The 57,671-nt window shown below is 32.3% G+C and carries 51 protein-coding genes (2 of these 51 only partly in view); 16 read left to right on the plus strand and 35 right to left on the minus strand.

The features are described 5' to 3' along the window. Positions 1–623, plus strand: the 3' end of a protein-coding gene (locus tag IRZ83_RS00800; protein ID WP_194566154.1) for an LTA synthase family protein. Its footprint begins 1,468 nt before the window's first position; 623 of the gene's 2,091 nt are visible here — the last part of the coding sequence; its start codon lies off the left edge, out of view; the stop codon is at positions 621–623. A 129-nt stretch (positions 624–752) separates the two neighbouring features. Here the strand turns inward: IRZ83_RS00800 and IRZ83_RS00805 are convergent, their stop codons facing one another. After that, positions 753–1,754 (minus strand): zinc dependent phospholipase C family protein, encoded by a 1,002-nt coding sequence (locus IRZ83_RS00805; RefSeq protein ID WP_194566156.1) that lies wholly within the window; start codon positions 1,752–1,754, stop codon positions 753–755. Positions 1,755–1,925: 171 nt separating this feature from the next. Here IRZ83_RS00805 and IRZ83_RS00810 point away from each other — a divergent pair, with 171 nt between their 5' ends. Beyond that, positions 1,926–2,879, plus strand: coding sequence for a hypothetical protein (locus tag IRZ83_RS00810; protein ID WP_194566158.1), 954 nt, complete (start codon positions 1,926–1,928; stop codon positions 2,877–2,879). A 49-nt stretch (positions 2,880–2,928) separates the two neighbouring features. On the opposite strand, the gene IRZ83_RS00815 is transcribed toward IRZ83_RS00810, so the two are convergent. The 19 genes from IRZ83_RS00815 to IRZ83_RS00905 form a co-directional block, all read right to left on the minus strand. Next, the gene (locus IRZ83_RS00815; RefSeq protein WP_194566160.1) at positions 2,929–3,894 is read right to left on the minus strand and encodes a YeiH family protein; all 966 of its coding nucleotides are present in this window, start codon (positions 3,892–3,894) and stop codon (positions 2,929–2,931) included. A 73-nt stretch (positions 3,895–3,967) separates the two neighbouring features. Next, positions 3,968–4,864: a LysR family transcriptional regulator gene (locus IRZ83_RS00820; protein WP_194566162.1), complete on the minus strand. Its 897-nt coding sequence runs from the start codon at positions 4,862–4,864 to the stop codon at positions 3,968–3,970. Positions 4,865–4,924: 60 nt separating this feature from the next. Beyond that, positions 4,925–6,952, minus strand: coding sequence for a hypothetical protein (locus tag IRZ83_RS00825; protein WP_194566164.1), 2,028 nt, complete (start codon positions 6,950–6,952; stop codon positions 4,925–4,927). A 129-nt stretch (positions 6,953–7,081) separates the two neighbouring features. Beyond that, positions 7,082–7,828, minus strand: coding sequence for a 3-oxoacyl-[acyl-carrier-protein] reductase (gene fabG / locus IRZ83_RS00830; protein WP_029270199.1), 747 nt, complete (start codon positions 7,826–7,828; stop codon positions 7,082–7,084). Positions 7,829–8,195: 367 nt separating this feature from the next. Further along, complete coding sequence (locus IRZ83_RS00835) at positions 8,196–9,545, minus strand: DUF4302 domain-containing protein (RefSeq protein WP_194566166.1); 1,350 nt, start codon at positions 9,543–9,545, stop codon at positions 8,196–8,198. 32 nt (positions 9,546–9,577) lie between these two features. Beyond that, positions 9,578–10,438, minus strand: a complete 861-nt coding sequence (locus IRZ83_RS00840; protein ID WP_029270195.1) for a putative zinc-binding metallopeptidase — start codon at positions 10,436–10,438, stop codon at positions 9,578–9,580. Positions 10,439–10,461: 23 nt separating this feature from the next. Continuing rightward, positions 10,462–11,946, minus strand: a complete 1,485-nt coding sequence (locus tag IRZ83_RS00845) for a RagB/SusD family nutrient uptake outer membrane protein (protein WP_194566167.1) — start codon at positions 11,944–11,946, stop codon at positions 10,462–10,464. 11 nt (positions 11,947–11,957) lie between these two features. Beyond that, a complete protein-coding gene (locus IRZ83_RS00850) occupies positions 11,958–15,686 on the minus strand; it encodes a SusC/RagA family TonB-linked outer membrane protein (RefSeq protein ID WP_194566168.1) in 3,729 nt (1,242 codons plus the stop codon). Between the two features lie 296 nt (positions 15,687–15,982). After that, the gene (locus IRZ83_RS00855) at positions 15,983–17,092 is read right to left on the minus strand and encodes a FecR family protein (RefSeq protein WP_194566169.1); all 1,110 of its coding nucleotides are present in this window, start codon (positions 17,090–17,092) and stop codon (positions 15,983–15,985) included. Between the two features lie 88 nt (positions 17,093–17,180). Further along, the gene (locus tag IRZ83_RS00860) at positions 17,181–17,792 is read right to left on the minus strand and encodes an RNA polymerase sigma factor (RefSeq protein ID WP_194566170.1); all 612 of its coding nucleotides are present in this window, start codon (positions 17,790–17,792) and stop codon (positions 17,181–17,183) included. Between the two features lie 345 nt (positions 17,793–18,137). Then, positions 18,138–18,566: a hypothetical protein gene (locus IRZ83_RS00865; protein WP_029270185.1), complete on the minus strand. Its 429-nt coding sequence runs from the start codon at positions 18,564–18,566 to the stop codon at positions 18,138–18,140. A 177-nt stretch (positions 18,567–18,743) separates the two neighbouring features. Further along, a complete protein-coding gene (gene sucD / locus IRZ83_RS00870; protein WP_007808093.1) occupies positions 18,744–19,616 on the minus strand; it encodes a succinate--CoA ligase subunit alpha in 873 nt (290 codons plus the stop codon). An 84-nt stretch (positions 19,617–19,700) separates the two neighbouring features. After that, on the minus strand, positions 19,701–20,063 hold the full coding sequence (locus IRZ83_RS00875; RefSeq protein ID WP_029270182.1) for a nuclear transport factor 2 family protein: 363 nt from the start codon (positions 20,061–20,063) through the stop codon (positions 19,701–19,703). 1 nt (position 20,064) lies between these two features. Continuing rightward, complete coding sequence (locus tag IRZ83_RS00880; protein WP_194566171.1) at positions 20,065–20,994, minus strand: UDP-3-O-(3-hydroxymyristoyl)glucosamine N-acyltransferase; 930 nt, start codon at positions 20,992–20,994, stop codon at positions 20,065–20,067. 135 nt (positions 20,995–21,129) lie between these two features. Continuing rightward, entirely contained in the window at positions 21,130–21,696 is a 567-nt protein-coding gene (gene efp, locus IRZ83_RS00885; RefSeq protein ID WP_029270178.1) for an elongation factor P, read from the minus strand. 125 nt (positions 21,697–21,821) lie between these two features. Then, positions 21,822–22,607, minus strand: a complete 786-nt coding sequence (lpxA, locus tag IRZ83_RS00890; protein WP_029270176.1) for an acyl-ACP--UDP-N-acetylglucosamine O-acyltransferase — start codon at positions 22,605–22,607, stop codon at positions 21,822–21,824. A 71-nt stretch (positions 22,608–22,678) separates the two neighbouring features. Beyond that, positions 22,679–24,067, minus strand: coding sequence for a bifunctional UDP-3-O-[3-hydroxymyristoyl] N-acetylglucosamine deacetylase/3-hydroxyacyl-ACP dehydratase (locus IRZ83_RS00895; RefSeq protein ID WP_029270174.1), 1,389 nt, complete (start codon positions 24,065–24,067; stop codon positions 22,679–22,681). After that, on the minus strand, positions 24,060–25,103 hold the full coding sequence (lpxD, locus tag IRZ83_RS00900) for a UDP-3-O-(3-hydroxymyristoyl)glucosamine N-acyltransferase (protein WP_029270173.1): 1,044 nt from the start codon (positions 25,101–25,103) through the stop codon (positions 24,060–24,062). The genes IRZ83_RS00895 and lpxD overlap by 8 nt, the downstream gene beginning before the upstream one ends. A 39-nt stretch (positions 25,104–25,142) precedes the next feature. Next, complete coding sequence (locus IRZ83_RS00905; RefSeq protein ID WP_194566172.1) at positions 25,143–26,372, minus strand: HD domain-containing protein; 1,230 nt, start codon at positions 26,370–26,372, stop codon at positions 25,143–25,145. A gap of 223 nt (positions 26,373–26,595) precedes the next feature. Here IRZ83_RS00905 and IRZ83_RS00910 point away from each other — a divergent pair, with 223 nt between their 5' ends. The 5 genes from IRZ83_RS00910 (at position 26,596) to IRZ83_RS00930 (ending at position 30,889) form a co-directional block, all read left to right on the plus strand. Further along, positions 26,596–28,149 (plus strand): bifunctional response regulator/alkaline phosphatase family protein, encoded by a 1,554-nt coding sequence (locus IRZ83_RS00910; RefSeq protein ID WP_029270169.1) that lies wholly within the window; start codon positions 26,596–26,598, stop codon positions 28,147–28,149. A 73-nt stretch (positions 28,150–28,222) separates the two neighbouring features. Continuing rightward, positions 28,223–28,630, plus strand: a complete 408-nt coding sequence (gene tsaE / locus IRZ83_RS00915; RefSeq protein WP_194566173.1) for a tRNA (adenosine(37)-N6)-threonylcarbamoyltransferase complex ATPase subunit type 1 TsaE — start codon at positions 28,223–28,225, stop codon at positions 28,628–28,630. A gap of 93 nt (positions 28,631–28,723) precedes the next feature. Further along, positions 28,724–29,197, plus strand: a complete 474-nt coding sequence (locus tag IRZ83_RS00920) for a GNAT family N-acetyltransferase (protein ID WP_194566175.1) — start codon at positions 28,724–28,726, stop codon at positions 29,195–29,197. An 81-nt stretch (positions 29,198–29,278) separates the two neighbouring features. Further along, positions 29,279–30,478 (plus strand): alanine dehydrogenase, encoded by a 1,200-nt coding sequence (locus IRZ83_RS00925; RefSeq protein ID WP_029270163.1) that lies wholly within the window; start codon positions 29,279–29,281, stop codon positions 30,476–30,478. Between the two features lie 36 nt (positions 30,479–30,514). Continuing rightward, a complete protein-coding gene (locus tag IRZ83_RS00930; protein WP_029270161.1) occupies positions 30,515–30,889 on the plus strand; it encodes a DUF4258 domain-containing protein in 375 nt (124 codons plus the stop codon). A gap of 160 nt (positions 30,890–31,049) precedes the next feature. Here IRZ83_RS00930 and IRZ83_RS00935 read toward each other — a convergent pair whose 3' ends face one another. Further along, a complete protein-coding gene (locus IRZ83_RS00935; protein WP_194566177.1) occupies positions 31,050–31,715 on the minus strand; it encodes a uracil-DNA glycosylase in 666 nt (221 codons plus the stop codon). A gap of 132 nt (positions 31,716–31,847) precedes the next feature. Here IRZ83_RS00935 and IRZ83_RS00940 point away from each other — a divergent pair, with 132 nt between their 5' ends. Together IRZ83_RS00940 and IRZ83_RS00945 are read left to right on the plus strand one after the other, a co-directional pair. Beyond that, positions 31,848–34,013: an endonuclease MutS2 gene (locus IRZ83_RS00940; RefSeq protein ID WP_194566179.1), complete on the plus strand. Its 2,166-nt coding sequence runs from the start codon at positions 31,848–31,850 to the stop codon at positions 34,011–34,013. Positions 34,014–34,308: 295 nt separating this feature from the next. After that, positions 34,309–34,722: a thiol-disulfide oxidoreductase DCC family protein gene (locus tag IRZ83_RS00945; protein WP_194566181.1), complete on the plus strand. Its 414-nt coding sequence runs from the start codon at positions 34,309–34,311 to the stop codon at positions 34,720–34,722. 217 nt (positions 34,723–34,939) lie between these two features. On the opposite strand, the gene ettA is transcribed toward IRZ83_RS00945, so the two are convergent. The 3 genes from ettA to holA all read right to left on the minus strand — a co-directional run bounded on the left by ettA (position 34,940) and on the right by holA (position 37,959). After that, positions 34,940–36,631 (minus strand): energy-dependent translational throttle protein EttA, encoded by a 1,692-nt coding sequence (gene ettA, locus IRZ83_RS00950; RefSeq protein ID WP_194566184.1) that lies wholly within the window; start codon positions 36,629–36,631, stop codon positions 34,940–34,942. A gap of 73 nt (positions 36,632–36,704) precedes the next feature. After that, positions 36,705–36,887 carry a CAL67264 family membrane protein gene (locus IRZ83_RS00955; RefSeq protein ID WP_035666747.1) on the minus strand — a complete coding sequence of 61 codons (183 nt, stop codon included), beginning with the start codon at positions 36,885–36,887 and terminating at the stop codon, positions 36,705–36,707. 67 nt (positions 36,888–36,954) lie between these two features. Then, positions 36,955–37,959 carry a DNA polymerase III subunit delta gene (gene holA / locus IRZ83_RS00960; RefSeq protein WP_194566186.1) on the minus strand — a complete coding sequence of 335 codons (1,005 nt, stop codon included), beginning with the start codon at positions 37,957–37,959 and terminating at the stop codon, positions 36,955–36,957. Positions 37,960–38,056: 97 nt separating this feature from the next. On the opposite strand from holA, the gene IRZ83_RS00965 reads away from it, so the two are divergent. Genes IRZ83_RS00965 through IRZ83_RS00975 form a run of 3 tightly spaced genes read left to right on the plus strand, consistent with a single transcriptional unit; the run spans position 38,057 to position 40,419 of the window. Further along, entirely contained in the window at positions 38,057–38,503 is a 447-nt protein-coding gene (locus tag IRZ83_RS00965) for a type I restriction enzyme HsdR N-terminal domain-containing protein (RefSeq protein ID WP_029270150.1), read from the plus strand. A 28-nt stretch (positions 38,504–38,531) separates the two neighbouring features. Further along, positions 38,532–39,551, plus strand: coding sequence for a glycosyltransferase family 2 protein (locus tag IRZ83_RS00970; protein ID WP_194566187.1), 1,020 nt, complete (start codon positions 38,532–38,534; stop codon positions 39,549–39,551). A 34-nt stretch (positions 39,552–39,585) separates the two neighbouring features. Continuing rightward, a complete protein-coding gene (locus IRZ83_RS00975; RefSeq protein ID WP_029270145.1) occupies positions 39,586–40,419 on the plus strand; it encodes a flagellar motor protein MotB in 834 nt (277 codons plus the stop codon). A gap of 188 nt (positions 40,420–40,607) precedes the next feature. On the opposite strand, the gene IRZ83_RS00980 is transcribed toward IRZ83_RS00975, so the two are convergent. The 3 genes from IRZ83_RS00980 to IRZ83_RS00990 all read right to left on the minus strand — a co-directional run bounded on the left by IRZ83_RS00980 (position 40,608) and on the right by IRZ83_RS00990 (position 44,700). Continuing rightward, a complete protein-coding gene (locus IRZ83_RS00980; RefSeq protein ID WP_029270143.1) occupies positions 40,608–41,228 on the minus strand; it encodes an L-threonylcarbamoyladenylate synthase in 621 nt (206 codons plus the stop codon). Between the two features lie 82 nt (positions 41,229–41,310). Then, positions 41,311–43,647, minus strand: a complete 2,337-nt coding sequence (locus tag IRZ83_RS00985; protein ID WP_029270141.1) for an ATP-dependent helicase — start codon at positions 43,645–43,647, stop codon at positions 41,311–41,313. A gap of 285 nt (positions 43,648–43,932) precedes the next feature. Next, positions 43,933–44,700 carry a sulfite exporter TauE/SafE family protein gene (locus IRZ83_RS00990; RefSeq protein ID WP_194566188.1) on the minus strand — a complete coding sequence of 256 codons (768 nt, stop codon included), beginning with the start codon at positions 44,698–44,700 and terminating at the stop codon, positions 43,933–43,935. A 125-nt stretch (positions 44,701–44,825) separates the two neighbouring features. On the opposite strand from IRZ83_RS00990, the gene IRZ83_RS00995 reads away from it, so the two are divergent. Continuing rightward, positions 44,826–45,347, plus strand: a complete 522-nt coding sequence (locus IRZ83_RS00995) for a hypothetical protein (RefSeq protein WP_194566189.1) — start codon at positions 44,826–44,828, stop codon at positions 45,345–45,347. An 84-nt stretch (positions 45,348–45,431) separates the two neighbouring features. On the opposite strand, the gene IRZ83_RS01000 is transcribed toward IRZ83_RS00995, so the two are convergent. Together IRZ83_RS01000 and IRZ83_RS01005 are read right to left on the minus strand one after the other, a co-directional pair. Then, positions 45,432–46,331: a patatin family protein gene (locus IRZ83_RS01000; RefSeq protein ID WP_029270135.1), complete on the minus strand. Its 900-nt coding sequence runs from the start codon at positions 46,329–46,331 to the stop codon at positions 45,432–45,434. 110 nt (positions 46,332–46,441) lie between these two features. Further along, complete coding sequence (locus IRZ83_RS01005) at positions 46,442–48,502, minus strand: M1 family metallopeptidase (protein ID WP_194566190.1); 2,061 nt, start codon at positions 48,500–48,502, stop codon at positions 46,442–46,444. A 95-nt stretch (positions 48,503–48,597) separates the two neighbouring features. Here IRZ83_RS01005 and IRZ83_RS01010 point away from each other — a divergent pair, with 95 nt between their 5' ends. Beyond that, positions 48,598–49,341 carry a diphthine--ammonia ligase gene (locus IRZ83_RS01010; protein WP_194566191.1) on the plus strand — a complete coding sequence of 248 codons (744 nt, stop codon included), beginning with the start codon at positions 48,598–48,600 and terminating at the stop codon, positions 49,339–49,341. A 64-nt stretch (positions 49,342–49,405) separates the two neighbouring features. Here the strand turns inward: IRZ83_RS01010 and IRZ83_RS01015 are convergent, their stop codons facing one another. From IRZ83_RS01015 to IRZ83_RS01025, 3 genes are all read right to left on the minus strand, one after another. Beyond that, a complete protein-coding gene (locus IRZ83_RS01015) occupies positions 49,406–49,945 on the minus strand; it encodes a DUF1697 domain-containing protein (RefSeq protein WP_194566193.1) in 540 nt (179 codons plus the stop codon). A gap of 68 nt (positions 49,946–50,013) precedes the next feature. Further along, positions 50,014–50,427, minus strand: a complete 414-nt coding sequence (locus IRZ83_RS01020; RefSeq protein ID WP_194566195.1) for a hypothetical protein — start codon at positions 50,425–50,427, stop codon at positions 50,014–50,016. A gap of 136 nt (positions 50,428–50,563) precedes the next feature. Next, the gene (locus IRZ83_RS01025; protein ID WP_194566197.1) at positions 50,564–51,844 is read right to left on the minus strand and encodes a phosphatidylserine decarboxylase family protein; all 1,281 of its coding nucleotides are present in this window, start codon (positions 51,842–51,844) and stop codon (positions 50,564–50,566) included. Positions 51,845–52,215: 371 nt separating this feature from the next. Between IRZ83_RS01025 and recG the strand changes: the two genes are divergently transcribed. Continuing rightward, positions 52,216–54,324 carry an ATP-dependent DNA helicase RecG gene (gene recG, locus IRZ83_RS01030; RefSeq protein WP_194566199.1) on the plus strand — a complete coding sequence of 703 codons (2,109 nt, stop codon included), beginning with the start codon at positions 52,216–52,218 and terminating at the stop codon, positions 54,322–54,324. Positions 54,325–54,554: 230 nt separating this feature from the next. Here the strand turns inward: recG and IRZ83_RS01035 are convergent, their stop codons facing one another. The 3 genes from IRZ83_RS01035 to IRZ83_RS01045 form a co-directional block, all read right to left on the minus strand. Next, complete coding sequence (locus IRZ83_RS01035; protein WP_029270120.1) at positions 54,555–55,157, minus strand: PAS domain-containing protein; 603 nt, start codon at positions 55,155–55,157, stop codon at positions 54,555–54,557. Positions 55,158–55,242: 85 nt separating this feature from the next. Then, the gene (locus IRZ83_RS01040; protein WP_029270118.1) at positions 55,243–56,103 is read right to left on the minus strand and encodes a hypothetical protein; all 861 of its coding nucleotides are present in this window, start codon (positions 56,101–56,103) and stop codon (positions 55,243–55,245) included. Between the two features lie 29 nt (positions 56,104–56,132). Further along, a complete protein-coding gene (locus IRZ83_RS01045) occupies positions 56,133–56,729 on the minus strand; it encodes a TlpA family protein disulfide reductase (protein ID WP_194566201.1) in 597 nt (198 codons plus the stop codon). Between the two features lie 542 nt (positions 56,730–57,271). On the opposite strand from IRZ83_RS01045, the gene IRZ83_RS01050 reads away from it, so the two are divergent. Beyond that, a protein-coding gene (locus IRZ83_RS01050) for an efflux RND transporter periplasmic adaptor subunit (protein ID WP_029270114.1) crosses the window boundary here: on the plus strand, positions 57,272–57,671 show its beginning. 662 nt of this gene lie beyond the right edge of the window; the window shows 400 of its 1,062 coding nt (coding positions 1–400); its start codon is at positions 57,272–57,274; the stop codon falls past the right edge of the window.

Raw genomic sequence — 57,671 nt, forward strand, 5'->3', positions numbered from 1 at the left:
GTAATCACAGGCCTTTTACATATCCAAACAATAAAATTGATATTCCTGGAGATATTAAATCACGCGACGGTGGTGTAAAATATACGGATTATGCACTTCGAAAATTCTTCGAAATGGCAAAAAAACAGCCATGGTTTAAAAATACAGTTTTTGTAATCGTTGCCGATCATTGTGCTTCAAGCGCTGGCAAAACAGAACTTCCGCTCGATAAATACAGAATTCCAGGCTTTATCTACAGACCAAATGAAAAACCTGCAAAATTCAATAAATTAATGTCACAGATTGATTTAATGCCAACTCTTTTTGGTTTGCTTCATTTTAATTATGAAAGCAAGTTCTTTGGCCAAGATGTTTTTAAAAGTGATTATAAACCGAGAGCTTTTATTGCAACTTATCAAGATTTAGGATTGATAAAAGACAATGTACTTACAATTTTATCACCAAAGCAACAAGTTAAACAGTTTAGTTTGACGCTAGATTCAAAACCAGGAATTGCTCCAGAATTTCAAATTGATTACAATGAAAAATGCTTAAAAACAGAGCGAAAAGACTTAATCAACGAAACGATTTCATTTTACCAAACGGCATCAGATATGCTGAAATATAAGAAATACCAAAAGTAAAGTACTAAAATTCTAATTCAGAAATCAAAATTTCAAATTATCGAACATTACTAAAAAAGCCTCAAATTCAATATGAATTTGAGGCTTTTTTAATCTGTAAACTAAACATTGAGACTGAATACTCTTTTGTTAGTCATTCTGATTCTGCATTCCAAAAAGATCTCCTTTTTGAAACGATTTAATATCTTGTTTTAAAGCTTTGCTGTTACGTTTTGTAATCTCCGGAGCATCTAAATCGCTCAAGTCTGGTTTTCCGGCATTTACCCAAGCAGTATACCAAAAGCTTGCTGTAGCAGTGATCGCTTTTTTCATTTGAGTTTCTACCATTCCGTTTAATTCTTTATGCAATTTAGCTGCATATTCATCAGAGAATTTAGCCGAATTGTATTTATTTTTAACTACTTTTCCATCAGCATCAACAACAAAAACTTGATTTTCAGGAGTCGAAGTTCTCAGCTTTTTATCTACATCTAAAAGCGGATTTACTAGACTGTGTGTATCTTTAATTAAGTCCCAAGTTGCTTTATGAACATCTTCGTAATAATGCGCTTCTGGAACATTCAATTTATAGTTTTTAGCAAACAATTCTGGTAATCTGCTTTCCCAAAGAGAGTGAATCCCTTTTTGATCGCTTAATTGTCCGTCATGATTTGCAGAAGTATGCAACGGCATGTGTGCGTCCCCAACATAATGTCCTAAATCTGCAGCAAGAAATAAAATTTCTGCTCTGTTTTTGTCTTTAAAAGCTTTAGTCAATTTTGCCATAATATCTTCGATAAACCAAGGCAAAACACCATTATCATTTAGAAATTTAGCATCGTATTTTTTATTTACTTCTTCTAGTGTCTTAGGCAAACTGTCAATTGGACCAGCAAAATTTTCCAAATCAATATAATGTCTCGGATTTTCATCTTTGTATTTTAAAGCATATTTGCGAATATCTGGTACAGATGCTTCTTGTGTAATAAAATCGATGTGATTATAAAAGAATAGTTGTAGCGGTTGAGGCAAAGCCATAACGGCAGCTTTATTAATACGTTCGTGTCCAACGATTCCCCACGACAATGTCAAAAATCCAATTCCTAACACAACAAAAGCGATTAGTTTTGGCTTCATTTTAAAGTTTTTCATTTGCAATTTTTATTTTGGTGCAAATTTATTTTATTTAAAGGTAATTTAAAAGGATACCAATTAAGATTGTGTTAATTTAATTTATTTTAGATTTTTAACCTTATTATTAATATTCTCTCATATTAAAAGTTTCTTTGTAAATTCGTTTATATTTTATTTAAACTTTATAATATGCGCCTAATCACTTCATGTATTATTTTTTTGATTTTCACCTCTTTATGTACAGCACAAGATGACATTGTACAATTAAAAAATGTAAAAGATACCATCTTAAATACCAAAAGAACGTTACAAATAAATGATCCTTTGGACGCTGTAAAAACAATGCAGAAGCTTTTTCCAGGCAAACTATATAATCTTTCTGATCATAATACATTTGTGAGCTGGAATTGTAAAACATGTAAACCAAACGCTTTTACTGATGTAAATAGCGAAGAGGGTGATCAAATGTTTCCGTACACAAATGGTGTGGCAACAAGAATTCTTGCGAATATTGATTATTCAGATTCTAAAGGAAATGAATTTAAAGTACTGGCATTCAACCATTCCGTTTATGATGAAGATGGTTTGCAAACAAGCCGCTTTTCTGGTGGCTTATTAGGCTTGGCTAAATTCGCTAAAAATGGAAAGGTCTGGGAAATGAGATCTTTTCAGCCTGCAGTAGCTGCTTTTGGCGCATTTGCACAATGTCCTACTCCAAAGCTTTTACAAATCGGCGAAGATCAGTATGGGTTTACAATATTGCACGTTAATGGCGGCGGTGGCGGTCCTTTCGAAGGATATCTTTATCTTATTGCCGGATTTGACGGCAAATACCAGCCAATCTTGGAAGTTAATAATTATCAGCTTACAAATGTTGAAAGCACATCATGGTCGAGCTCTTATACAGTTGTAAATGATAATATTAAAAAGCATTTTAGAGATATTATCATTAAAACAAATGGTTCGTTTAATAAGGTTGCTCAGGCCAATGACGAATTCGAAGTTAACTTTCCAGATGAAATTATAGCAATGACAAAGACAAAGAAGCAATTTAATTTTGAAATAGAAAGGCGGTTTTCATTCAAAGGAAAATCTTACAAGATGATTGACAAACCAATTGTGAAGTTTTCTAAAGTAAAATAGCAGTTTTTATTTTTTAACATATAATTATATAGATTCTATAGTTTAGAAACTAATTAAGCCATATAATTGTTGCCAAGGCCAAAACAGCAATAAAAATCCACAGGAAAATTCCTTGCAATAAAGGCTTCACTCCTACTGATTTTAAAGTGTTTATATTTAAAGTTGCACCAATTAAAAACAACGTAACTGTTAATCCTATTTTGGCAATATTTACTAGGTATGGTGCAAAAACTGCTGTTGCCGGCACGAAAGTATTAAAAAGCATTGCAATAATGAACAAAGCAATAAAGTATGGAATTTTGATTTTAGAATTTTTGTTTTTAAAAACTACTGCTGTTATAAGTGAAATCGGAATAATCCATAACGCTCTTGCGAGTTTTACAGTAGTTGCAATCTCCAAAGATTCAGCACCGTATTTGTTGGCAGCACCAACTACAGAACTCGTATCGTGAATCGCAACGGCGCACCATAAACCAAATTCTTTCTGCGACAAATCAAGCTGATGACCGATAAATGGGAACACAAATAAAGCAATTGAATTTAATATAAAAATCACTCCTAATGCTATAGAAGTCTGATTTTCATTTGATTTAATTACTGGAGAAATCGCGGCAATAGCGCTTCCTCCACAAATTGCGGTTCCACAAGAGATTAAATGAGATGTTTTTTTATCGGTTTTCAACCATTTTCCTAAAAATGTACCTAATAGCAAAGTGCTAAAAATAGAAAATATAGTCAATACAAAGCCTTCTTTTCCAGCTGAAAATGCACTTGCAGCATTCATTCCAAATCCTAATCCAACTACAGAGAATTGAAGTAAGAAAGTGATTGCTGTATGATTGAATGCAACAAATGGATTTCCGAAAATATTTACCATTAAAACACCAAATAATAAAGCAATTGGCGGACTGACAATTGAAAATAAACATAAAAGAATTATTACTGCAAAAATTGACTGTTGCAAATAGAGGTTAACTTCGAATAATTGGGATACTGAATTTTGATTCGTTTTCAAAATAAGGAATTTTATATTTCCTTACAAAGGTCTGCTCTTTATACTTAAATTGCCAATCGTAAAATACAATTGACTATAACTTCAAATTATAGTAATCAGATAAGTTTTGAATAAATAATTCAGACAAAGAATCTGATTTACCGATTAAAGTAATAATATAAAAATATCTTTCAATTGCGAGTGTTTCAACATCTAAAACAATTAATTCATTATTTTTCAGTTCATTACTTACCGCGTGTATTGACATAAAAGCAAAACAATCTGAATTTAACAAATATGATTTTATGCTTTCTGTACTTCCTAATTGCATTTCAATTTTTAGATCCGTAAATTTAACTCCAAGATTTTTCAGAGCATATTCTATAACTTCAAGTGTTCCAGAACCTCGTTCTCGGGTTATAAATTTCATTGATTTTAAGTCTTCTAATGAAATTTTATTTTGCCTAACGAAAGCATTTTTAGTATTGCAGACTAAAACCAATTCGTCTTTTAAAAACGGAATATATTTTATGGATTGATTTTTAGATTGACCTTCGACAATTCCAATTTCGATTTCTTTATTGATTAAAGCGTTTTCAATTTGCTCTGTATTTCCATTTAGCAAATTGACTTTAATATCTTTTTGTTTTTGATGAAAGCGGGCCAAAACAGGAGAAATAATATATTGCGAAATTGTTGTACTTGCTCCCAATCTCAATAAACCTTGACGTTCGTTTAGGAAAGAACTCATATCAAAATCAATTTCTCTGTAAATTTCGAAAATATTTTTGGTGTGTTTTAAGAGAATTTCTCCAGCTGGAGTTAACGCGATTTTAGAACCATTTCGTTCAAAAAGTTTGGTTTTATAAGTTTCTTCAAGTTCTTGAATGTGCTTAGATACCGCTGGCTGTGAAATGTATAATTCTGTTGCCGCTTTAGTAAAGTTAAGGCGGAGCGCAACGGTGTAAAATACTTTTAGCCTGAAATCCATTTTTTTGTCTCGTTTTGTTTCAAGTTTAAAGTTTCAAGTTAAAAAATACCTTAGAAACTTTTAAAGTAGTCCATTATACTTTCTAACAAACCATTCAATCGTTAATAAAGAAGCAATCAAAATCAATAACCAAACCCAATCAATTAAAGGAGTTTTTGTTGAAACATTTTTTTCGATTGATTTATATTCCTTATTTTCTAAAAGAGTATTAATCAAATTATCTGTTTGATTTTCGAAGAACGCTTTTCCGTTCGTTTGCAAGGCCAATTGTTTCAGTTTGGTAACATCAGGATTTACGAATTGTTTTTCGATATCAAAATCTAAAATTTCAAAATGACTTGAATAAGAGGTGTTTGTATTTAGCTCTTTTACAGAAAAATTATATTTTCCAGCTGTTAATCCATCAAGATTGGCTGAGAAAGAATTATTTCCTTTTAATAGATCATAATTTTTAGTTTGTTTTGTTGCAGCATTTGTAACTGTAATTGTAAGCCTCGCTTTTTCGTCGAACTCATAATTTTTATTAAAATACTGTGCATTAATTACAATAGCTTCTCCAGAATTATAAAAACTCTCATGCGTAACAACTAGTGATTTTCTGGTCGTTGATGAAGCTAAATATTGAATGATCTTATCAATAAAAACATCATACTTTTCAAAAGATTGATTGTCAATATGACTTTGCAAACGCCATTTCCAGCTGTTTTCACCTAAAAGAAATGCAGTTCGCTTGCCTTGATTTTCGGCGAAAGCCAGCAAAGGCGCATTTGTTGCAACGTTTCTAATTTTAGAAGAAAGCAAAACTGATACATTTCCGTTCGTAGTAACAGTTCCGAATAAATTCTGCAAAGGCGGAAAATTTTCAAAACCAATATTTTCGATTGCAAACAAATTAAACTGCGATTGAAATTCAGATAAATAATCTTCTCTTTGTCCGCTCATTTTAAAAACCAAATTATGCTGCTGTTGGTTTAAAAAATTAAAATCGGTGTTGTTTCCAGTAATAATAAAGGTATTTGTTCCTGCTAATTTATTATTATCAAAAATAGCTTTAAAAGCAGTTGTTGGCTGATATAAAACCAAAACTGAAATATCTTGCAACTGATTAATTTCATTTGGTTTAACCAAAATCACTTTACGCTGTGCATTAACTTCAATCGAACGTTTTAATGATGCAATATCTGGATGATTAATTGAAGAAACGATAGCAATTGTTGACTTTTGATCAATCACTTCTACAGCAAAATTCTTGATATTATTATAGCTGTTTTTCTCTTTTGCATTTGATGAAATAGCAGCTTTAAAAATTTGCAAACCTACTTTATCAGCAGGCAAAAGTAAATTTATAGTTGCCGTTTTTTTTGATGGCGAAAAAGAAACTTTCTCTCTTGCAACAACAGAATTTCCTTGTGAAATTGTAAAATCTGCGTTTGCAGTTTTATCTCCAGCATATTGCAGAAAAACTTCTACAGGAAATTTATTTTTATGAAATGCGTATTTATTTACATTAAGCTGATTGATTTTTAAATCAAAAAACGTAGTTGTATCTCCTACAACCAAAGGATAAACTTTATTGACAGGATCAAAACGATATACATAATCGTTTCCTGTAGTTTGATTTCCATCAGTAATTATAACTGTCGGGAAAATCAGATTTTTATTGATGCTTTTTAGATTCTTGGCAACTTCATCAAGATTGGTTTGTTTTCCTTTAAAATCAAATGTAGAAGAAGGTTTAAAATCTGCATCAAATTGATACGACTGAATTTCGAATTTTTCTTTAAGAGCAGGATTTGATATTAATTTCTGATATAAATCGGAAACCGTTTTATCTGATTTTAAAGCTGTAATCGAACTGGAGTTGTCAACCGCAATTGCAAGCGGTGTTTTTGTTATTTCCAGCGAATTTTTGGTCATTATCGGATTTATCAATAAAACCAATAATGCAAAAATGGCTAGAAAACGTAAAAAAGCCAAAAGCCAAATCACATTTGATTTGCTTTTGGCTTTGAAAAAATATTGAAAATACGACAGACCAACAGCTATTACTAAAGAAAGCAATAATAATAGAATCGTGTTTGTAGTCATATTTATTTAGTATTCAGATTTAAAAAAGTCAATTATTCATGACTAGCAGTGTTCATTTTTTATTTTAGCGTCAGAGAAAAAACTAAATACTAAAACTTTTGAACCTTTGTAACTTAGAACCTCAGGGCCTTAAGTAAGCATTCCTCCACAAACATTAAGAACTTGTCCGGTAACGTATGCACTTAAATCTGAAGCTAAGAAAAGACAAGCATTTGCAACATCTTCAGTAGTTCCACCACGTTTCAACGGAATACCTTCTCTCCATCCTTTTACTACATCTTCAGGTAATTTTGCAGTCATTTCTGTTTCAATAAATCCAGGAGCAATTGCGTTGCAGCGAATATTACGAGAGCCTAATTCAAGAGCTACAGATTTTGTAAAACCAATTGCACCAGCTTTAGAAGCTGCATAATTTGTTTGTCCAGCATTTCCTGAAACTCCTACTACAGAACTAATATTAATGATAGAGCCAGCACGTTGTTTCAAAAAGGTTTTTTGAATTGCTTTTGTCATATTAAAAACTGACTTTAGATTTACATCAATAACTAAATCAAAATCAGCTTCAGACATACGCATTAATAAATTATCTTTTGTAATTCCGGCGTTGTTTATTAAGATATCAACTGTTCCAAAATCAGCTAAAACAGCATCAACAAAAGTTTGTGCTTCATTAAAATCGGCTGCATTCGATTGGTAACCCTTTGCTTTAATTCCTAAACCGTTCAATTCAGCTTCTAAAGCCTGAGCTGATTCTACAGATGAACTGTATGTAAAAGCAACATTTGCACCGTGTTTAGCAAAAACTTCAGCAATTCCTTTTCCAATTCCACGACTAGCGCCTGTAATAATGGCAACTTTTCCTTCTAGTAATTTCATATTCAAAATTAATTTTAATTATTTGTAGCTTTTCTGTTATCCGTTATTCCCTTTTATATTCTAAATAAACACAAAAAAAAATTTACTTCTATCAGCGCTAATAATGACTTGTCAAATATATGATAATTCCCTTTTTAAAAAAATAACAATTGCAATAACCTTTCAACATTGCAAAGATTAATACTATTATAAAGTATCCATAATCAAAAAAGCAACCCAAAAATTGAGTTGCTCCTTCTTCAAAATAAAAATAAAACTAAATTTTTAGATATGATTTTGCTTTGTTGTGAAAAAGAAAACCAATAAAATTACTGCCATAAAAAGCATTCTATAAATTGACGATTTTCCAAAAACTGTAACAATCTAATTAATTAAGTTGCCAAGTTGTCATTCTAAATGGACTTGAAGAACTTGTAAAGGTGTAAACAGTGTTTGAATAATATAATTTAAAACTTTCTTTCTTGACATAAATTCCATTAACATCCATCAAGTACTTATCAAAACCTGCTAGAAATGCAGGAGTAGAAACCGTAGTATTTCCATTCCATGATTTATGTTTCAAAATGATTTTTTTACCAACCGCATCCTCTTGAACATCAACAAAATGCTGTAAAGCTCCTCTACCAACAAAAGTGTAGTATATGAAATTTCCAAGTGAATGGTTTAAATATAACTGTACCGATGTAAGATATTGCCCCGCAGGTAAATTTGCATTAATTTTATCTATTTCTGCTTGAAATAATTTTGAATTAGTACTTGCATCAGCTGTAAAATCATCTGGGTAATAGCCAAATCGAGAATACACTTTTCCTGGAAGTACTATTTTGTAATCATCATTTAGCACCAGAGGTGCGTTGCTGTATTTAATTGTAGCAGTTACACCACCAGTACCAGTAGCTTTAAAACTTCCATCAGCATCATTGTAAACAAACTCTTTTAAACTTTGTCCTCCAACCGTGACAGCTGGACTTACTACAATACTTGTTGGAGTATATCCAACTCCCATACTAATAACTTCTGAAGAATTTACGTCTATAGATTTAGAAGATGAAAATCTAGTTACAGGCGAAAAACCAAAATCATACTTTTTAATAACTGTACCATCATTAATTTCCAACACTCTAAATAATGGTCTCTCAATTCCTCCAATAACATTTTGTTCCGTTATAAGATTTTTAGGCAAATTTGCCCAATCTTGTGCAGTTGCTTTTACAAAACGCACATCTCTAACTAATCTATTGCTTTTAAAAAGAAGATCTCCATTTTCTTGTCCGTAGTATAAAAACTGGAAATCACCCAAATAGCCTTTACCTCTTAAAGCTGTAGTTGGGTAGCTGTTAGAATCAGACAAAAGATGAATTCTGTTGTAAGAGTCAAATAACAAACTAACTGTACTTCCTAAAGCAATGCTGTACGTACTTTCATAAGTTGCTGTATCGGCATCAAAATCTGATGCCATTTGCACTTTTCCATCAGCAGAAAACTTAAATAAATGGGTAAAACCGCCTAATTGAGTATCATCTGTAAAATAAACAGCTTTCCATCCAAATTCTGATGAAAGCAATGCTGTACTTAGTTCCGTTTTTTGTTCGTTTATACGCTCTACCGGAGTTTTGTCGAATTTTTGCTCAGCTTCTGTATCGCTTGAACATGAGCCCAATAAATGTATTGCAAAAAAAGCAACCATTAAGTACTTAAATATATTTTTTGGTTTCATAATAGAAATATTTTAAATTATAATTGACGAGCTTAATTATTGATAACATTGTTTGTGTTTTTTTCTGCTTCATCTCTTAAAGCATAGAAATCAATATTAAAAGCATCTTTATAATATTTTACAACCATAGCTTCTTTTTGTTTCAATTTTGCTCTTCCTTCTTCATCAGAAATACTGGCTAGAATCGCTGCGTATTCTGCTTTTGAACTTGTTAATATTGTGGATGCCGTTTCAGCAAAATCTTCTATAATATTATTTCTGGCATAATTGGTTATAAAACCTAAATTTCTCGAATCTTCCAATTTTTCTAAATGCCATGTTCCTGTATAATCCCCAGGACTTATTTTTTGCCAAGCCTGCTCATCAAAAGGTTTGTTTTGATTTAGAATATGTACATATTCGTGTTGTATGGTATGAATAAACTCCGTCACATTTGCGCGATTTGTTTTATCTAAGTAATCAACCTCAAAAAGTGTAATTCTTTGTCCTGAATCTGCAATTCCCAGCGTTCTGGTTCCGTTTGTGTTAGAGTTTACTCCTCCAACCAAAACAATTTCTCTTGGTGCAATTTTTTTGACAAAATCAGCGCCTCCAACTTTAGAATAACTGTCCAGCCATATTTGTTTTACAACATCTAATGCAGGCTGCACACTACTAATCATTGGAGGAAATAAAAATCTATTATTATCAACAGTATTTTGATTCCACTTATACTGCGCATTAATGTTGTACGGCACTAAGTAATTTGTCGAAATCCAATTATCTAAAGCTGTTTTTTGTGGCTGTGAATAATCAAGCTGACTTTCGCCCGGCTGATCTTCATGAGAGCAGGCTCCAAAAATTAAGACCCCAGCTGCAAACATTATTACTCTATATTGTTTTAATATTTTCATAGTTTTAAAATTTTAATTAAAATTTATCTAGGATTTTTCTCTAAGCCGTTATTAGAAGCACTAAGCGGCACTTGCATTGCTCTGCGTTTATCGTCTTTAACCAATACATTTACAGGTTTGCCAAAAGTGGGGTGATTTACAACAATATTGAAACGCTTTACATCCAGCCATCTTAATCCTTCGTGAACAAAATCTCTTCTTCTGGCTTCGGCAATTGCTTTAACATACGAAGTCTGAACTGGCGTCAAAGCATAATATGGTGTAAATTCATCTGCAATAACAGGATACATTGTTGTTACTTTCGCTTGAGTCAATTTATCTGTTGTCGGATTGTATCCGGTTGTTCTAGTTCCTAAAAAGTATTCTAACTCAGTATTCGCTTCTGTGATTCGGCCTTTCATAACAAGAGCTTCAATACGATTTAAATAAAACTCATCATTAGACAAAAGAACGATTCCTGCATAGGCTTCTCCAATATTAGCTGTCAAATTTGTGTATTTAAAATATTCTTCAAACTTTGGTGTAAACAATGTTCTGCTGCTGTTATAAGTATAAAAATCATACAGCCATGTTTTATTAAATGGATTAGTCTGTACTCTAAAAAGTTCTGTTTGCTTATCATCTGACAAATAAAAATTATTGCTGCCCGCGGATCTTCCGATAAGTGAATTAGGAGAAGCTATCAGCAAATTAGCTGCATATGAAGACTTTCCGTACTCAATAAATTGAATATCTGGAGCCAGACTTGATAAAGTAGCGTAATCTTTTAGTTTGCCAACTGGTTTAGAACCAAGACTCTCAGAAACTTCAAGCACTTTATCCCAATCTCCTTTTACTAAATAAAAACGGCTTGCAAATGCATTTGCAGCTTCTTTATTAAAGTGAAATTTTGGCTGTTTATAATCATTGGTTACATATTTTAAACCTTCTTCAATATCTTTTTGAATAAAGTCAAAAACTTCTTTTACAGTATTTCTAGTATACTTTTTTAATAGTTGAGTTTCTGGCTCAGTAACATACGGAATTCCTAAATCAGTTTGAGCTGTTGCTGGATTATAACGATTAGACCAAAATGTAACCAACATAAAATGGGCGTATGCTCTTGCTAATAATGCTTCGCCCTTTTGTGGATTTAAAGTTGCTGGACTGCCCAGTTCTTCAATTGATGCCAAAGCCTGATTAGCATGCGCAATCGCTCTGTAACAAGCATCCCAATAAAAAGCTTCACTGTCTATATTGGTTTCATTATGCATTTCCCAATTGTAGCTTTGTTCATTTTTTATTCCTATAGAACCTAGTTGTCCATCATCTACGTTATCAGACATAGTTTCTGCCAAATCCAAATAAGATGCTCCTGGATAGGCATTTACTAATAATTCTGAAATTTTTTCAGGTGTATCTATCTGAGTTCTGTTATCTGGAATTTCTGATAAGAATTCATCACAGCTGTTTAGAGTAACAAACAGTAAGAAAGCTGCGCTTAATTTTATATATTTTATATTTTTCATAATCAATTATATTAAAATGAAAGGTTTATAGAAAAACTGTATTGCGATGTAATTGGAAAGGCAACACCACCAGTATTACGAAATTCAGGATCTTGTCCGTTTAATTTCTTATCAGAATAAATCAGCCACGGATTAACCGCAGAACCTTTTAAAGTAAATGTACTTACTCCTAATTTTTTCTTGAAATCTGTAGGGAATTCCCATCCAAGCGAAACATTTTTTAATCTCACAAAATCTCCATCTGCAATTCTTACATCCGAATAATTATAGGTGTTATAAGCGCGTCCGAGTGTATTAGCACCACCATAATTAGTAATCAATCGTTTGTCAGCTATTACAGGAACATTCGTAAATTCTTCATCACCAGGATTAATCCAACGATTTGTAAAATCTTTTGTAAATACTGTCAAATCATCATATTGGCTGCTGAAAGCTGGATTTAAACGCACTTTATTTCCGCCAGAACCTACAACAAAAACATATAATGACCAGCTTTTATAAGTAAACGTATTAGCTAAACCAATAGATTTATTTGGTTCAATAGAACCTTCATATTTCAAATAATCTGTTACGTTTTCAGTATCTTGAAAATTAGCTCCTGTAACATTATCAGTTTCACCATCCTGCATAATAAAAGTTGGCAAACCTTGATTATTAAGGCCTGTAAATTGATAAGAGTATATTGAATTTCTTGGATGACCAATAGCATTTCCTCCATTTCCATCAACTAGATCAAATGCTGAAGGCTGATTTTCAAGTCTTGTTATTTCTTGGTTAAAGACAGAAAAGTTAAGTGTTGTCGACCACTTAAAACTATTAGTAACAATGTTTTGAGTAGTAAAAGCAACCTCAATACCTTTAGTTTCCATGTTGGCATTATTTCCTTGTTTAATTTTTTGCCCTCCAATTCCTGAAGTCACAACATAATCAACTAGATCAAATGCTTTACGTCTGTAAACATCTGTTGTAAACTGTATTCTGTTATTAAACATTCCTAAATCTACTCCAATATTGGTTTCAAATTGTTTTTCCCAAGTTAAATCAGAGTTTTGCAATTGATCAATATCAATTCCAGTTTCTCTGTCAGAAATACCTAAACGATCTGTAATAAAACTTTTGTAAATAGCCAGTGAATTGGTAGCTGGACCCGCAGTAGCAGTAAGTCCGTAAGATGCTCTTAAAGCTAAATTATTAATCGATTCTGTATTTTTCATGAATTTTTCTTCGGTAACATTCCATTTACCACTGAAAGTATAAGTTGGCAGCCATCTTGACGAACCGCTATTTCCTTGTCTGTTTGATCCGTCATAACGTCCTGTAATTGAACCAGTATAACGACGATCATAAGTATAGCCTACTTTTCCAAAAAAACCTACAGTTCTTTCTCTTTCAGCTGCAAAACCATAATAAGAATTTCCTTCATTTATAATTTTTTCGATAATTCTAGGATCTGTAAACGCCGTAAGCCCTCTGTCATACTGAATTCCGGCAGCAGTAAAATTGTCGCTGTTTCTATCTAAAGATCTAAGCTCAGTACCAAAGAAACCTTCTAATTCATGTACATCATTAAGGGTATTTCTATAAGTAACACTATTTCTAATATTATATGACGTCATATCATTTGTATACTTTCTTAAAAATCCTCCGTTTGGCAATACAGAAATTGGCTGTGCTGTTAAATCGTCTGGATCTTTATATAAATAGATATTAGCATTTCTAACTGTTGTATTTACACCATCTGCACCATATTCTGTACCTGCTCTATAAGCGCCGACAACATTCGAATTTTCATATATTTTATGCTCACGTGAGGTATTGGCATATCGGGCAGAACCTGTTAGATTATACGTCAGGTTTTTGTTGATTTTATAGTCTAAATCCAATTGAAAACGAATGTCTTTTACTTTAATTTCTAAAACATTATTTTCTAATTCATTTATAATATTCATTGGCGCCCAGTTGTTTCTATAATATTCTAAATTACCAGCTTCATCATAAGGTCTTAACGTTCTGCTAGTACTCAAAACATAGTTAAATGGATTAATATCAAAATCTCTTGTTACATTACCAAATACAACATCTTGCTGACTTTCATAAGTACCAGGAGCTTCCTGATCACGCACAGATGCTAAAGTCGATAACGTAATATTCAGCCTGTCATTTACATAAAAAGTTCCTTTTATATTTGATGATAATTGTTTTACATTGTCTGCAATAGTCCAGCCTGGATCTGTATAATAACCTAGCGAAGCATAAAAAGTGTTGTTTTTTCCTCCGCCAGAAAAGCTTAAGGAGTGGTTTTGAGTAATAGAAGGTCGGAACAAAACACTAAACCAATCTGTATTTGCTAATTCGTACTTTTTTAAAAAATTATTTCTGCTTACAGGATCATTATTAACTAAATAGCTGTTTGTTTCAGGTACATAAGTATTAATTGCTCTACTTAAAATATTATAAACACCACCGTAGCGCCCCTGAAGAGTTGATGGTACATCAAGAAACCCTTTTTGCTCCATTTCTTTCAAAATACTCATTGATTCTTGAGAATTTAAAATATCATATTGGGTATAATTCGGAACCGTTCTTACTGTATTCTCTCCTGTATAAGTTACTTTTAACGGAGAATCTCTACGACCTTGTTTTGTAGTAACTACTACAACCCCATTTAAAGATCTTGAACCATAAATAGAAGTTGCCGAAGCATCTTTAAGAATTTCAATACTTTGAATATCATTTGCATTTAAACCTGCTACAGAAGAACTCAATAAAGTTTCTGAATTACCAGAAGCCAAATCGGCAAACGAAATATTAATAATATCTTCCTGAACAACACCGTCAATTACCCATAATGGTTTTGTATCACCAAAAATAGAAGAAGATCCACGAACAGTAATTTTAGGCGCAGTACCAAAAGTTCCTGTAACATTTTGTACTGTAACCCCTGCAGCTTTACCCTCAATCATTCTACTCACATCTACTACTCCATCCACTTTCAATTCAGCTCCAGATATTTTACTGATAGCTCCAGTAAATGTTCTTTTTGAAGTTTTTTCGTAACCTGTAGTTACTACAACTTCCTTTAAGTTTTGTCCTAACTCATTCAAAACTATAGTTGGAGATGTATTTTCAATTCCAATTTCTTTAGTTTCCATACCAACATAAGAAATAACTAAAGCAGTACTGTTTGCAGGCATTTCGATAGAAAAATTACCATCAAAATCAGTCAATACTGCAATTTTTGTTCCTTTAGCCAAAACAGTAGCACCTGGCAACGGAATACCGTTAGCATCAGTAACCTTACCTCTTATTATAGGCCCTAAAACCAACACATCAAATACAGATGGATTATTTTCTAAATTTGAAAATGGCTCGAGCGAGTTGTTTTTTTGTAAAATAATTTGATTGCTTACTTCTGAAAAAGTAATATTAAATGGTATCAAAATTCGGTTAAGAATGCTTGATAAAGTTTCCTGATTAGCCTCTATACTTACCTTTTTATTTAATTGAGGCAGTCTTGAATTGTACGAAAATTTTACATGAGCAGACTTTTCTAATTTAGATAATGCATTGTCTAAAGTTAAATTTTCAACTGTAATTGTAACCTTAGTATCTAATTTTTTTTGTCCATTTACATTATTCGCCATAGCAATGCTTGAAAACACAAGTGCTAGAACAAACTGAAATAGTGTTATTTTCATGATTCGATGGAGTAATCGTTGTTTAACAACTGGTTTTTTCATAATTTTGGTTTGTTTTGATTAATACTGATTCGAGTGTATTTTAAGAAACGTATTGAATTGCTCTTTACAGAGAGAAATTCAAATTTATAGGTGTCGAGATGTTACAGCATTTCGGCACTTTTTTTATGTTTATTTTTCACATAGGCAAATAAGGTTAATTTAGTTTTTGGTTAAAAATTGCTTCATTTTGATTTTGAAAAGAACTAAAAACAGGAGATTCTCAAAAAGAAAATTCGCTGTTAAATTCAAATCTCAACTCACACCCTTTCTCTATAATTACAGTTATAAAGATTGGATTAATTACACCCGTCCGAGTTTATAATAATTTGATTTCCATTCATTTCGAAACTTGTATTTGTTCCTATGCTTTTACAGACAATCTTAAGTTTTTCCGTCAAAGGCTGATCACTAAGTGATGTAGTAAGATGGCAATCTTTCAATTTATTCTTTGGATAATCTATATCAACCAAATATGCCTGTTCAATTGTTTCGAAGATTTGAGAAACAGGAATATCAGTAAATTCAAAACTTAATTGTTCAATATTGCCAACACTATGAGCCAGTGTCTCATCTTCGGTGATATTAGTTATTTTATTAAATTTCAAATCTTTACGCCAAAAGCGTAACGCTTGATTAGGAAGCAAAACTACTTCTTGATCATCTTTTGACGCAACAAGATTATTTGGTTTTACCTTAACTTTACCGGTGCGAACAAGAACTTCGACATTAGGCTGATCAGAATAAGCTTTAACTCTAAAACTGGTTCCAACTACCTTTGTGACAATCTCGTTTGCATAAACGTAAAAAGGCTTTTTAGGATTTTTACTAATTTCAAAGAAACCTTCGCCGGATAAATACACCTTTCTTTCGTTTCCGGTAAAGATTTTAGGGTAACTTAATTTACTATTGGGTTGTAATAAAACTGAACTTCCGTCAGATAATGTAATGATTTGCGATTTATTCGAATTATTAGTCTGTTCAACTAAACCTTCACTATTTTCGTCAATAAGTTCTTTATAAGTAACCACTTTATCTGTAGCAAAATGATCTTTATAAAACCAAACAGATATCAGGCAAAAAAGCAAGCTTGCAGCAATTCCAGTAATAAAAGGCCTTTGGAAGAATCTTCTTGAATTACGAATAAAATGGTTTTGATTTTCTTTTTCTTCAATTTTAATCCACGTTGTGTGCAACGCTTTATGGATATCTGATAAAGATAAGTTAGAGTCAGGTACTTTCATGGCTAATAATAAAAGCCTTGCATTTTCGACCAACTTGGCACGCTGACCGTTTTCCAGCGTCCATTCTTCCCAGCCATTTTCATCAATTTTAAACAAAATCCATGATTGGAATGATTCATCAGACAAAAAATCTTCAATTTCGGTATAATTATTACGTTTTTGCATCTAAAAATGAGGTTACAAAAACATAGAGGACAGTTCTCTTATTATATACTCACCAAATTGTGATTTTTTTTTATTTTTTTTAATAAAATTAAAAAGTACTTGAAGATATAAGAAGAAACAATGAAAAATTACCTTTCCAATCCCTACGGAGACTAAGTAAACCGCGATGCAGGAGATTACTTGCCGATTGGTAATTAACATCTAGCATTTCAGCGATTTGTTCTACAGTTAAACCTTGATGATAACGAAGATATAAAGCTTCTTTCTGTCTTGAAGGTAACTCGTTCAGTAATTTATTTAAGTGAATTACTTTTTCTTTTGCAATTTCATCATCTGCAATGAGTTCATGTTCTACCGAAAATTCCAAAAGAAAAGCAATAGAATCTGTGCTTGTAGTTTTACGAAAAATATGATCTCTTTCATACAAACGTGCAATTCGCTTGCGAACGCTGGATAAAAGATAGGCCTTTACAATAACAGAAGCCTGCAAACTATTTCTATAAACCCATATATCTGTAAAAACATCTTGTATACAATCCTGTACTTTTTCGGCATAAGGAGAAAGCGAGTTTCCGTAACTCACTAAGTCAGCATAGTGTCTTTCAAATAATACCGAAAATGATTTTTCATCACCTTCTTTTACGTTATTCCAAAGTGTACAGTCATCTAAAGTATTGATTGGCAAAATTTGGGTTTTCATGGTAACTTGGAAACTGCGTTTTAGAATGCATTTTATTAATACAAAAAATATAGTTTTTTAACATTATTTTTTAGTTTTGTGTGATAAAATTATAAAATCAAATATTTAAAAACAATTTTTTTACATAGAAGAAACACTTTCGTAATATTAAAAAACCAGTCGCACAACCTTATTTTCTTGGGTAACTAAAACATTTACTAAATTATTTTAATTTTATAAAAACATTGTAATTGTAAGATTATGGCGAAGTCTTTTTCATTTGAAGCTACAATATGAAGCTATAAACAAAAAAAAGCCTTACTAAAATTTAGCAAGGCCTTTAATGATTCTATTTTGAAAAAGCTTTTAGAAAGCTACATTCCATCTTGGTAATTTAGCATTTTCATTTAAGAAATTTTGCAAAACCTGTCCTTCTACTGAAGTTGGAATAGCTTTTACATCTGCATTAAAAGTTTCATACCAAACCACTTCAAGAGCAGAAATCTCTTCTAACTTCATTTGTGCAGGCCAAGAATATTTTCTTCCTGTTTTAGCAAATTGATGTCCGTTTACGATCTTATCATATAAACCACCATTTTTACTTTTCAAAGTTCCGTCATTTTGAACTGTTCCAGTAGAACCTACCATGATTAATTCTTTTGCATCACCTTCGACTGCATAGACAACAAAAATACCTGCACCTGCTTCGGGAGCGTTACAAGCTTGTTCTAAACTGTCTTCAATAGTAAAAGTAAAACTATTGCTTACTTTAAACTTTTCTAATTCTTTATACATATTTTTTATTTTTCAAGCTTCTATCCTGAAGCCTCGGGACTAAAGGTTATAGTTGCTAAGTTTTTATTCTATTCCAAACATTTTAAAAATGTAAAAAAGTCTCAACAAAATATTGAGACTTTTTTTTGGAATCTGTTATTTTGTCCCGTCCCGAAGTTTCGGGATCGGGATTGGATATTAACCCAATACTTCTTTTACTTTTTTACCAATTTCAGCTGGTGAATCAACAACGTGGATTCCGTTGTCTCTCATAATTTGTTTTTTAGCAGCAGCTGTATCATCAGATCCTCCAACAATAGCACCTGCGTGACCCATTGTTCTACCAGCAGGAGCAGTTTCTCCAGCGATAAAACCAACAACTGGTTTACGGTTACCATCAGCTCTAACCCATTTAGCAGCATCAGCTTCTAATTGACCTCCAATTTCACCAATCATGATGATAATTTCAGTTTCTGGATCGTTCATTAATAATTCAACAGCTTCTTTAGTTGTAGTTCCAATAATTGGATCTCCACCAATACCGATAGCTGTAGTAATTCCTAAACCTTGTTTTACAACTTGGTCAGCAGCTTCATAAGTTAAAGTTCCTGATTTAGATACGATACCAACTGTTCCTTTTTTGAAAACGAAACCTGGCATAATACCAACTTTAGCTTCACCTGGAGTAATAACTCCTGGACAGTTTGGTCCGATTAATCTAGAATTTCTTTCTTTAACATAATTATTTGCTTTAATCATATCTGCTACAGGAATTCCTTCTGTAATAGCAATAATTACTTTAATTCCAGCATCAGCAGCTTCCATAATTGCATCAGCAGCAAAAGCTGGCGGTACAAAAATGATAGATGTATCAGCTCCAGCTTGATCTACAGCATCTTTTACTGTATTAAAAACTGGACGATCTAAATGGCTAGTTCCTCCTTTTCCTGGAGTAACACCACCAACAACATTAGTACCGTACTCAATCATTTGAGAAGCGTGGAAAGTTCCTTCGCTTCCTGTAAATCCTTGAACAATTATTTTGGAATCTTTATTAACTAAAACACTCATGATATATATTTTATGTAGTTTTTAAAATTGTGATGCAAAAGTAAGGTTTTGTAACGTATTTTAACCTTTTTATGCTCAAAAAAATTAAGAAAATTGACTCATTTGATAACCGCGATAAAGTTTATCATCTTTTATTTGCCAAATAGTAGCAAAATGTGCCAATAACATCTCTTCTCGTGGGTTTTCTATCGTTTTTACAAAATGAGAATATCGAATAGAAACCAAGTCATCTTCAGCAATAATATGGCTGATTCTAACTTTTGAACGCACATAAGCGCGACTCAGTTCGTTGGCCATATCCAGCATCGAATTATAATCCATTTCGATTAATCCTTTAGTGCTGTTCCAATCCAACTTAACATCTGGATGCAGATAAGTTTTCATGATTTCGCTATCAATTAAGGCATCTGACTTGTAAAATTTTTGAACAAATTCTTTTATAGACATATTACTTCAATTTATTTAAAATTTCAGGAATCTTTTTGATATTGGCCAATTGTTTTAATTTTTCTCTTGATTCTTCGATTGGGGTTCCAAAATATGATTTACCGCCTTCAACTGATTTTGTAACACCAGTCTGTCCCATAATAACGGCCTTCGCTCCTATTGTAATGCCACTGGTTGTACCTACTTGTCCCCAAATAGTAACTTCATCTTCAATAACAACACAGCCTGCAATACCGGTTTGCGATGCAATTAAACATTTTTTTCCGATAACAGTATCATGTCCAACATGAACTTGATTATCCAGTTTGGTTCCTTCGCCAATTGTTGTATCTCCTGTAACTCCTTTATCAATTGTACAAAGAGCGCCAATTCCAACATTATTTTCAATTACAACTCTTCCTCCAGAAATTAACTGATCAAAACCATCTGGACGTTTTTTATAATAGAAAGCATCTGCTCCTAAAATAGTTCCAGCGTGAATAATTACATTGTCACCAATTACAGTATGATCGTAAATAGTAACATTGGGATGAATAATGCAGTTTTTACCGATCGTAACGCTATTACCAACAAAACAATTAGGCTGAATTACAGTTCCTTCTCCAATAGTTGCAGAAAGAGCTATCGATACGTTAGTTGCTTGAAAAGGTCTAAAGTGTTTGGTTAAAGTATTGAAATCTCTGAAAGGATCATCAGAAATCAAAAGCGCTTTACCCGCAGGGCATTCTACTTTTTTATTGATCAGTACAATAGTAGCTGCTGATTGCAAAGCTTTGTCATAATATTTTGGGTGGTCAACAAAAACTATATCACCTGGTTCAACAACATGTATTTCGTTCATGCCTAAAACCTCAAAGTTTTTGTCGCCAATAAATTCGCAGTTAAGCAAATTTGCAATTTCTTCTAAAGAGTGAACTTTTGGAAATTTCATATTTTTAAATTAGAAAATTTGTCAATTAGAAAATGTGCCAACTAGAAAATGTGTCAATCAGAAAATGAATGTTCAAAATTGTGACAATTCACTAATTTTCTAATTGACTCATTGACAAATTATCTAATTAAAAAACTACTCTTTTACACGCTCCATGTAATTCCCTGAAGCAGTATCGATTTTAATTTTATCACCTTCGTTAATAAACAACGGAACGTTTACAGACGCACCAGTTTCTACCGTAGCAGATTTAGTAGCATTTGTTGCTGTATTTCCCTTTACTCCTGGCTCAGCGTATGTAACTTCAAGAATTACAGAAGATGGCATATCAACAGATAAAGGCAAATCAGTTTCAGTATTTACCTGAACCATTACACTTGTTCCTTCTTTTAATAATCCTGGAGCATCCAGAATATTTTTATTCAAAGAAATTTGCTCAAAAGATTCCGTATTCATAAAATGAAACTCATCTCCTTCAGCGTATAAAAACTGATAATTATGTGTTTCAACACGCACATCATCTATTTTATGTCCTGCAGAAAATGTATTATCTAACACTCTTCCTGTAGTTAAACTTCTCAATTTTGTTCTTACGAAAGCAGGACCTTTTCCAGGTTTTACGTGAAGAAATTCAACAATTTTATAAATATCGTGATTGAATTTAATACACAATCCGTTTCTAATATCTGATGTAGATGCCATTTGTTTTTATTTTAGATTTTTGATTTCTGATTTTAATTTTAAAAATCAGTCTTCTATATTTATTGTTTATTATTTTGTTATTGTAATTATAAATCCAGTTGAGTTTAGAAATCTAAACCCTAAAATTAATAATTCCCTGAATAACCTTTCATAATTCCTCTTGATGAATTTCTGATAAAATCCAAAATTTCATCTCTCTCAGGAGTAGCTTCCATCTCAGCTTCAATAATGCTTAAAGCTTGCGTTGTATTGTAATTTTTTTGATATAAGATTCTGTAAATTTCCTGAATTTCTCTGATTTTTTCAGTACTGAAACCTCTTCTTCTTAAACCAACCGAGTTAATACCAACATAAGACAATGGCTCTTTTGCCGCTTTTGTATATGGAGGAACATCTTTTCTGACCAAAGATCCACCAGAAATCATAGCGTGATCGCCAATATGAATAAATTGATGAATAGCAGCTAAACCTCCAATAACAGCATGATTTCCAACTACTACGTGACCAGCCAATGCAACACCATTTACAATAATGGCATTGTTTCCAATTTCACAGTCGTGTGCAATATGAGCGTAAGCCATTACTAAACAATTGTTTCCAAGAATAGTTTGCCCAGAAGCAACTGTACCTCTGTTAATAGTAACACATTCTCTAATAGTACAATTGTCTCCAATAATAGCAAGAGAATCTTCTCCACCAAATTTTAAATCTTGTGGCACCGCAGAAATTACTGCACCTGGAAAAATGTTGCAATTTTTCCCAATACGAGCACCTTCCATGATAGTCACATTTGAACCAATCCAAGTACCATCACCAATAACAACATTATTGTGAATTGTTGTAAAAGGCTCGATTACAACGTTTTTAGCGATTTTAGCGCCGGGATGAACATATGCTAATGGTTGATTCATCTATGTTTTATATTTTAATTAAAATAATCTAATTTAGGGCAACAAACGTAAACAATAAATTTGATTAATTATTATTGTTTTCTAGCAATTTGAGCCATTAATTCTGCCTCAGTCACTAATTTTCCGTTTGCGTATGCATTTGCCTGCATGTGACAGATTCCTCTTCTAATAGGAGAAATCAATTCACACTTAAAAATTAAGGTATCACCTGGCAATACTTTATGTTTGAATTTAACATTGTCAATTTTCATGAAATATGTCAAATAGTTTTCAGGATCCGGAACTGTACTTAATACTAAGATCCCTCCTGTTTGTGCCATTGCTTCGACAATTAAAACTCCCGGCATAACTGGCGCCTCAGGAAAATGTCCTACGAAGAAATTTTCATTCATAGTTACATTTTTCATACCTACAACGTGATTGTCAGACATTTCAATAATTCTGTCAATCAACAAAAATGGAGGTCTGTGCGGCAAAACAGCCATAATTTTATGAATATCCATCAAAGGTTCTTGATTTAAATCGTAAACCGGAACATGATTTCTTTGTTCAATTTTGATGATTTTTGCTAATTTTTTGGCAAACTGCGTATTTACATAGTGACCAGGTTTGTTAGCAATAATTTTTCCTTGAATTCTAACTCCAATTAAAGATAAATCTCCAACAACATCTAATAATTTATGTCTCGCTGCTTCATTTGGATAATGCAAAGTAAGATTATCTAAAACTCCGTTTGGCTTAACTGAAATTTTATCTTTTCCAAAAGCTTTCTTTAAATTTTCCATTGTAGACTCAGATATTTCTTTATCTACGTATACAATAGCATTATTTAAATCCCCACCTTTTATTAATCCGTTTTCTAATAAAGACTCTAATTCGTGCAAGAAACTGAAAGTTCTTGAATTGGCAATTTCTTCTTTAAAATCGGCTATGCTTTTCATAGTTGCATTTTGAGTACCTAAAACCTTAGTACCAAAATCAACCATTGCAGTTACTTGATAATCGTCGCTTGGCATTACCAAAATCTCGCTTCCCGTAGTTTCGTCAGTAAACGAAATAACTTCTTTTACTACATAAACATTACGTTTAGCATCTTGTTCTTCGATTCCGGCATTTTCAATAGCTTCAACAAAATATTTTGAAGAACCATCCATTATTGGAAGTTCAGAAGCATTTAATTCTATAATAACATTATCCAAATCACAGCCCACTAATGCGGCTAAAACGTGTTCTGGAGTTTGAATTTTTACGCCTAATTTTTCTAAATTGGTACCTCTTTGCGTATTAACAACATAATTAGCATCAGCCTCAATGACTGGTTGACCTTGCAAATCTACTCTTACAAAAGTGAAACCATTATTAATTGGAGCTGGCTTAAAAGTCATTGTAACTTCTTTCCCAGTATGCAATCCAACGCCTGTTAGTGAAATTTCATTTTTGATGGTCTTCTGTTTAACCATTATTTCCATTTTTTGGGTTTATTATTTGTTTTTTTAATTCATCAATTTCGGCAACAATTTTAGGCAGATTCTTGAAATGTACATATGATTTATTAAAATCTGTATACCCAAGTGATGGTGTCCCCTGCAAGGTTTCATCATCTTTAATGTTTCTTGCAACTCCAGACTGTGCCTGAAGTCTAACATTATTACCTATAATTAAGTGGCCTGCGATACCAACTTGCCCGCCAATCATGCAGTTTTCTCCAATTTTTGTAGAACCAGCAACGCCAGATTGTGCTGCAATTACGGTATTTTTACCGATCTCTACATTGTGAGCAATCTGAATCTGATTGTCTAATTTAACTCCTTTTCTAATAATTGTAGAACCAAGAGTTGCTCTGTCTATTGTAGTATTAGCACCAATATCTACATTATCTTCGATGATAACATTTCCAATTTGCGGTACCTTACTATATACTCCTTCTTCATTTGGCACAAAACCAAAACCATCTGCACCAATAATAGTTCCTGAATGAATTGTGCAATTGTTTCCAATAATAGTTTCAGAATAAATTTTAGCGCCTGCAAAAATATACACATTATCGCCAATAACAACATTATCACCAATAAAACTGTTTGGGTAAATTTTTACATTATCGCCTAAAACTACATTTTGTCCGACATAACTAAAACTTCCTAAATATAAGTTTTCACCATATTTAGTTCCTTCAGACATAAAAGATTGCGGTTCTATCCCGTTTTTATTCAATTTAACTTGATTGTAAAATTGCAAAAGTTTCGAAAAAGAGGCATACGCATCTTCAACTTTTATTAAGGTTGTAGTAATTTCCTGTTCTGGTATAAAGCTATCATTAACAATGGTTACTGTAGCTTTTGTAGTATATATGTAGTTGATATATTTGGGATTAGCCAAAAAAGTAAGCGATCCTTCTTCGCCTTCTTCGATCTTAGATAAGCGAGAAACTTCTGCATTGGGATTCCCAACAACTTCTCCTTCTAAAATTCCTGCTATTTGTTCTGCTGTAAATTTCATTGCGACAAAAATATAAAAAATAGATTTTAAATGTTAATTTTAGATAAGTTGTTTTGGAAAACAGATGTAATATTTTGTTACCAATTTAGATAACGATTTCAAATTCAGCTGATCAGAGGCTTCTACAACATCTTCAATTGTTTTATCTTTTTTCAAAATTCGTATCGGTTCAGCTTCTTTACTGTAAGCTTGATTTTTTATTTTTCCTCTAAAAATAAAATATCCAGCTTCTAAAAGTGAAATATCGTGTTCGCTGGCAAATTCCTCTTTCATTGATTGCGATTCTTCCATCGGAATTTTATCTGCACTCAGTTTTATTTTAAGCAAGTCCCTGTTAATGATCATTTTACTTAAAGTAGAAAGTATAAAATCATCTTGTTTTTGCCATGCTTTTAAAGCACTTATAATATCAAAATCATCTAATTGAGAAAATAAATCTAATTTTTCTGCATCAAAATCTTCTAAAGAAACTTTATTTTGCATAAAAAACCTAAGCGGTTCACTGCAAGGTAAATTCACTCCTTTCAAAGTTAATTCTTTTGCTCTTTTCAAAACTTTCATCAAAATTAATTCGGCAACTAAGCTGGTTTTATGCAGATAAGCCTGCCAATACATTAATCTTCGTGAAAGCAGAAATTTTTCTACAGAATATATTCCTTTTTCTTCAATAACTAAAACACCATCGACCACATTCATCATCTGAATCAAACGTTCAGAATTGACATTTCCTTCTGCAACTCCGGTATAAAAACTATCACGTTTTAAATAATCCATCCTATCCATATCTAATTGACTTGAAATCAATTGCAACATGAATTTCCTGTGATAATCACCTTTAAAAACCTGGATGGCCAAACTCAATCTTCCGTCAAATTCTTCATTTAACTGATTCATGAATAGCAGTGAAATAGCTTCATGATTAACATCTTCAACAATGCTTTTTTCCATTGCATGCGAAAACGGCCCATGCCCAATGTCGTGCAACAAAATAGCGATCAATAAAGCACATTCTTCTTCATTTGAAATAGCAACACCTTTAAAACGAAGCGTTTCAATAGCCTTCTGCATTAAATGCATACAGCCTAATGCATGATGAAAACGCGTATGATTTGCACCTGGATAAACCAAATACGATAATCCCATTTGCGAAATACGGCGTAAACGCTGAAAATACGGGTGTTGAATTAAGTCGTAAATAAGCTCGTTCGGAATGGAAATGAAACCATAAATGGGATCATTGAATATTTTTAACTTATTAATATGAGTCACTATTTGGTATTTTTTTAGGTCAACAAATATAAGTAATTAACTATAAACAGCTTTGCGTTTTATACTTAAAAGTTAACAATAATTTATTGTGATTTTCAATGTAATTACTGCATATAAAAATGATTTTAATAAAAAATCACAATTCATTATTCTGAAATTTATACTATTTTTAATACTTTTTAAGTTCTATACGATTAAATTGCATTAAAAATAAAATACGTTTATGGATAAGATAAAAATACTTTGGGTCGACGATGAAATCGATCTTTTAAAGCCTCATATATTATTTCTCGAAAAGAAAAACTACGCTGTAACAACTTGTAATAACGGTTTAGATGCTATTACATTGTTTGACGAAGATAATTTTGATATTGTTTTTTTAGATGAAAATATGCCCGGTATGAGTGGTTTGGAAACACTTTCTGAAATGAAAGAAAAAAAATCAGCTATTCCGATGATTATGATTACCAAAAGTGAGGAAGAATATATAATGGAAGAAGCGATTGGCTCTAAAATCGCTGATTATTTGATAAAACCAGTAAATCCGAATCAGATTTTATTGAGTTTGAAGAAGAACTTGGATCATTCTAGATTGATTTCAGAAAAAACGACCTTAGATTATCAAAAGGAATTCCGTAAAATTTCGATGGAATTAGCGATGGTAAATTCATTTGAAGATTGGGTAGAATTGTATAAAAAATTGATTTTTTGGGAATTAGAACTTGAAAACATTAATGATCAAGGAATGATTGAAATCCTTGAATCTCAAAAAGTTGAAGCCAATTCGCAATTCGGAAAATACATTGAAAGAAACTATGAAGACTGGTTTGCACCAAAAGCTGATAAACCAATTCAGTCTCACACTTTATTTAAGGAATTAGTTGTTCCGGAAATTAAGAAAAAAGACAAGCCTATTTTATTTGTCGTAATCGATAATTTGCGTTATGACCAGTGGAAATCCTTTGAAACTGTGGTTTCTAATTATTATAAATTAGAAAAAGAAGTTCCTTATTTTTCTATTCTTCCAACAGCGACTCAATATGCTAGAAATGCTATTTTCTCTGGCTTACTGCCAACTGAAATGGAAAAACAATTTCCGCAATATTGGAAAAATGATGTAGAAGATGGAGGAAAAAATCTTTACGAAGCTGAATTTCTCTCTGCACAATTAAAACGCTTAGGTTTAAATATTAAGGAAGATTATTTCAAAATCACTAATTATGCTGGCGGTAAAAAACTGGCAGAAAACTTTAAAGCTTTAAAAGGCAATGATTTGGTAACAGTTGTCTATAATTTTGTAGATATGTTATCGCACGCTAAAACTGAAATGGAGGTTGTAAAAGAACTTGCTTCAGACGATAAAGCGTATCGTTCTTTAACGCTGAGCTGGTTTAAAAATTCACCATTATTAGAAATTATTCAACAGGCTCAGTTATTAGGTTTTAAATTAATTTTAACCACAGATCACGGTACAATTAATGTAAAAAATCCTTCCAAAGTTGTTGGAGATAAAAATACAAGCTTAAATTTGCGCTACAAAACCGGGCGTAGTTTAACTTACGAACAAAAAGATGTTTATGTTGTCAAAGAACCTAAAGACATAGGTTTACCAGCTATAAACATGAGCAGTTCATTTATTTTCGCTAAGAATGATTTCTTTTTAGCTTATGTAAACAACTACAATCATTATGTGAGTTATTATAGAAATACATATCAACATGGTGGCATTTCATTAGAAGAAATGATTATTCCGTTTTTGGTATTTAACCCTAAATAAAAGTTTTCAGTCTCAGTTTTCAGCTTCTGTTGCGACTGAAAACTGAGACTATTGTACAAATAAAATATAAGCAATGAATATCGTTTTTTCATTAGATCAAATTCAAGAAGTAGCCGAACAAATTTTAGCACAAAATCCAAAAAAAATAATTCTTTTTAACGGAGAAATGGGTGTTGGAAAAACTACTTTAATAAAACAATTATGCAAAAGTCTAGGAGTTGAAGATGCAACAAGCAGTCCAACCTTTTCTTTAGTTAATGAATATTATACTTCTAACAATCAAATCGTTTATCATTTTGATTTTTACAGATTAAACAAAGAAACCGAAGCACTCGATATGGGTGTTGATGATTACCTGTACTCTGGAAATTGGTGTTTTATTGAATGGTCTGAGAAAATTGCTAGTTTGCTTCCAGAAGATACTTCTACAGTTACAATTGAATTATTGGCTGATGGAAAAAGAAAATTAGAACTAGTTTAATTTCACAAAGATCCGCAAAGATTTCGCAAAGAAACACAAAAAACTTTGTGCTTATTTGAGCTTTGTATTATCTGTGAAACAATATAAATTATAATGAGCATCAAAAATACCATAGAAATAATCCCCTTTTCATCAGATTTAAAAGATCACATCAAAACCTTAAATATAGAATGGCTTCAAAAGTATTTTAAAGTTGAAGAAAAAGATGAATTGACACTTTCAAATCCGCAAGAAGAAATTATTGATAAAGGCGGAATGATATTTTATGCCAGATATAATGGTGAAATTATTGGGACATTTTCTTTAATAAAGATTGACGATAATACTTTTGAATTGAGCAAAATGGCAGTTTCAGATTCTGCGCAAGGATTAGGAATCGGAAATAAATTACTAGAACATTGTATGGTGGTAGCTAAAGATAAAAACATTAAAAAACTCCTTTTATATTCTAACCGAATCTTGCTTCCAGCAATTCATTTATATGAAAAATTTGGTTTTGCTGAAGTTCCGTTAGGCGATGTATCTTACGAAAGAGCCGACATCAAAATGGAAAAAATAATATCCTAATCTTAAAATACTATTAGCAGAATTTTTACACTGATTTAAAACTTTTTACGTAATTTGTACTCTTAATTTTTTCAACAACCCATGTCAATCACCTTAACTCCATTTACGAAACAACAATTGTTGCCTCAAGAAGAAAAACTTGAAGTTGGCCGATTTAAAAGAGAGCTCTTCATAGGAATACCTAAAGAAACAAGTTATCAAGAACGTCGTATTTGCCTGACGCCAGATGCAGTAAATTCTCTTACTTATGAAGGACACCGCGTAATGATTGAGTCTGGGGCTGGAGAAAGTTCAAGTTATTCAGATAAAGAATATTCTGATGCTGGTGCAGAAGTAACAAAAGACACTAAAAAAGTTTTTGGCTGTCCGATGTTATTAAAGGTTGAACCGCCAACTTTAGCTGAAATAGAAATGATTAACCCGGAGACAATCATCATTTCGGCAATTCAACTAAAAACAAAAAAGAAAGCATACTTTGAGGCTTTAGCTCAAAAAAAAATAACTGCGCTTGCATTTGAATATATTAAAGATGAAGATGGGTCTTATCCTGCCGTAAAATCATTAAGTGAAATTGCAGGAACTGCTTCCATCCTAATTGCTGCCGAATTAATGATTACAGATGAATTCGGAAAAGGTCTTTTATTTGGAAATATAACTGGAGTTCCTCCTACTGAAGTTGTCATTTTAGGTGCGGGAACTGTAGGCGAATTTGCCGCTAAAACCGCAATTGGTTTAGGCGCAAATGTAAAAGTTTTTGATAATTCGATTACCAAATTACGTCGCTTGCAAAACAATTTAAATCAAAGAATTTTTACTTCTACAGTACAGCAAAAAGCACTTTTAAAAGCTTTAAGACGTTGTGATGTAGCTATAGGTGCAATGCGTGGTAAAGAACGCTGTCCTATTATAGTGACTGAAACTATGGTAGAACACATGAAAAAAGGTGCTGTAATAGTTGATGTCAGTATTGATACTGGCGGTTGTTTTGAAACCTCAGAAGTTACTACACACGAAAAACCAACTTTTATAAAAAGCAATGTTTTGCATTACTGCGTACCAAATATTCCTTCAAGATATTCTAAAACCGCCTCATTATCAATCAGTAACATATTAACTCCTTATCTTCTTCAGATAGCTGAAGATGGTGGTTTGGAAAGCGCAATTCGATGCAATAAAGGGCTTAAAAATGGAATTTATTTATACCACGGAATCCTAACAAACAAGGCAATTGGCGAATGGTTTGATTTACCAGACAACGATATTAATTTACTTGTATTTTAAAGGAACTTTAATGTACCTTTGCAAAAATTTTATTTCATGAAGTTCGTACACCGTTTTGCTTATTATTTGATTGGTTTAATTATGGGATGCTTTTTTGTAGCCCTTGTATTTAGTGGAAAAGACACAAGATGCAATTATTTTCCAAATGCCAGAGTTTTAAACAATTTAAGAACAAAACCATTTCAATATTCAAATAAGGCAATTCAGACTTTAAATGAAAAATGGGTTGATACTGCAGATATTAAAAACACATTAACTTACGGAGATGTAGATTTTGATCAAAGTAACGTTCCGTTCAACAAAGGAAAACTTTATATAATTGAAGGAAAAACAGTTAAAAATCAAGGAATTATTCTAAAAGTTACAAACTACGAAAACAAAGCTGTTTTAGAAGAAATTATCAAAAAATAATATTAAGAACTGATTTGTCATTTCGACTGAAAGGAGAAATCACACTAGTAATTCCATCTAGAGTATCTTTTAATCTTTGTAGAGTTTCTTGTGTGATTTCTCCTTTCAGTCGAAATGACAATATTTTAAATTAGTGACAATTATTGGAATCAGTTTTTAACTACCACTCAATTTCTTTCAAGCCCTTTGATTTTAAGAACGTATTGGTTATGCTAAAATGCTTATTTCCAAACCAAAAACCTCTATTTGCACTTAAAGGAGAAGGATGTCCCGATTTTAAAATATGATGTTTTGAAGCATCAATTAATGCTGCTTTCTTTTGAGCAAAACCGCCCCAAAGCAAAAACACAACATTTTCCTTTTCAGCAGAAATTTGCTTAATAACAGCGTCTGTAAATTTTTCCCAGCCTTTGCCCTGATGACTTCCGGCTTCAGATTGTCGAACAGTTAGAGTAGCATTTAAGAGAAAAACACCTTGATCTGCCCAACGTTCTAAATTGCCTGTTTTTGGCAACGGTATATTTAAATCAGTTTCAATTTCCTTGAAAATATTTTGAAGTGATGGAGGAAACGGAATGCCATCGTTTACAGAAAAACATAATCCATTTGCCTGATTTGGACCATGATACGGATCTTGGCCAATAATCACAACTTTTACCTGATCGAAATGACAATGGTCAAAAGCGGAAAAGATCTGGCTTCCTTTTGGATAACAAACCTTGGTTGTATATTCAGATTTTACAAAAGCGATTAACTCATTAAAATATGGTTTTTCAAACTCTTCATTCAAAACTGGTTTCCAAGAATCATGCATTTTAACGTCCATAATTTTTTTTATGCGAATTTCAGGATTTTTTTAATGAAATCATATTTACAACCAATAAAATTAGACATAAACTTTACAAGATTCAATCATACTATTTTCGTATTTTTGCTTGTACTTTCTTAAAGAAATTAAATGATCAGTATTACCGAAAAAACATTACAAGACTTACAATTTCCAACAGTGCTAGAAACTATTTCGGCTGGTTGCAACACCGATATTGGAAAAGAAAAGGCTTTACAAATAACACCATTTAGAGACAAAGAAACTTTGATGCAGGCCTTGATGCAGACATCAGAATATGTTTCGTCTTTTGAAAATAATAACGCCATTCCGAACCACGGATTTGATGCTATAACTCATGAAATTAAGTTTTTAGCCATCGAAGACAGTTTTTTGGAAGTAGGAAGTTTTAGAAAAATCGCAACACTTTCTTCTACAACAAATGTGCTGTTGACTTTCCTTAAAAAATTTGATGATTATTATCCGAATTTAAATGCGAGGGCTTCAAGAGTTGAATATACTAAAGATATTGTCACTCTAATTGACGCTATAGTAGATAAATATGGAGAAATTAAAGATAACGCCTCCCCTGCTCTTTTGAGTATTCGCCAAAATATGAATATTGTTCGAGGTAAAGTAAACCAAAGTTTTGGAGTTGCTCTTTCTCACAACAATAGTCTTGGCTATTTGGATGATATTAAAGAAAGCTTTGTGCAAAATCGCAGAGTTTTAGCTGTTTTGGCCATGTATCGCCGTAAAGTAAAAGGCTCTATTTTAGGAAGTTCTAAAACAGGAAGTATTGCTTATATCGAACCTGAAGCAACACTGCAATATTCTCGTGAATTGGCAAATCTAGAATACGAAGAAAAAGAAGAAATTACCAGAATTTTAAAACAATTGTCAAATGCAATTCGACCATTTTTGCCTTTACTGATTGAGTATCAGGAATTTCTAAGTGATATTGACGTGGTAGCCGGAAAAGCAAAATACGCAAACCGAATTAACGGAATCCTACCAACAATTACAGAAGAAAGAAGATTGTTTTTTAGAGAAGCCTATCATCCTATTTTGTATTTGAATAATAAACAAAAAAATGAGATTACGCATCCGCAAACAATTGAATTAAAACAAGACAACCGAATTATTGTAATTTCCGGACCTAACGCAGGCGGAAAAACAATTTCGCTTAAAACAGTTGGTTTATTGCAATTGATGTTACAATCAGGAATGCTAATTCCGGTTCATGAAAGAAGCGAAACTTTTTTATTTGATAGAATTTTAACGGATATTGGAGACAATCAATCTATTGAAAATCATCTAAGTACTTACAGTTACAGATTGAAAAACATGAATTATTTCCTGAAGAAGTGCAACAAGAAAACCATGTTTTTAATTGATGAATTTGGTACAGGTTCTGATCCGGAACTGGGTGGCGCTTTGGCTGAGATTTTCTTAGAAGAATTTTACCATCGTGAAGCATTCGGAATTATTACAACGCATTATTCTAATTTAAAAATTTTAGCAAATGAACTTCCTTTTGCAACAAATGCAAATATGATGTTCGATGAAAAATCATTAGAACCAATGTACAAATTGGCTTTGGGTCAAGCCGGAAGTTCGTTTACATTTGAAGTTGCCCTAAAAAATGGTATTCCGTTTGGATTGATAAATCGCGCCAAAAAGAAAATTGAAGTTGGAAAAGTTCGCTTTGATAAAACAATTGCTACGCTACAAAAAGAAAGATCCAAACTCGAAAAAACTTCTATCAATTTAAAAGAAGAAGAAACTCGTGCTCGTGAAGAAAGTAAAAAGATGGAAAACATCAATGTAAAAATCAAACAAAAACTGGAAAGCTATCAGGAGCTATATGACAGTAATCAGAAAACAATTTACATTGGACAAAAAATTGAAGATATCTCGGAGAAATATTTTAACAACAAAAATAAAAAAGAGCTGATTGGCGAGTTTTTGAAAATTATTGAAATTGAAAATTCAAAACGTAAAAAAGCAACTCCAAAAGAAGCAAAAGCAATAATTGAAAAGAAAAAAGAAGTAATTGCAGAAGTTTCGGTTCAGGTCGAAGAAATTCGAAAAGAGAAAAAAGAAAAAAAACTCAAACCAGTTATAGAAAAACCAAAGCCAATTTTAAAAGTTGGAGACAGAGTTAGAATGCTTGACGGTAGATCTGTTGGAAGCATCGATTCGATAGAAAAAAATAAAGCAACAGTAAATTACGGAATTTTTACTTCTAAAGTAAGTTTGGATGAATTAGAATTTGTTGAAGCGGGGAAAAAATAAATTTCCATCCACAATAGCAATTTTAGGTGCTTAAAATTCATTAATTTGATCGGAAATTAAAATAAGACGATTTAAAGAATGATTTTGACGTTGACAATTCTGAAGATGAAAAAATTTAAAAAATAGCTATAAATTAATTTACGAAAGCCGTTTATGATTCGCAAAAACTATTAAATTTAAATTCTTAATAGATAAGAATAATCGTGACAATTATTGCTTTTTTTGTTATTTCGAGGAATGAGAAACTAGACAAAGATCAAAAACCTGAAACTCTGAAATTGAAACTTTTTCAAAAATGCAAAACCTTCCAAAAAATAAAAAAATAATCCTTTTCGATGGAGTTTGCAATTTATGCGATGGAGCAGTTCAATTTATTATCAAGCACGATAAAAAAGATATTTTTCGTTTTGTGGCTTTGCAATCAAAATTAGGAAAAGACATTTGCAATTATATATGTGTAGACCAAAATAAAATTGACAGTATTATTTTGTACAATCCTGGAGTTGCCTATTACTATAAATCTTCAGCAGTTTTAGAAATTGGAAATGATTTGGGTGGATTTTATAGTTTAGTTTCCGTGTTTAAAATTTTACCTGAAAAACTCCGTAATTATATTTACGATTATATTGCTAAAAATCGTTACAAATGGTACGGCAAAAAAGAGAGCTGTATGATACCAACTCCTGAATTGAAGGCTAGGTTTCTTTAGATACCAGTTATCAATCTTTACTATTAGAGAAGTTGTGATTTATCCTCCGTCGAAATCACACTAGAAATTCCTCATAATAATTTCCCAATCTTTGTCGAGTTCCGAGTGTGATTTCTCCTTCGTCGAAATGACAAACTAGACACAGTATAAAAAATAAAAATCCCAAATTCACTATAATTGGAATTTGGGATTTTCTATTTGCAATTTATCAGAAAAATTATCTAATTAATTTTCTGTATTTCAAACGTTTTGGAGTTAAATCACCACCTAAACGTTTCTTTTTGTTTTCTTCGTATTCAGAGAAACCACCTTCAAAATAGTAAACTTCAGAATCCCCTTCAAAAGCTAAAATGTGCGTACAAATTCTATCTAAGAACCATCTGTCGTGCGAAATAATTACAGCGCAACCTGCAAAATTTTCTAAACCTTCTTCTAATGCACGAAGTGTATTTACATCCAAATCATTCGTTGGCTCATCCAGTAAAAGTACGTTTCCTTCTTCTTTCAATGTCATTGCCAAGTGCAGACGGTTACGTTCTCCACCAGATAACATTGATACTTTTTTATTCTGCTCACCGCCACCAAAATTGAAACGAGATAAATAAGCTCTTGAATTAACCTGCTTTCCTCCCATCATTATTAATTCCTGACCATCAGCAAAATTTTCCCAAATCGATTTATTTGGATCTATATTAGAGTGTGACTGATCTACATAAGCAATTTTTACAGTTTCACCAACTGAAAATTCTCCACTATCTGTTTTTTGCTCTCCCATAATCATTTTGAAAATGGTCGATTTACCAGCACCATTTGGTCCGATAATCCCAACAATTCCGGCTTGTGGCAAAGTAAAGTTCAAATTATCGTATAATAATTTATCACCAAAAGCTTTTGCTACATTTTTTGCTTCAATAACATTCGTACCTAAACGTGGACCATTTGGAATATAAATTTCTAAGTTTTCATCCAATTGTTTTTGGTCTTCATTCAATAATTTATCGTAATTCTGCAAACGCGCTTTTTGTTTTGTCTGGCGTCCTTTAGCACCTTGGCGAACCCAGTCCAACTCACGTTCTAAAGTTTTTCTGCGTTTAGAAGCCACTTTTTCTTCCTGAGCCATACGGTTTGATTTTTGATCTAACCAAGAAGAATAATTCCCTTTCCATGGAATTCCTTCTCCTCTATCCAGCTCTAAAATCCAGCCAGCAACATTATCCAAGAAATATCTATCGTGCGTTACCGCAATAACAGTTCCAGCATATTGCGCCAAGTGCTGCTCTAACCAAAGTACAGATTCAGCATCAAGGTGGTTGGTAGGCTCATCAAGTAACAATACATCAGGCTGTTGCAATAACAAACGACATAAAGCTACACGGCGGCGCTCACCTCCAGAAAGGTTTTTGATAGGCGTATCACCTTCCGGCGTACGCAGCGCATCCATTGCAATTTCTAATTTTGTATCGATTTCCCAAGCACCAAGAGCATCAATTTTGTCTTGTAAAGCTGCCTGGCGATCCATCAATTTATCCATTTTATCCTGATCTTCGTAGTATTCAGGAAGACCGAATAAATCATTAATTTGGTTGTATTCTTCTAAAACTGCCATAGTTTCTGCAGCTCCTTCACGAACAATTTCGATAACTGTTTTTGAATCATCAAGAATTGGCTCTTGCTCTAAATAACCAACAGTATAACCAGGTTGAAAAACAACATCACCTTGATAGTTTTTATCAACTCCTGCAATAATTTTTAATAGAGAAGATTTTCCAGAACCATTAAGACCTAAAATACCAATTTTAGCTCCATAAAAGAAACTCAAATAAATGTTTTTAAGTACCGGTTTGTCTGCTCCCTGATAGGTTTTGCTCAATTTCTGCATTGAGAAAATTACTTTCTTATCGTCTGACATTTTTTATATTTTATTTTTAATTATTTATTCTCTTAAATTTGATATTGCAATTGATTTTAGCAATTGAAAAAAGTTAAACTCTACCTTTTAGTGCATTAAAAACCCAAGCATTAGCAAAAAAACCAACGCCCACAGCTACAAATCCCCAGCCAGAAACATCCCTGTATCTAAAAGCACCAAGTCCTATAAGCAACAATCCCATAAGTATCATTATAAAAGTAGCCCATCCTAAAACGGTATTTTTATTCATTCCCATAATTGTGTAATTATTATTTTTAAGTAGTAAAATTTTTAGAAAGGCAAATATCGTGAATTTTCACGGCTTAATTAAATATTTTATAAAGCATTTCTTTTAACAAATCTGACTGTGGCAAAGCATTGGCTCCAACTCCCTTGCTTTTAACATCTACATCACGTAAAGCACCCACAATCTGACTTACTTTTCGCATTGGATAATTTTTGATAGCTAAATCATATTCCTTTAGAAAATAAGGATTTACACCAATCGCGGCCGCTACATTTTTAGGATTTTTATCTTTAAGTCCGTGGTATTTTAAAAGCTGTACAAAAAACCCAAATACAAGTCCTGTTGTCATTACAAGTGGATATTCTTTAGGATTGTGGGCAAAATTTTCAGCAATTTTATATGCTTTCATTTGGTTGCGTTCTCCAATTGCTTTTCGAAGTTCGAATACATTATAATCTTTACTAAAACCAATATTTTCTTCAATATGTTGTGGTGTAATCATGGTACCTTGCGGTAAAATAATTTGCAATTTTTCGAGTTCGTTATTTATCTTACTTAAATCAGTTCCTAAAAACTCAACCAGCATAGCATTTGCCTTTGGATCAATTGTATATTTTTTTCCAGCCAAAACACGCTTTATCCAATCTCCGACTTGATTTTCATATAATTTTTTACTTTCATAAACGATTCCATTTTGAGCAAGAAGCTTGGTAACTTTTTTACGTTTATCAAGTGTTTTATATTTGTAGCAAAAAACCAAAACAGTAGTTTCCATCGGATTATTGACATACGATTCTATTTTATCAATAGTTCTCGACAAATCTTGTGCTTCTTTTACAATAACAACTTGGCGATCAGCCATCATAGGATAGCGTTTGGCTGTTGACACAATATCTTCTACCGAAACATCTCTGCCGTATAATACCGTCTGATTAAATCCTTTTTCTTCTTCAGATAGTACATTCTGTTCAATATACTCTGACAATTTATCTATGTAATAAGGTTCTTCCCCCATTAAAAAATAAATTGGTTTTATATTGCCGGCCTTGATATCATTAACAATCTTTACAACTTCGTCCATTCAATATTTTTTGTTTCAAGTTCAAAGTTTCAGGTTTTCCGTTCAATAACTTGAAACTTTCAATCTGAAACCTGAAACTATTTTATATTTTTGCTTTATGTTAAAACTAAATTTCCCTACTTATACTTTCCGATTCAAAAATAGCGAAAATAAAGTGTCTATTTTTGATGAAATTAGGAAAAAATTTATCATTCTTACTCCAGAAGAATGGGTTCGTCAACATGTTGTTCATTTTTTAATTTACGAAAAAAAATACCCGAAATCTCTCATAAATGTAGAGAAGGTTTTAACAGTCAACGGATTACGAAAAAGATATGATGTTGTTGTATTTAACTCTGATGGTTCTATACATATATTAGTAGAATGCAAAGCCCCAGAAGTTAAAATTTCACAGGCAACTTTTGATCAAATTGCACGTTATAATATGACAATGCAGGCACGATTTTTGAATGTCACAAACGGACTGAGTCATTTTTACTGTCAGATGGATTTTGAAAATGAAAAATATCAGTTTCTGAAAGGCTTGCCAGATTATAACGAATAAAATAATATTAAAATAAATAAAATTACTTTTGGATAAAATAGCAGTAGTCATTTTAAATTGGAACGGGGTAAAATTATTAGAGCAATTTTTACCATCAGTTATTCAATTTTCTGAAGAAGCCTCTATATATGTTGCAGATAATGCTTCAACAGACGATTCAATCAATTTCGTCAAACAAAATTTCCCAACTATAAAAATAATTCAGAATAGCGGTAATCACGGGTTTGCAAAAGGTTATAACGATGCCTTAAAACATGTTGACGCCGAAATTTATGCTTTAGTTAATTCTGATATTGAAGTTACTGCAAATTGGCTAAAACCTATAATTGAAACTTTTGATGCAGAAAAACAGACCGCTATTATCCAGCCTAAAATTCTAGATTTTAAAAATAAAGAATATTTTGAATATGCTGGTGCGGCAGGCGGATTTATTGATAAATATGGTTATCCATATTGCCGTGGCCGAATTTTTGAAACTATTGAAAGAGATAATGGTCAATATGATGATCATTGCGAATTATTTTGGGCTTCAGGTGCTTGTTTTTTCATCAGAAAAGAAGTCTATGATGAATTGAAAGGTTTTGATGAAAGCTTCTTTGCACACCAAGAAGAAATTGATTTGTGCTGGCGTGCCTCAAATGAAGGTCATATTATCAGATATAATTCAGCATCAGTAGTTTATCACGTTGGCGGTGCAACACTGCAACAAGGAAATCCTAGAAAAACTTTTTTAAATTTCAGGAATTCATTATTAATGCTTGTTAAAAATCTGCCTAAAAAAAGATTATTTTTTGTAATTTTCTTCCGAATGATTTTAGACGGAATTGCTGCTATCCGTTTTCTTATACAAGGAAAATTCAGTCATACTTTTGCTATTTTAAAGGCGCATTTTTCATTTTATTGCATATCTTTAAAATATCTACGAGAAAGAAAAGATTTTCAAATACAGCAATACTATACCGTAAAAAGTATCGTTTTCCTATATTATATAAAGAAACTGACCGTATTTAAAGAAATCTTTAACAGTTATCAAAATATTAAAAACTAAATTTGTAATCAACGTTTAATTAAATATAATACCTATGAGAAAAATAGTTATCGCACTATCAGTATTAATGGCCTTAACTTCGTGTGTATCGAAAAAGCAATACGCAGCATTAGAAGCTAAGAACAAAGAAATCCAAGATTTATTAAACTCTTGCACAGTTAAATTAAATTCTTGTCTAGAAGAAAAAGCAGGATTAGCAGCAACAGCTGAAAGTTATAAAGCACATAATCAAGACTTAATTAATAGCTCTAAGGATTTAACTGTATTAACTACAAAAGGTGCTGAAAACCTTGAAAAATCATTAGAAAGCTTAAAAGAAAAAGATTTAAAAATATCTAGACTACAAGATGCACTTACTAAAAAAGACAGTGTAACACTAGCATTGGTTACAAGTTTAAAAGGAGCAGTTGGAATCAACGATCCAGATATCGAAATCAATGTTGAAAAAGGAGTTGTATTCATCTCTATCGCTGATAAATTACTATTCAAAAGCGGAAGCTATGAAGTAAGCGATAAAGCAAAATCTGTTTTGGCTAAAGTTGCAAAAGTTGTAAACGACAAACCTGATTTTGAATGTATGGTTGAAGGTCATACTGATGATGTACCTTACAAAAGCAATGGAGTATTGTTAGACAACTGGGATTTAAGTGTTAAACGTTCTACTTCTATCGTTCGTGTTTTAACAAATGATCTTGGAGTTAATCCAGCTAAATTAATTGCTGCAGGTAGAAGTTCATATGTACCTTTAGTTGCAAATGATTCTCCAGACAACAAAGCTCGTAACAGAAGAACTCGTATTGTTGTTATGCCTAAAATTGATCAATTCTATGATATGATTGAAAAAGAAATGAAAAAACAAGCAAAATAATCTCGTTTTTACATATCTATAAAACAGAAAAAGCAGGTCTAATGACCTGCTTTTATGTATCCTTAATTCTTTTAATAACCAATTAAATATAAATCAAGAATAGCATTATTTTTAATCAACTAACTAAATTTTAACTAATATTAAAGTTAGCTATTTATTTTAAATAATTATACTATTTCAGTATTTTTTTACAAAATATCAATATCGCCTTTACCTTCTCTCACAATTACTGGTTCATTTTCAGATAAATCTATAATTGTAGAACCTACGTTATCTCCATAACCTCCATCAATAACAAGATCTACAAGGTTTTGCCATTTCTCAAAAATCAGTTCTGGATCTGTAGTATATTCGATTACATCATCTTCATCCCGAATCGAAGTCGAAACGATCGGGTTTCCTAACTGACGAACAATTTCTAAAACAATATTATTATCTGGAACACGAATTCCGACTGTGGTTTTCTTTTTAAATTCTTTTGGCAAATTATTATTTCCCGGTAAAATAAAAGTATACGGTCCTGGCAAAGCTCTTTTCAAAATTTTGAAAGTAGCAGTATCAATCTGTCTTACATAATCGGAAAGATTACTTAAATCATGGCAAATAAAGGAAAAATTCGCTTTCTCTAGTTTTACACCTTTAATTTTAGCTATTTTTTCTAAAGCACGTGAATTGGTGATATCACAGCCTAAACCGTAAACGGTGTCAGTTGGATAAATTACTAAACCTCCATTTTGAAGCACTTTTACAACTTTTGCAATTGCAGCTTCACTAGGTTTATCTGGATATATTTTTATGAACTCAGCCATTTTTCTTTTACGTTTTAATTTGTTTCAAGTTTCAAGTTTCAGGTTTCAATTCTAAACTTGAAACCTGAAACCTGAAACTTTTTTAACCTATTACATCCAACTTAGCAAATCGAAGCAACAATTTCTTAATTCCGCCTACTTCAAATTTAATTTCGGCTTTTTTATCAGCTCCAACTCCTTCTAAATTAACAACTTCTCCTTTTCCAAAACGTTCGTGCATGACAACGTTTCCAACTGTTAATTTGCTGTCAAATAAATTTGAAGCACTGCTATTTGGATTATTTCCTGCAACTGGTTTTAATTTACGAATATTTAAATCAGGTTTAGGTTCATTATCAGTAATATATTTAGGCGGAGTTCCTCCTACTGGCTTCGCTAAACGCAATTTTGATTTGTCGACATCACCAAAAATATCCCCATCAATCATTGGTTTAAAACGATAATTGCTTTCTGCTGGCGTTAAATATTCTAGGTATTGCCCATCAATTTCTTCAATAAAACGTGATGGTTCACTGTCTGTTAATTTCCCCCAACGGTATCGCGACTGTGCATACGTTAAATAGGCCTGATGCTCCGCACGTGTTAAAGCTACATAAAACAAACGACGTTCTTCTTCCAATTCGCTTCGGGTGCTCATACTCATGGCACTCGGAAACAAATCTTCTTCCATTCCAACCACAAAAACATGAGGAAACTCTAGTCCTTTTGCTAAGTGAATTGTCATTAGCGCCACACGATCTTCATCAGAAGTATCTTTATCTAAATCCGTTGCCAGTGCTACATCTTCCATAAATTCAGATAAAGCTCCTCTTGCACCGTCAATTTCTTTTTGCCCTTCAGTAAAATCTTTTATACCGTTTAAAAGCTCTTCTATATTCTGAATTTTCGCCATTCCTTCTGGAGTAGCATCTTTCTTTAATTCCTGAACTAATCCGGTTTTTTTCGCTACATAATCCGTAATGTAAAAAGCATCCTGATTTTGATTAATAACTTGAAAACTCTGTATCATGGTCACAAAATCATTCAGTTTTTGTTTGGTTCCAGAATTCAGTTTTAAGTCGATTTTATCAATATTCACCATTACTTCCCAAATAGAACGCTTGTAATGATTGGCAGCAATGGTAAGTTTTTCAACAGTTGTATCTCCAATTCCACGTGCGGGATAATTGATCACACGAATCAAAGCTTCTTCATCTTTAGGGTTAATTACCAAACGTAAATAACACAAAACATCTTTAATTTCTTTACGTTGGTAGAAAGATAATCCACCATAAATTCGATACGGTATATCGCGTTTTCTCAGCGCATCTTCCATTGCACGCGACTGTGCATTAGTACGATATAAAATTGCAAACGAACCATTATGCAATTGGTTCATCATTTTTTGTTCAAAAATTGTACTCGCAACAAAACGTCCTTCTTCGGCATCTGTCAAACTGCGGTGCACTTTTATCTTTGGTCCAAAATCATTTGCTGTCCAAACAATTTTATCAAGTTTGGTTTTATTATGATCAATGATTGTATTTGCCGCTTCTACGATATTTCGAGTCGAGCGGTAATTTTGCTCTAATCGAAACATTTTAACGCCTTCGTAATCCTTTTGGAAATTCAAAATATTATTGATATTCGCTCCACGGAAAGCATAAATACTCTGCGCATCATCACCAACCACACAAATATTCTGAAATTTATCTGACAAAGCTCTAACAATCAAATATTGAGAGTGATTTGTATCTTGGTACTCATCAACCAAAATATAACGGAATCGGTTTTGATACTTCGCTAAAACTTCCGGAAAACGAGTCAGCAATTCATTGGTTTTCAACAATAAATCGTCAAAATCCATAGCTCCTGCCTTAAAGCAGCGTTCTACATATTGCTGATAAATATCGCCCAATCTCGGTCTTTTTGCCATTGCATCAGCTTCGACCAATTCTGGATTATTAAAATAGGCTTTCACAGTAATCAAACTATTTTTATAGCTCGAAATTCGCCCCAAGATCTGTTTTGGTTTATAAATATCGCGATCCAGCTGCATTTCCTTTATAATAGAAGAAATTAACCTAGCTGAATCCTGAGAGTCATAAATAGTAAAATTAGAAGGATACCCTAAATGATCCGATTCTGAACGCAGAATACGAGCAAAAATCGAGTGAAAAGTTCCCATCCAAAGATTTTTTGCTTCAGTGGCTCCCACAATATCCGAAATTCTATGCTTCATTTCACGAGCTGCTTTGTTCGTAAATGTTAGCGATAAAATGTTGAAAGCATCAACGCCTTGCGCCATCAAATAAGCAATCCTGATAGTCAAAACTCGAGTTTTTCCTGAACCCGCACCAGCAATAATAATCATTGGCCCATCTTTTTGTAGAACGGGTTCACGTTGTGCTTCATTCAGCTGGTCAATATATTTACGCATGAAATTTTTCTCCTTTTATGCAAAAATAAGAATTATACATTTAATAAGCTACTAAGTTTCTAAGGTTCTGAGTTGCTAAGATTTTTCTTTTTTTATGAAGCCAAACAACAGGCATTTTATTGAGCATGGTTTCCCGCTTTCGGCTATATCTCTTCATTTCATTACGAGGATACCGCCTCTATCGGGGCTAGTAAACAAATAATTTTTGCAAAGTTTCTGAGATGCTGATTTTTTTAAATATCAATCCATTTTAGAAGGTTTAAAAATATCTTAGAACCTTCAATTCTACTTAAAAAACACATCATAAGCAAATCGAATCAATGTTCCGATTACCACAACCAAAAAGAAAATTCGAATAAAACCATTTCCTTTATTGATCGCTAATTTTGCGCCAAGCCAGCCTCCCAGTCCGTTGCTTACTGCCATCGGAATTGCGATTGCCCAAATTATTTTTCCTTTAATCATAAAAAGGCAAATCGAACCAAAATTCGTTGCCAGATTTACCATTTTCGCATTTGCAGAAGCGTGCAAAAAATCAAATCCTAAAAGTGCAATAAAAGCAACTACAAAAAAACTACCGGTTCCGGGACCAATAAATCCGTCATAAAAACCAACAATAATACTGATGACAACAGCATAAATTATCTGTGTTGTAGGCGAATGATCTTTAGCAACATGCTGACCAAAGTTTTTCTTTGCGTAGGTATAAATAAACAATAATGACAAAACAACAAGTAAAAGCGGTTTCATAAAATCATTGCTTACTATTGTTAAAATAGTAGAACCCAAAAATGCAGATGGAACTGCTAAGCACATCATAATCAAAAGCAATTTCCATTGAATTACTACTTTTTTCAAATATTGAAAAGCAGCAAAAGCTGTTCCGGTAAAAGCTGGAATTTTTAAGCTCCCAATAACTGTTGAAACTGGTAAATTAGGCAACAAAATTAATCCCATTGGAGTCTGGATCAAGCCTCCGCCACCAACAATTGCATCAATAAATCCTGCAGCAAAAGCTGCTAAACAAAGTAAAATTATAATATATGATTCCATTAAAATTGGGTTTCTGGAGATTTTGACAACTCCGTACAAAAGTAGCCTTCCATTTTATTTATTACAATAAAATTTAAAGTGGATTTCTCATCAAAAAGTATATTTTTGTTGAAAAATTGAACCAAATGGATTTTACAAGAATTATAGAATTAGCAAGTTATACTTTACCAGCCATAGTTACTGGATTTGTAGCGTACAGTTTTTTTGAATTGCACATTAAAAACAATGATAAGAAACGTACTTTTTTATTGAGCAGAGAATATCAGAAACAATCTTTGCCAATACGTTTACAGGCTTATGAACGTATGACTTTATATTTAGAGCGCATTAATTTGACTAAATTATTAATTAGAATTTCGCCTATTTCACCTGAAAAGCACGATTATGAAAACTTTGTAATCGACCAAATTGAACAGGAATTTGAACACAATTTAACACAGCAAATTTATATGTCTGATGAATGCTGGACAATCATTACAACGGCTAAAAACTCAACCATACAAATCATACGCAAAGCCGCAATGAGCGATCGCGTAGACAGCGCTGATAAATTGCGTGAAAAGATTTTAAACGATTTATTAGAGAAGCAGTCGCCAAGTAATGCTGCTTTGGCGTATATCAAAAATGAGGTTGCTGAACTTTGGTAAAAAAAAATATTTTAGAATTCAGATTTTAGATTTTAGATTTTAGATTTTGCAATTCTCAGAGCAATCTAAAATCTAAATTCTGCATTATCTATTATCACTCATAACTTCAGACTTATTCTGAGCATATTCATAACCTTGTTCCCACCATTCTTTCATTACTTCTTTATTAAAAATGAGTGCGTTGTCGGTAAGTTTTGTGGGAGTATAATATAAGTTAAGTTTTACATTCTTATTGTTTGCCATAAGTTTTCCTATAGCAATATCGTGTTTTTCGACTTGATCTAGTGCAATTCGGAACAAATCGATCATTAGCGAAAATGGATTTTTGCCAATTACCATTTTGTCCATATTCACTTCAGTTTCTAATATAATAACATCTATTTCTGTGGCACCGCGATTGATTGCTTCACGAATAGGAACCAAACTTGAAAACCCGCCATCACCGTATTCAAAATTGTCTTTTTCGACCAAACTCATAAAAGGAACGTAATTACTCGAAATCCAAGACCAATCACAAAATTCTTCGTACGTACAATCTTTTACCGATTTATATTCTGATTCATTTTTGGTAAAATTGGTTACTGTAATGACAACATCATTATTTAGTTTTTTCAATTTATTAAAATCTGAAAGCGAAAAATTATTCTTGATATATTTCTTCAATCCCTTGCTTTCTCCAAAAGTTCTTTTTCCTTTAAAAAACTGACGTATTACATTGAAGTGATTAATGGTTACAATATCAACACCGTCTTTGTTTTTAACCACAAACGGACAAATATTAAAAATACTTGCCATGGTAACATTGGTATAAACAGAGTGGATTTTTTTGATATGACCCAGGGCCAAATGCGGAATAAGCAAACTTCCTGTCGAAGTTCCTAAAAACAAATCGTATTCGTGATTTTTTTCTTCAATTAGATACTGCGCCACGCCACCGGCAAATGCTCCCTTACTTCCTCCACCAGAAATAACCAATGCTCTCATATTTATTGTAGGTTTTTGTTTTTGGATTTTTTAAAAGAAAAAAGATCTAAGAAGCAATATTAAATATTTTCTCTGATGTTAATCTTTAATCTTGCTTGTTTCTTAATCTTTTACTCTTTTAATAATCGATTCAATTGAAACTGTTCATCGGGGTTCAAATTAGGCAAAATTCTTTCAAACGAAGCACGCATTTCAGGATTTTTTAATAAAAGTCTGATTGTATCTCTTCCAAACTTCGAAAATTGCCACATGTGATGCGTAGTTGAATTGACTAAATTACTGAGAACCTGATCGTTAATAATCTTAAAAGAAATTAATTTTTCAAGAGCATTTTGTCTGGTTGGAGCTTCATATTTAGTAGAAGAAAATGCAATCAATTCTGAAATTAATGCCTCGGGATTATTACTGTAATCTGATGTTGACAAAGCTAAAGAAAGCCACATTGTACGCAGATTATAGTCATTAAAACCAATCCAGTTTTTAGATTTATCAAGATATTCAGTACGATGTTCTGGGAAGTTTTTCCAAAGCCAATATAAAGCTATTTCTTGTGTTTGATACGATTTGTCATCGAGCAAAGTTTCGTAATTCATTCTAAAATCTTCTGGAATTTTAGTTAGAGAACTTGCAACTGACTGACGAACCTGAACATTTTTTGATTGCAGAGCTATAAGTAAAAGTGCTTTTTTAGCATCATACTTTTCATTTTCAAGCTGATCAACAACAGCCTCTTTTACAGTATGATAAACATCTGATTCTAATGTTTTCTTCAAGAAATCTTCTTTTTCTGCTAAAGGCGTTTTTTTAAATTTATCTACTTCTAAACGAACTTGAACTGCTTTATTTTTGCTTAATAATGCATTTGCTGTCGGCGTATCAAAAGCGGTAGATTCCAGCCAGGTTTTCTGAAACTGAACTAAATCAAAATTAGAAACTTTTTTGATTTCATCGAAGAAATTTTCAGTGTTTACAGATTGATACGCATATTTTTTTAAATAACTTTTTATTGCTTTTTTAAAGGCTTTATCACCAATTGATTCATGCAGTACAAACAGTGCCCAAGCACCTTTTTCGTAAAAAGTCAATGAGCTTGCTTTTGCATTCAAAACCGGATTAGGATCTGTTCTAGAAGCAAATTTTATTTGTTGTGCCGTATCGTATAGTTTTGCATAAAAAAAATCGTCTCCAAAAATAGCTCTTTCTGCCAACGCAGCATAATACGTTGCAAAACCTTCCTGAAGCCAATGATGTGTACTGTTTTCGGCGGTAATTAAATCTCCAAACCAATGATGCGCTAATTCATGCGCGTCGACATTGGTATAATTACGATCTTCAAAACCAATAGAATCAACTACATAACGTGTTGCTAAAAGTGTTGAAGTTGTATTTTCCATTCCGGCATATAAAAAATCCCGAACCGGAATTTGTCTGTAGATTTTCCACGGATAATTTATGCCAATTTCTTTTTCTAAAAAGTCAAAAATTCGTTTTGAATAGCGGTAAGTGGGTTCAAAACGATTTGCATCTTTATTTTCTAAATAATATTCTAGGGGAATTTTAGATTTTGCCGTCCATTCTTTTTTATCGTATTTCCCTATCGCAAGCATTAATAAGTACGAGCTCATTGGTTTTTCCATTTCATATTGCCAATGAAATACATTTTCGTTTTCTTTCTTTTCTTTTAGAATTCCATTTGAAACTACTTGATATTGTTTATCATATGAAATTCCTAAATTAAAAATTAGTTTTTCATTCACATCATCAAAACTCGGAAACCAATTGCTGGTATATCTTCCCTGCCCCTGCGTCCAGATTTGCACTTCAGAATTTTCAATATCAACAAAATACAAAGCCTGTTTAGGCTTAACAGCATATTCAAAAGTTAAATGATTCTCTCCTTTTATAAAATTAGAAATGATCTGCAATTGTTTGCCGGTATTTATAAAAACAACATTTTTGTCATTGATCTGAACTTTAGAAAACTCCATATTTTTAGCATCAAGTTTAATAGTATCAATAGGTTTTAAAATTTCAAATTGATAATCGACAGATCCAGAAACCGATTTTTCTTTTGCATTTAACGACAGTTGTCCAGAAACCGATTTAAAATCAACAAATTGGGTTTGCTGTGCAAAAATGAAAGTTGTGAATAATAAAAAGATGTATTTCATTGAAATAAATTTTGAAGGCAAAAATTCAAAGTTACAAAGGTTTGACAAACAAATCGAATGAAATTTGTAAGTTTACAACAGAAAATTAAAACCACGTGCCAACACCAAAAAAAGCCTTATTTAACTGGAGCAGCGGAAAAGATTCAGCTCTCGCTTTGTACAAAACACTGCAAAATCCTGATTATAAAATTGAATATTTAGTAACGAGTGTCAACCAGCAGTTCCAGCGAATTTCGATGCACGGCGTTCGTGTTGAATTGTTAGAAGCGCAGGCGAAAAGTATTGGCTTGCCATTAAAAATCATGCAGATTCCGGAAATGCCCACTATGGAAGTGTACGAAGATGTTATGTTCCAAACTTTGTCTAAACTAAAAAAAGAAGGAATTATACATTCTATTTTTGGTGATATTTTTTTAGAAGATCTGCGAAAATACCGTGAAGATCAATTAGCAAAATTAGGTTTTGAAGGTGTTTTTCCGATCTGGAAAATCCCAACAAAAGAGTTGATTCAAGAATTTCTCTCGTTAGGATTTAAAACGATTGTCGTTTGCGTCAACGAACGTTATTTAGACAAAAGTTTTGTTGGCCGAATTATCGATCAGGATTTTATAAATGATTTACCCGAAAATGTTGATGTTTGTGGTGAAAATGGCGAATTTCATACTTTTACTTTTGACGGACCAATCTTTTCTAAACCAATAAATTTTGAAATTGGTGAAATCGTTTACCGCAAATACGAACGATCTAAAACGGATGATTCATCAGATAAAGCTTGCGACACAAGTGCCAGTGATGCTTTTGATTTTGGATTTTGGTATTGTGATTTAGTAACTAAATAAAAAAGTTTGCAACTAATTTCAACTAATTGATTTGTGAAAATTGATTTAATTCGTGGAAAAAAAATTACTCAGAATACATCGCTAACAAATTTGTAACTGTATTCCAATTGCGCATTGTTACTATAACGTTTAGTTTTTTCTCAATGTATTTACCTTCTAATCTAGTTTTTCCGGCTCCAACAGCATATTTAATAAAAATTCTGTTTCCGTCGATACTCGCTTCATCGGGTTTAAACTGACTGATTTTCAAATCATTTATATTTTCGCTTTTCAACGCAGTAGATACAAAAGCAACATATAATTTTTTAGTATCAATGTCTTTTTCTATTAAGTAAGGATTATTTTTAAAGCACAATTCTAAATCTTCTTTCGTAATCACAATCGTTGGAACTTCATGTCCAAAAACCTTAAAAATTTCCTGTTTAATCATAAAACCTACTTTTGAGGCATCTTCTTCGCTATCAACAAAAACATTCCCAGATTGCAAATAGGTTCTCACATTCTGAAAACCAATATTTTCTAACATTGTTTTCAAAGCTTCCATTTTCATCATATTGTGACCAGAAACGTTGATGCCGCGTAAAAGTGCTAAATGTGTTTTCATACTTAAGGTTTAAAGCAAAAAAAGTATTCAAAAATTGAATACTTTATGATTTAGCAAACTTACGTTTTTTATTTTGCTTTTTTATATTTCCCATAACGATCGCACATACCGGCATTATCGTTTAAATGTCCAAATTTATCTAAAGTTAAACTTTCTATCAATCCTCCTGTACAGCTCGAAATTATAGTACTTTGCTGTGTATATGTCAAAACAAAAACTGTAGTATTTCCATCTTTATTCACCTCAAAAGTCCCTGATGCATTTGTAGTTGTATCATAATAATTTAGCGTTTTTGTAAACGTATTATCTTTATTAAATTGATATGAAACCTGACTTGGATTTGGATCATCATTATATTTTGCCTCGACAAACTGGATCCATTTTCCATAATAATCCGTTCCAATAGGATCTGTTTCTGTTTCATTGCTTGAACACGAAACAATACTAAATAATAGTATTAAAAGAACTCCAATTTTTTTCATCTGTTATGTTTTTAAGGTTTTATCTATTTATACAGATGCTAATTTTGTTAAATGGTTGCTTTTATAATTAATAAAATAAAAAGACTCTGCCTTTTAAGCAGAGTCTTGAAATAATTTTTACAATTATCTATACCTATTATAATACAGTAGCAATTTTAGATTTTAACGGAATATTACTCGAATTCAATCCAGGTTTTTGCCCGTGCATATCAAAAGCAAGTTTTACTTGTGGTCCAAAAAACAAACAATGCGTTGATCCTCCAAAATGAAACATTCCTAATTGATCCCCTTTTTTTACATGCTGTCCCTCATAAACCGTAATATCGCAAGAAGAAACTTCGGCCATACCAACTGGCATAAAACACATTAGACCTATTTTCGGATTATCAGCTTCTATAAAAATCAAAGCTCTTGTGGCAAGCTCTGTAATATATCCTTGTGAATCATTTGGTCCTGCATCGTCATAACCTTCAGAAATGGCTTCAGCATAATAAGTCCCATCAATGGTATAGGCTTTCACAATAGTCCCACTTACCGGACTATGCCAGCGATGATAACTCAGTGCGCTTAAAAAAGCTTGATAAATAGTTCCTCCAATAAATTTTGATGTGAAAGAATCACCAGCCAGCATATGCTCAACAGAATATGGCTGTGCTTTTATCCAAAATTTGTCTCTTGCATTTACCTTTTCTGCAATTCTGTACGGAGCAGATTCGCAGGCATTTGTAATAATACTATCATCGTTTGGACTTGCCAAAGGTCGTTGTCCTGGTCTGAATTCGCGCGTAAAAAAATTATCCCAAGATGTAAATCCATGATATTCCAGCTCTGGCTGGCAGATAAATTCTTTATCAAAATTTGGCATAGCATCCATCGCATCTTTCCCGAACCATCCTTTTCTTGGGTCTTTGCTTAATACTACACAAGAATCAGCAGATTTCAAGAAAATTCCCCATTCGTTTAATATCTTTTTAAATTGTTCATTTACTTTTTTATTTAAAAATGCTGCATATCCCGCTTCCGTTCCCATTGACCAGTCTAGAATTGCATTTATAGGAAAACCAACAACACCGGTTTTATTAAACTCTGGTGCATTTGTCATAATAGTATTAAACAACTGCAGCATATGATGATAATCTCTAACTTGCTTATGGCCGCTTGGATCTTTCTTATATTTTTTCGGAACCTGACTGAACATCAAATTAAAAAACATAAAAGCTTCTGGATCATTTTCGATAAATGCTTTAAAATCTGCAATTACAGGTAATAAATCTTTCGGATTTTTGTCTGTTTCGTCAATTAAATCGTTCATCCAGTTTTGAAGAATTTTTTTGTCTGACGGAAGCCAGCTTCCAACTCTAAAAGGGGTTTCAATTGAATTTTGCGGTTTTGTTTCCGTAAATTGGGTTGTTTCCATAATAATTAAGTGTTTAATTAGATTTAAGTGTTTTTTTGGTGGTAATATTGAAAATAGGAACTTATTTTTAAGGTAAAAATCTTATAAATCAAAGATACTAATATGTAGGATAAGTACGATTTAAAAACATCAATATCTTTTAAAATCAGGTATTTATACGTATACAAACAAATTCCATTTTAAGCACTAAAAAATATTTTTAATACTTGCCTAACATTCAAAAAGAATATGACGCTTTTAAATTTCCTAATTAAAATCTATCTTCGCTTTTTAAAGAGAATACAGCTAAGAATATAGAATAAAATCTATGCTCTATTTTCATTACTCTGGTCTGAGAAGTCTAAAATCTAAAGATCTAACAATCTAAATTAATGTCTAATAATCTTCTAGAAACTCCAATCGAATACTTAAAAGGCGTTGGTCCAAGTCGTGGCCAGCTGCTTCGCAAGGAATTGGGAATTCATAAATACGGAGATTTAGTAAATTTTTTTCCGAACAGATATATTGACAGAACGCGTTATTATAAAATAAACGAACTCCAGAATACAGGAACAGAAGTTCAGATTATTGGAAAAATAATCAATATTAAAACCGTTGAATTTGCCAAAAACAAAAAGCGTTTAGTTGCGGCTTTCGTGGATGAGACAGGGCAAATTGATCTGAATTGGTTTCAAGGCCATAAATGGATTCGAGAAAGTTTGAAATTAAATGAACCGCTGGTTATTTTCGGGAAATGTTCTTTGTATGGAAGCCAGTTTAGTATGGCTCATCCGGAAATTGAGTTGCTGAGCGAGCACGAAAAAAGTCTTCGTTCTGCTATGCAGCCAGTTTATCCTTCTACAGAAACCTTAACTAATCGAGGCATTTCAAATCGGACAATCAATAAATTAATGGAACAATTGTTTATTGAAACTCAAGCTTTGTTTACTGAAACTTTTCCTCCTTATTTAATAGAGGAATTAAAACTGATTTCAAAGAAAGCGGCTTTATTCAATATACATTTCCCAAAAAGCACTGATGCTTTGGCGAAAGCCCAATTCCGATTAAAATTTGAAGAATTATTCTTTATTCAGCTGCAATTAATTACCAAAAATCTAATTCGAAAACATAAAATAAAAGGTCATCCATTTACAAAAGTGGGTGAATTTTTTAATGAATTTTATCAAAATCATTTGCCTTTTAATTTGACCAATGCACAAAAAAGAGTAATAAAAGAAATTCGTTCAGACATGGGAAGCAATGCCCAAATGAACCGATTATTACAAGGAGATGTAGGTTCTGGAAAAACTATTGTTGCCTTTATGAGCATGCTTTTGGCAATTGATAACGGTTTTCAAGCGTGTTTGATGGCACCAACTGAAATTCTGGCCAATCAGCATTTTATTGGTTTATCTGAATTAGCTCAAACTTTAAACATCAACATTAAAATATTAACCGGTTCAACCAAAACAGCTGCACGAAAAATTCTTCACGAAGAACTGGAAAATGGCAGTCTGCATATTTTAATTGGAACTCACGCTTTATTAGAAGATAAAGTTAAATTTAAGAATCTTGGATTGGCTGTGATTGATGAACAGCATCGTTTTGGCGTAGAACAGCGCTCAAAATTGTGGAAGAAAAACGAAATTCCGCCACACGTTTTAGTCATGACCGCTACTCCTATTCCGAGAACTTTGGCGATGAGTTTGTATGGCGATTTAGATATTTCTGTAATTGATGAATTGCCTCCAGGCCGAAAGCCAATTCAGACTGTTCATAGATTTGACAGTAATCGCTTGAAAGTCTGGAAATTTTTGCGCGATGAAATTGCCAAAGGAAGACAAATTTATATCGTATATCCGTTAATTCAGGAGTCTGAAAAAATGGATTTTAAAGATTTAATGGACGGTTACGAAAGCATTTCGCGCGATTTTCCGTTACCACAATATTCTATTTCAATTTTGCATGGAAAAATGAAACCGGCTGACAAAGATGCCGAAATGAAACGCTTTTCTGAAGGAAAAACCAATATTATGGTAGCCACAACTGTAATTGAAGTAGGTGTAAATGTACCGAATGCCAGTGTAATGATTATTGAAAGTGCAGAACGTTTTGGGTTATCACAGCTCCATCAGTTGCGCGGACGCGTTGGTCGTGGCGCAGAACAAAGTTATTGTATTTTAATGACGAGCCATAAATTAAGTTCTGACAGCAAAACCAGAATGGATACAATGGTGCAAACAAATGACGGTTTTGAAATTGCAGAAGTTGATCTTAAACTTCGCGGTCCTGGAGACTTAATGGGAACACAGCAAAGCGGTGTACTAAATCTTCAAATTGCCGATATTGTTCGCGATCGAGATATTTTGGGCCTAGCCAGAAATTACGCCATGAAAATATTAAAAGAAGATGCTCCGCTTGCAAAACCTGAACATGCTGTACTTAAAGCTGTTTTTATTGAATTGACTAAGAAGAAGAATATTTGGAATTATATTTCTTAGTAAGGTTCAAAGAGGCAAAGATTCATAGGTGCAAAGAAACCTGAAACCTGAAACCTGAAACTTGAAACTTGAAACCTGAAACCTGAAACAAAAAAATATACTTCACTGCATCACATAGTTTGTTATTAACTCTAAAATATTCATTTACTATTGTAAACTTGATTTTGATTTGTTGGGGTGCAAATTTTAAATTTTGAATATTCTACCGGATACAGTGAAGCATTATTAAGTTACTTTTTTGGAGGGTCTTTCTTTTCAAAAAGTCCGTTGAATAAACCTTTGCTTATTTTATTTTTATCATCTTTTCCAGTTGCTATTAGATGATCAATATATTCCATGTATGTTTTTTTTCGCTCTTCTAAAAAACCAACTAAATATTCTTCAGACGCTAGCATACCACTGGCTTCCTCTATGTGCAAAAGTTTTTTATACAACGGCTCAATAAATTTTACAATTATATCCTCTGGAACAGATTTTCGTGTTCCAAAATAACCAACGATTTCTCCATCAGAATCGGCAATAATCTTAAAATCGGTAATTACCCAATAATATCTGCCCGTTTTAGACATGTTCTTGATGATGGCATGAATATTTTTACTCGATTTAATACTATCCCACAAGAATTTAAAAATCACTTTTGGCATATCAGGATGACGTATTATGTTATGTGGCTGACCAATAAGCTCAAATTCATCATATCCAGAAACATCAATAAAATCTTCATTGGCGTATAAAATAGTTCCTTTTGTGTCTGTTTTGCTGAGTAATACTTTATTCTTATTCCAATCAACCTCTCTGTCTGATGGAGTCGGGCGGGTAATTCTGCTATCCATAATTTTGTATTTAAAATTGATATGTAATTACAATTCTGCTTGTACTTTTAAATTTTATAAAGTATTATTCTAATTAATTCTGCTTTTAATTTGTACCTCTATTACTGGTTGATTTAAAGTGGATATCATTAACTAAATCATCAATTTTTTTAGCACTTTCTCTCATCATTTCTAAATAACTTAAAAGCTTATCATTGTCTGTATGCCCTTTAGAAACATCAATTAGTTTTAATACAGAGTTTACAGGCATTTTTAAATCTAAAGTTGTTCTGTGAATAAAATCATTGTACTCTTTTGTAGCTGACATCGAGCTGTATTTTGCCGAAGCCAATTTCATATTTTCCAATTCATATTCATCAGAAATTTTAGAAATATGATTCTGACTGTGTTCTTTAAAATAGTATGCCCAATACCCATTCATAAAAAAGACAACTGCTGCAAGAATAACGTGAATTAGAAAAGTTTCTAAATCAAAATTAACCTGCGAAAAATAAATTTGTGGTCCGTTCGCATCATTGTAAACAAAATTTTGCAAGTAAGCCAAACCTCCGTGGTGCAAGACTACCAAAAGCGTAAGCGGAATTTGAAGTTTCCAGTTCTGATAAATAATTAAGATGGTACTGGCGATAAATACGGTAAAGTGCATTTCGAACAAACCATGCATCTGATAAATATACTGTGCCATAAAAACAGCCAAAACTACAGAAAGAACATACTGATAAAATTTGGAGTTTTTGAGAAAAAATTTAGCTGAATAATAAGCAAGCAAATTTAAAGTTCCTACTCCTGCTCCAATTTCCCAAGTGTCATATTTAAAAGACAATGCGATTCCGAGAAGAAAATAGGCAGCAAGAACATAATTAATAATAGTATCTGATTTTTGTGTCATTGTAGACATAAAATTGTGCAGGTAATCCTGTTCATTTAAACTAGCTTTTGTTTTCATAAATTTTAGGTAATTAGTTAGAGTTAGATTTATTTAGTGCATTTTGGTAGCGAACATCCATAAGCTCTGAGAGCTAAAGCATCAAATGAAGGGGCATTTGTTTTACTTAATAAAGAATCGATGGCTTGTTCTGCATAATTGCTTTTAGCATCGGTACAATATCTTGTTTTATTATAGTTGCCTCGATAGTATAAATTTTGAGAAGCATCAACAAGAACAGCTTGAGGCGTTGAATAAACACCACAGTTTCGCGCTATACCTTCATCAAAATATACAGGAATTTTGGCATCAAATTTTTCTTGGATTTCTTGAATTGTAAAGCTCTTTTCTTTGTTTAGCACTACAATTTTAAAGTTAATTCGATCACCGTATTTTTTAATCAATCCGCTTACATGAGGAATATTAAAGCGGGAACAAGGGCAATCTGGATTAAAAAAGTGAATAAAAATAGGTCTCTGATCAGTTGCACAGCATTTTAAATCAATTTTACTTCCCATGGCTATCTCACGGTAATTTTGTGGAACTGGTGTAGGCAAACTATATTTAAATTCGTTTTGCCAAAACAAAGTAGAAACAGCTACAATCAATAAGGCAAACCATAGCACTAAAAGTAACTTTTTTACCATAAACAGCAGAGATTTAATTTTAAAAATATAAACAGTTGTTAATTATTTTATTTTACAAAGTATAAAATTTAACTAAAAACAAATAAAAATACTACATTAATCAGCGATTTCATGTTTTAAACGTTAATTTTCCGACAAAAAGAAATCTGTTTTGTTTAACGTTATCAATGTTACAAATAAAATCGATAAACTGCAAAATAAATAAGACAAAATACAATAAAAAAAATAAAAATAGGTTTTTTCTTATTTTAAAAATAAGTAATTATACCTTTTTTATAAGTAAAAACTTATTTAAATTTAGTTTTTATAAATAATTTACCACATTTACTTATAACTTTAAATTACATAAGATCATTAAAAATTTATTTTTTTACCTCTGCATTAAACCATTGTAAACAAAAACGATCTAAATGTTAAGCCAATCAAAAAACTTGTACATACAAATGTTAAATAAACGCTAACGTATTACGTTTTCGCTTCAAAAAGTTAAATTTGTAAGCTTACTAAAACATACACCAAAAAATACATTTACCTCAAATTTTATGAAAGTAAAAAATCTTATTTACGCCCTGTTAATTATTGGCATTGGAGGATTTATCGCCTACCGAGTGGTATCTAACAAAAGTAAAAATGACGAATCTAAAAAGTCTGGCGACAAAGACAAACCAACAACTGTAACTGGAATAGTTGTTAAAACAACCACTTTTGACAATAATTTATCTTTATCAGGATCAATTGAAGCCAATGAGCAAATCGAAATTAGAAGCGAAGTTTCAGGAATTGTTGAAGGGATTTATTTTAACGAAGGAACTTATGTAAATAAGGGTCAAGTACTTTTTAAGGTCAATGATATTGAATTAAGAGCACAATTAAAACAGGCACAAACCAAAGAAGGACTAGCTGGAGAAAATGAAAGAAGAGCAAAATTACTGCTGCAAAAAG

Source organism: Flavobacterium sp. JLP (assembly GCF_015350755.1).
Classification (GTDB): domain Bacteria; phylum Bacteroidota; class Bacteroidia; order Flavobacteriales; family Flavobacteriaceae; genus Flavobacterium.

Excerpts from the sequence above, each read along its gene's own strand:
- lpxA (WP_029270176.1), bottom strand. The coding sequence starts at position 22,607 with ATGAATCAACCATTAGCATATGTTCATCCCGGCGCTAAAATCGCTAAA.
- IRZ83_RS00980 (WP_029270143.1), bottom strand. The coding sequence starts at position 41,228 with ATGGCTGAGTTCATAAAAATATATCCAGATAAACCTAGTGAAGCTGCA.
- sucD (WP_007808093.1), bottom strand. The coding sequence starts at position 19,616 with ATGAGTGTTTTAGTTAATAAAGATTCCAAAATAATTGTTCAAGGATTT.
- IRZ83_RS00875 (WP_029270182.1), bottom strand. The coding sequence starts at position 20,063 with ATGTCTATAAAAGAATTTGTTCAAAAATTTTACAAGTCAGATGCCTTA.
- IRZ83_RS00930 (WP_029270161.1), top strand. The coding sequence starts at position 30,515 with ATGAAGTTCGTACACCGTTTTGCTTATTATTTGATTGGTTTAATTATG.
- IRZ83_RS01035 (WP_029270120.1), bottom strand. The coding sequence starts at position 55,157 with ATGGATAGCAGAATTACCCGCCCGACTCCATCAGACAGAGAGGTTGAT.
- IRZ83_RS00840 (WP_029270195.1), bottom strand. The coding sequence starts at position 10,438 with ATGAAAATATTAAAACAATATAGAGTAATAATGTTTGCAGCTGGGGTC.
- IRZ83_RS00940 (WP_194566179.1), top strand. The coding sequence starts at position 31,848 with ATGATCAGTATTACCGAAAAAACATTACAAGACTTACAATTTCCAACA.
- IRZ83_RS00920 (WP_194566175.1), top strand. The coding sequence starts at position 28,724 with ATGAGCATCAAAAATACCATAGAAATAATCCCCTTTTCATCAGATTTA.
- IRZ83_RS01000 (WP_029270135.1), bottom strand. The coding sequence starts at position 46,331 with ATGAGAGCATTGGTTATTTCTGGTGGAGGAAGTAAGGGAGCATTTGCC.
- IRZ83_RS00935 (WP_194566177.1), bottom strand. The coding sequence starts at position 31,715 with ATGGACGTTAAAATGCATGATTCTTGGAAACCAGTTTTGAATGAAGAG.
- IRZ83_RS00805 (WP_194566156.1), bottom strand. The coding sequence starts at position 1,754 with ATGAAAAACTTTAAAATGAAGCCAAAACTAATCGCTTTTGTTGTGTTA.
- lpxD (WP_029270173.1), bottom strand. The coding sequence starts at position 25,103 with ATGAAATTTACAGCAGAACAAATAGCAGGAATTTTAGAAGGAGAAGTT.
- IRZ83_RS00985 (WP_029270141.1), bottom strand. The coding sequence starts at position 43,647 with ATGCGTAAATATATTGACCAGCTGAATGAAGCACAACGTGAACCCGTT.
- IRZ83_RS00990 (WP_194566188.1), bottom strand. The coding sequence starts at position 44,700 with ATGGAATCATATATTATAATTTTACTTTGTTTAGCAGCTTTTGCTGCA.
- IRZ83_RS00965 (WP_029270150.1), top strand. The coding sequence starts at position 38,057 with ATGTTAAAACTAAATTTCCCTACTTATACTTTCCGATTCAAAAATAGC.
- IRZ83_RS00810 (WP_194566158.1), top strand. The coding sequence starts at position 1,926 with ATGCGCCTAATCACTTCATGTATTATTTTTTTGATTTTCACCTCTTTA.
- IRZ83_RS00855 (WP_194566169.1), bottom strand. The coding sequence starts at position 17,092 with ATGCAAAAACGTAATAATTATACCGAAATTGAAGATTTTTTGTCTGAT.
- IRZ83_RS00895 (WP_029270174.1), bottom strand. The coding sequence starts at position 24,067 with ATGGTTAAACAGAAGACCATCAAAAATGAAATTTCACTAACAGGCGTT.
- recG (WP_194566199.1), top strand. The coding sequence starts at position 52,216 with ATGTCTAATAATCTTCTAGAAACTCCAATCGAATACTTAAAAGGCGTT.
- IRZ83_RS00860 (WP_194566170.1), bottom strand. The coding sequence starts at position 17,792 with ATGAAAACCCAAATTTTGCCAATCAATACTTTAGATGACTGTACACTT.
- IRZ83_RS00880 (WP_194566171.1), bottom strand. The coding sequence starts at position 20,994 with ATGAAATTTCCAAAAGTTCACTCTTTAGAAGAAATTGCAAATTTGCTT.
- IRZ83_RS00910 (WP_029270169.1), top strand. The coding sequence starts at position 26,596 with ATGGATAAGATAAAAATACTTTGGGTCGACGATGAAATCGATCTTTTA.
- IRZ83_RS00820 (WP_194566162.1), bottom strand. The coding sequence starts at position 4,864 with ATGGATTTCAGGCTAAAAGTATTTTACACCGTTGCGCTCCGCCTTAAC.
- IRZ83_RS00865 (WP_029270185.1), bottom strand. The coding sequence starts at position 18,566 with ATGTATAAAGAATTAGAAAAGTTTAAAGTAAGCAATAGTTTTACTTTT.
- fabG (WP_029270199.1), bottom strand. The coding sequence starts at position 7,828 with ATGAAATTACTAGAAGGAAAAGTTGCCATTATTACAGGCGCTAGTCGT.
- IRZ83_RS01005 (WP_194566190.1), bottom strand. The coding sequence starts at position 48,502 with ATGAAATACATCTTTTTATTATTCACAACTTTCATTTTTGCACAGCAA.
- efp (WP_029270178.1), bottom strand. The coding sequence starts at position 21,696 with ATGGCATCTACATCAGATATTAGAAACGGATTGTGTATTAAATTCAAT.
- IRZ83_RS00850 (WP_194566168.1), bottom strand. The coding sequence starts at position 15,686 with ATGAAAAAACCAGTTGTTAAACAACGATTACTCCATCGAATCATGAAA.
- IRZ83_RS00995 (WP_194566189.1), top strand. The coding sequence starts at position 44,826 with ATGGATTTTACAAGAATTATAGAATTAGCAAGTTATACTTTACCAGCC.
- tsaE (WP_194566173.1), top strand. The coding sequence starts at position 28,223 with ATGAATATCGTTTTTTCATTAGATCAAATTCAAGAAGTAGCCGAACAA.
- IRZ83_RS01025 (WP_194566197.1), bottom strand. The coding sequence starts at position 51,844 with ATGGAAACAACCCAATTTACGGAAACAAAACCGCAAAATTCAATTGAA.
- IRZ83_RS00975 (WP_029270145.1), top strand. The coding sequence starts at position 39,586 with ATGAGAAAAATAGTTATCGCACTATCAGTATTAATGGCCTTAACTTCG.
- IRZ83_RS01045 (WP_194566201.1), bottom strand. The coding sequence starts at position 56,729 with ATGGTAAAAAAGTTACTTTTAGTGCTATGGTTTGCCTTATTGATTGTA.
- ettA (WP_194566184.1), bottom strand. The coding sequence starts at position 36,631 with ATGTCAGACGATAAGAAAGTAATTTTCTCAATGCAGAAATTGAGCAAA.
- IRZ83_RS00835 (WP_194566166.1), bottom strand. The coding sequence starts at position 9,545 with ATGAAACCAAAAAATATATTTAAGTACTTAATGGTTGCTTTTTTTGCA.
- IRZ83_RS00825 (WP_194566164.1), bottom strand. The coding sequence starts at position 6,952 with ATGACTACAAACACGATTCTATTATTATTGCTTTCTTTAGTAATAGCT.
- IRZ83_RS01040 (WP_029270118.1), bottom strand. The coding sequence starts at position 56,103 with ATGAAAACAAAAGCTAGTTTAAATGAACAGGATTACCTGCACAATTTT.
- holA (WP_194566186.1), bottom strand. The coding sequence starts at position 37,959 with ATGGACGAAGTTGTAAAGATTGTTAATGATATCAAGGCCGGCAATATA.
- IRZ83_RS01020 (WP_194566195.1), bottom strand. The coding sequence starts at position 50,427 with ATGAAAAAAATTGGAGTTCTTTTAATACTATTATTTAGTATTGTTTCG.
- IRZ83_RS01015 (WP_194566193.1), bottom strand. The coding sequence starts at position 49,945 with ATGAAAACACATTTAGCACTTTTACGCGGCATCAACGTTTCTGGTCAC.
- IRZ83_RS00955 (WP_035666747.1), bottom strand. The coding sequence starts at position 36,887 with ATGGGAATGAATAAAAATACCGTTTTAGGATGGGCTACTTTTATAATG.
- IRZ83_RS00925 (WP_029270163.1), top strand. The coding sequence starts at position 29,279 with ATGTCAATCACCTTAACTCCATTTACGAAACAACAATTGTTGCCTCAA.
- IRZ83_RS00845 (WP_194566167.1), bottom strand. The coding sequence starts at position 11,946 with ATGAAAAATATAAAATATATAAAATTAAGCGCAGCTTTCTTACTGTTT.
- IRZ83_RS00945 (WP_194566181.1), top strand. The coding sequence starts at position 34,309 with ATGCAAAACCTTCCAAAAAATAAAAAAATAATCCTTTTCGATGGAGTT.